Genomic DNA, 54,682 nt, shown 5'->3' with positions numbered 1-54,682 from the left:
ATCGGATCCGCGCCCACCTCACCCGCCGGCCACCGCTGCTGGTGCTCGACAATTGCGAGCATCTACTGCTGCCCTGCGCGACGCTGATCGCCGAGCTGCTACCCGCATGTCCGGGCCTGACCATTCTCACCACCAGCAGGCAACCTTTGGGGGTGCCGGGTGAGCAGGTCTTCCGGGTGCCGCCGCTGTCGATCCCGGCGGTCACCGACCTGAACCCTGCCGCCCTTGGCGAGGTCGAGGCGGTGCGTTTGTTCCTCGACCGGGCCGCCGCCACCCGCGCCGATTTCACGCTCACCGCCGAGAATGCCGCCGATATCGCGGGATTGTGCCGGGCCGTGGACGGGGTGCCTTTGGCCATCGAACTCGCCGCCGCCCGGGTCCGGTCATTGTCACCTCGGCAGATTCTCCAACGCTGGGCGGGGCAGCTGGCCTTGTCCACGCCCGGAGCCCGCACTGTTCCCGGACGTCAGCGCACCCTCCGCGCCGCTGTCGACTGGAGTTACACGCTGTGCACCGATGCCGAGCGTGCGGTGTGGCGGCGGCTGTCGATCTTCGCCGGAACCTTCGATCTGGAGGCGGCCGAGTACGTGTGCGCGGATGTCGGCGCCGAAGCGATCATCGATGTGATCGACAGCCTGGTGGACAAATCGCTGCTCGAACGCCACGGTGACACGATCGTCCGCTACCGGATGCTGCGCCCGCTGCGCGAATACGCCGCCGAGCGGCTGGCCGCCGACAACGATCACGGGCAGGCGGCTCGCCGTCACCGCGACTGGTTCCATCACCTGATCAGGATCGCCGACGACGACTGGTTCGGGCCGGACCAGACGGCCTGGATCCGGCGACTGCGCGACGATCATGCCGACATCGTCGCCGCGATGGACTGGTCGCTGGATACTCCCGGCGAAGCCGATATCGCCCTCTCGATGGCGTGCCGGTTGCCCGAGTACTGGACGTTGCGCGGCGCGAGCAAGCAGGCCCGGATCTGGCTGGATCGTGCCTGCGCGGGCGCCGCGCCCGATCACCCCGATCGCGGCCTCGCCCTCGCGATGTCGGCGCTGCACGCGACCTGGCTGTGCGACCTCGACGACGCCGACCTCCGGCTCGCCGCGGCGGACGCGGAGGCGGCGCGCTCGGCCGACCCGATCGTGGCCGCGCAGGTGATGATGATCCGCGCCCAAGGCTGCAAGATCCGGCTCGACAACGACGCGGCCGCGACCCTGGCCGCCGCCGCGGTCGAGATCTTCGACGCCCACGGCGACGGCCGGGGTGCGATAGGCGCGCGCAATATTCTCGCGTTGTCGATGTTTTCCAAGGATGTCGACACCGCACTCACCGTCATCGGTGACGCGCTCGCCGCGAGCACAGCCGCAGGTGACACCTACTATCGCGACGTCCTGTATTTCAGCCTGGCGTTGATCGAGCTCAGCCGGGGCAGGATCGATGCCGCTCGCACGCTGACCCGCACCGCGCTGGCCTCGACTCGGCGGCGCGACAGCCAGTTCGGCGACGCCTACCACGTCGAGGAACTCGCCTGGATCGCCTGCCTCAGCGGCGAGCACACCCGTTCGGCCACGTTGTTCGGGGCAGCAGCCTCGGCGTGGGAGCGGCTCGGCGCCGACCCCGACATCATGTTGCCGGTCCCGCACCGGATGTTCTGGCAGCAGGCGCGGCAGGCGCTCGGGTCCGCCCGGTTCGAGACCGCCTACCAATACGGCTACGCCATGAGCCCGGACTATGGCCGTCGCTATGCGCTCGACGACCGATCCCGCGCGGTGAATGCCCGCGAGTGCCCGCTCAGCCCACGGGAGATGCAGGTCGCCGAACTGATCGCCCAGGGCGCGACCAACCGTGAGATCGCCGAACGCCTGGTGATCGCGGTGCGCACCGCCGACACCCATGTCCAGCACATTCTCACCAAACTCGGGGCCGCCAACCGAGCGCAGATCGCGGCCTGGTTCACCGCGAACACCGGATACGTAGCCATGAATGCGTAATTTCGACGATGCCCGGCGATGCGGTCGCCGGGCAAGCTGAGCCTTCCACAGCAGTTGGGAGGCCCGAGTGCACGAGTCACCACCGGTCGGGCTGCTTCCGCGTCCGGCCGGGCAAGCGCAGAAACCGGCTACGCGGGCGGCGTGCGACCTCCCAGCGATCGCGGCACAGTGTGCACGAATCGCCCGGGCCGACCCGGAATCCCTCGACCTGGCAGCGGAGCTGACCTGGGTGGAACACGCTGCCGCCGCCGCGGCCGGCGTGGGCATTCCGCTCGAGACGGTCTTGCAGACGGTGCACGAGGCGGTCCGCGACGCGCTCGCCGCTAGCGTCTACGGCACCACGCGCGTCCCGCCACAGCCCGCGCAAGTACTCGACCGCACCTCGACCACGGTTCGGGCGCTCGATCTGCTGACCTCCGCGATGTCCGCCGCGTACGTGGACCAGCTCCGGGCGCTCACGCACTCCGCACCGGAGGAACAGCTGGTGTCCGCGCTCCTCGCGGGCACCGCCACGTCGACACAGGCGCGGCAGTGCGGAATCGAACCGGCCGACGAATACGACGTGCTGGCGCTGGCCATGCCGCCGCACCCCGACACGCGGCGACCTGGTCTCGACAGCCGATCCGTCGCACGCAGCGCAGTACGTCGCGTGCACGCCGCACTCACTGCCCGATACGCCGGTCGTGTTCTCGCGGTCCTGTCCGTGGACGGCGGCACCGTGCTCGTTCCGGCCGATGGGCCGCCGGCCGGAACGGTGATCGCCGAACTCTCCCGAGCCGCGGGTGTAGCGCTCACCGCTGCGTCCGTGGTCGCCGCGGTGACCGAGATCCCCGAAGCCGCCGAGCGCGCCCACGGCACCCTCGATGTGGTGCAGCGGCTCGGATTACCCAGCGGCGTGCACCGTTTCACCGATCTGGTGCTCGAATACCAGCTCACTCGCCCGGGCCCGGGGCGTGAGCATCTGGGCCGGCTGCTCGCACCCCTCGATGATCACCCGGAACTCCTCGACACGCTGCGCTGCCATCTGGCCAACGATTTGAGCCGCACGGTGACCGCGCGCCGCCTGCATGTGCATGCCAATACCGTCGATTACCGGCTGCGGCGGATCGCCCAGCTCACCGGGCTCGACCTCGGCCGGGCCGATGGATTGTGGTACTTGCGTAGCGCGTTCGTGGCGCACAGCTATGCCAAGGGCGGCCCGAGCGCGGCGTGAACACCGGCGCTGCGCGGCTTCCCGCGATCGGCTGCTAGGCGCCTGCGAGTTCGCGTTCGTGAGTGCTCGCAAGATCGCGGTCGTTGGCCGCGGCGAGTTCGCGGTCGTGGGCGGCGGGACGCGCGCTGAACGGGCATTGCCAGTCGGCGGGTTTGGGGCGGCCGGAGTAGCGGCGGGCTTCGGAGAGCTTCTCGTATTCGAGCAGGTTGGGGTTGATGTCGCCCTGGAGCGCGATGTCCTGTTTGCGGATCTTCTCGGCCAGGCGGTCCCACATGCCCGCGGCCTTGATGCGGCCGAACTGCTCGTGGGAGTTGAAGGCCAGCATCGGGAACGGTGGGCGGCGGCCGTAACGACGGTGGGTTTCGTGCAGGCCGATGACGAAGAACGGGTGGCCGGCCACGCTGTAGCCGAACTCGCCGGACTGCGGGTCCGAGGAGTAGCCGGGCGCCCAGGCGTAGCGGTCGGCGTCGGCTTCGTGCAGCAGTTGCAGGTGCTGCCACAGCAGCTCTTCGAAACGCAGCTCGTCCACGCCGCGCGGCTGCTCGAAGGTCGCGATGAAGCTGGTGAATTTGCGTGCGCTCCAGTCGGCGGCGCCGACGAACTCGGCCAGATCCAAGGCCATCAATCGCGCCGATTCCTCGCCACCCATCACGTCGTAGTGGCGGTGAGTGATGCCGCCCTGCCGCCAGGCGGAGCGGCCCGCCAGACAGGCGAACCGGTCCCCGAGCAGAAATGCCTCCAGCTCAGCCCGCGCATCCGTCGTCAATCCCGGTGTTCCTTTCCAACCACGTGTCCCTCAGCCGAGGGGGTAGATCATCGTTTCCACGTGGCGAATGCACCCACCTCGACCGCACTGCGCTGCGCATCCTGTCAGGCCGAGGGCCGGGTGCGCGAATCGAGCGGATCGGTACCCCGCGGGGGTTGCCATCTACGGAGCCGGAAACCGGCAGGCGAGCATGGCCGGAATCACATCGCCCGCGTCGCCGTGGGTGATGAACGGCGGGGCGGCGGCCAGGCTTTGCGCACTCGACGAGGACAGCGCGAGTTCGGACAGCACGGTGACGACGACGATGAGCGGGTGCTCACTCGGACGAGGTGCGGGCCCCGGCGCACAGTGCGTGATCGATCAGGGCGCTCGCCGCGTTCTCTTGGTCCCGGATGTGCTCCGGGGTGTCGCCGAGTGCTTCGGACATGGAAACCACGGCGCTGCGCCGGCCGTCGTCGCTGACGCCGTTGAGGGTCACGTAGCCGCCGTCCCCGCCCTCGTGACCCCAGTAGATTCCTCCGCAACTCAGGGGCCGCTGCACCAGGCCGAGCCCATATCGACCGCCGGGCCACAGCTGTTGTACCTGCGCGCTCACGGGGACGGTCTGCTTCATCTCGGCCAGCTGCTGGGGTGGTAGTAGGCGTCCTGCGAGCACCGCGCGGAAGAAGTCGTTCTCGTCCTGAGTGGTCGCCACCCACGAGAAATTCTGGCTGACGGATATCTGTTCGGTGACATCCACTTCGGCACCGGGGCCGAAGTATTGGTAGGTCCGTGCGTGCGGTGCGGGCACGGTCGGCGAGGCGCCCATCCACCGGGTCCGCTCGAGGCCGAGCGGGACCAGGATGCGCTCCTCGATCTCCTGACGGGCAGGCCGGCCGGTGGCCTGCTCGATAATCATGTCGAGCAGGATGTAGCCGGTGTTGGAATAGGACCAGCCCGCTCCGGGCGGGAAATCCGGTGCATGCTCCATCGCGCGTGCCACCAGTTGCTCGGCGGTGTGGACGTCATAGCGCTGCTGGTAGTACTCCTGCGGCGTGGTGTATCCGGGCAGATCGTCGTGGATTCCGCTGGTGTGCTGAAGCAGGTGACGGATCGTGATGCGGTTGCCGTCGTTGCCGTTACCCTGCACCACGTGCGGCAGCCAGTGCTCGACCGTGTCGTTCAACGACAGCGTGGACTCGGCCGCCAGTTGCAGCACCACGGTGGCGATGAGTGTCTTCGACGTGCTGGCCATCCGGAAGTAGCCCTCGGGATCGACCGGTTGGCCGGCGGTCTGGTCGGCGCTGCCACTGGTGGCGACAGCCTGGCGACCGTCAGCCCCGATAGCTCGCGCTTGGGCACCGCTGACACCGAGGGCGTGGATCGCCTCGACATCCTGGCGCAACTGCTCGTCCGGAGAAATGCCGGCCGACTCCGCACACCCGGTGATCACCCCGACGGCCAGCAGGGTTGCTGCGCCGAGCGCCGCGGCCCGGAGTATTCGCACAGTAGAAGGCATGACCGAAACCTAGTTTCGTCCCCGACGAGGCACATCCGGCGTGACCCTGGAATCCGGATCGGGGTATCCCCCCGGCCCGGACACGGTGGGACCGCACTCGACTCGACGCACACCGCCGGGGTGCCGACTCCGGACGCACTCGCGGACCGGGGCGAGGATTTGGCCGCCGCCCCCCGAGCCCGCGGTCAGCTGCGATCAGGGGCGGTCGAACTCGCCGTCCGTGGCACCGGCCAGGAAGGCGTCCCACTCGGACGGGGTGAACACCAACGCCGGACCGGAGGGGTTCTTCGAGTCGCGGACACCGACCAGGCCGCCATCGAGGTGGGCGACTTCCACGCACGCGTTCGCGTCCGCAGACCGGCTGCTCTTGAACCATCGGGCCCTGGACAGATCGACACTCATGGTTCGAACTCCTTCACTAGCCAGGACCGGCGGCGCGGGCCCGGGATCGGATGGAAGTACCTGGCCACTTCCGCCTCAGGGACGGTCGAACTCGCCGTCAGTGGCTCCGCTCAGAAACGCGTCCCACTCCGACGGAGTGAAGACCAGCGCCGGACCGGTCGGATTCTTGGAGTCACGGACGCCGACCATGCCACCGTCGAGATGGGCGACTTCCACACACGCGTTCGCGGCTTCCGACCGGCTGCTCTTGAACCACCGCGCCCCAGAAAGATCTACGCTCACGCTTCGAACTCCTTTGCTATATCCAGGATTAGCGACCTGGTGTCTTGTTCGTCCAACGCTACACGCTGCAGCGCCGTCCAGGCGTGCCGATAGCGCTCGATCTCGGCTGCGCGCTCGAGGAACAAATGGCCCGCCCATTCCTCGACGTAAACCACGGGTGGCTCGATCATCCGCGACGATGGCAGGGGCGGGAATTCCAGCAGTGTGAATGACCCGACCTGGAGTCCGATATGCCCGTCGGCATGCAGTGGGATCACACGGACAGAGATGTTCGGTCTCGTAGTCGCCTCGGCCAGATGCCGAAGCTGCCGCGCCATAACTGGGGGTCCGCCGACCCGATGACGCAACACTGCTTCCGACAAGATCACGTCCATACTGAATCCTTCCTGATCCAGTTTGGCTTTCCGCCGCATGGCCAACTCAACCTGGCGCTCCACCTCATCGGTCGGCATGGTCGGATTGGCGACCCAGAGCATGTCGCGCCGGTACTCCGCAATTTGCAGAAGCCCGTGGACCAGGGTCAGCTGGAACGTTGTGATACTCCGCGCGGCATCTTCCAGCCCGAGGTAGTGATCGAACTTCGGTTCGACCGGATAACTTCTCCACCAACCGTTCCCGGCCTTCTTCGCCTCCTCGACCTCCGCAGCCAACGTCAGCAGCCGCTCGCGCTCGGCTGCACTCGCTTCGTACTCATCGCACAGCGCGTTGACGTACACCCGCGACAACTTCGTCGGTAACCCGTCTTCCATCCTCCCGATGGTCTGCGGCGAGACCTCGATGACCTTGCCCGCCGCCGTTTGGCTCTTGCCCGCTCGCATCCGCAACCTGCGCAGTTCCCGCCCGGCCGCCCGTTGTGGGAGTGTCGACCCCGCTGCCATCTCGTTAGCCTCGCTATCGGATTGTTCGAATTATGGAACGCCTCGCCATGGAGCACGTGGTCGTGTTCGGACCATCGCAGAAATTGGTTGTCTCGGCGTAAGAAACCCGACGATGGACATTCCAAAGCCCTTGCGCGGCGTGTCTACTGAGCTCAGCTCCTGAGCGCCGGAGGAGGTCCGCCCCAATCGGACCCCGGCCACTCGGGGCACACCAACCGATGACGAGACCGGAGGTGCCCACGATTATGAACGCCCTTCCCCCTTTTCGCCACAACGCCGTGCTCAGCATGAGTGTCGAGCTCGCACACCGGGTGATGCAGGAACACATCGACTGTCCCGTCACCGTCTGCGCCATCAAGTCACAGGCGAAAACCCTACTGGTGCAACACCACCGCATGGCACCGTCCAACCGCATGAAGTTCGGGTACTAGCCGTGGACAGACTGCGCGAGATCGAAATCGCCGTCCTGCGCGAGGTGATCGACGCCGTCGACGCCCGCCTCGACACCATCGCCCACCTGACCGTGCCCCGCTCCAAGGTCTACGCCTCGGTCATCTACGCCGTCTTGTCCAGCGCCCGCAGCACCGGCCATTACGGCGCAGGGATGCTCGCCAACGCACCCCTGCTCGACTCGATCCTGTCCGGCGCCGAAGGCACCGACCACGGCGCCACCATCTTCGCCACCCTGGTGGACCTGAACGCGTTGAACTAGCACCAGGACAGCTGCCGGGCAGACCCGGTCCGCCGGCCGACGGTGCGCGAACGCCCGTCTGTTTCAGGAAAGCCCCTGCACGGCAGTGCGTTCCGCGATCCGAGCCCACACGGCCGGATCGGTGCGCGGGCCGCCCGGAGTGTTCGCGCCGTACCGCTCGATCTCGGCCGCGATGTCGAGCGGCGCGGTCATCGAGGTCGCTGTCCGCAGCGCCTCTTCCACCCGCTCGTCGGGCACCAGCCAGCACACCTCGAACTCGATGCCGTCGGGGTCGCGGCCGTAGACCGCCTTGGTCGACGCGTGATCCCCGGCACCGGTCAGTGCCCGTGCCTCGGCCAGCGCGGTGCGCATGGCAGCGAGTTCATCCAGGGTGTCGACCTCCCATGCCACGTGGTACAGCCCGACCGACCCCGGCGGCGCCGCCGCCGAGTTGCGGGCCTGAAACAGACCCAGGTCATGGTCGTTGGCCGAGCCCGCGTGCCGCAGGAACGCGCCGCCGGGGAATCCGCCGGGCAGCCGCTCGAAGCCGAGAACTCCCTCGTAGAAGGCGAGACTGCGTTCCAGGTCCGACACGTACAACACGACGTGGTTGATTCCTCGCATACCCACACTCCTCTACCTCGCCGCTCCTGCCACGCCGGTGACGCGGCGCAACCCTCTCCCTCCATACTGCTCTTCCTCCGGTATCGGCAGCCGATCGCGTCCCGGAGATCGGGACTCCGCCGGTCGCCTCCGCGCCCGCCGCCGGTGCCGGGCAGGCGGCGGTCCACGGGGCGGACGAGTTCCGCGCCTCGTGCGTTCGCATGACATGGGCTGTTCACCCCATGCCGACCCGCCGCCCGGATGGGCCGTTCGCCCGATGAGGGTTCGACGGTCCCGGCCCTACTGTTCGACCATGAGCACTGTGACAAGAGACCGGCACACCGCCGGCACCACGTATCGTCCATTGATGGAACACGATCTCCCGGAGGCGGATTCGATCTTCCGCCTCGCCTTCGGGACGTTCATCGGGTTGCCGGATCCGATGGCGTTCGCCGAGAGCGCAGACCTGGTGGGTACCCGGTGGGCGGCCGACCCGAGTGCCGCCTTCGCCGCCGACATCGACGGCCGGCTGGCCGGGACCAACTTCGGGACCCGCTGGGGCAGCGTCGGGGTGGTCGGCCCGTTGACGGTCCGGCCCGAATATTGGGACCGCGGCCTGGGGTCGCTGCTGATGGAGCCCGTGATGGAGCGCTTCGCCGCCTGGGATACCACCCTCCAGGGGTTGTTCACCTTCGCCCAGAGCCCCAAGCACGTCGAGCTCTACCGGAAATTCGGCTTCTGGCCGCGCTATCTCACCGCGATCATGCGTAAACCGGTACGGCGCGCGCAGCCGGCATCGGGGTGGATGGCCTACTCCGAATTGTCCGGGGCAGAGGAGCCTACGGTGCTGTCGATGTGCCGCACCCTGACCGATTCGGTGTACGAGGGGTTGGATCTGTCCGGGGAGATGGCGCGCACGCGTACCCACGGCGACACCGTGCTGATCATGGATGGCCGAGCGGTGACCGGGATGGCGGTCTGCCATCTCGGTGCGGGCACCGAGGCCGGCGATGGTGTCTGCCTGGTGAAATTCGGTGCCGTCAGCCCGGGGCGCGGTGCGGGCGAACGATTCGAACAACTCCTCGACGCGTGTGAGGACCTCGCCGCCGAACGCGGAGCCGGGGTCATGGAAGCGGGCACGAGCCTGGCGCGCACGCACGCCTACGGCAGCATGGTCGCGCGCGGATACCGCACCTACCTGCAGGGCATCGCCATGCACCGGCCCGGCGATCGTGGCTACAGCCATCCCGAGGCCTATGTGATCGACGATTGGCGTTAGGCGAGATCGTGCCGGTAGGCGTAGGCCGTCGCGGCTGCACGCGAGGAGACGCCGATCTTGGTGAAGATATTGCCGAGATGACGCGCGACGGTCTTATCGCTGAGCGAAAGCGACTGTGCGATAGCGTGATTGGTCAACCCGCCGGAGACCAGGCGCAGCACCTCGGCCTCACGTGCGGTCAGGCCCGCCGGTAGCGGCGACGTGCGGCGATCGGCGAGCAACCCATCGGTGGCGACGACGTCGGGTACCGCTCCCAGCCGGGCGAAGATCGAGCGGCAGCTGTCCCATTCCACAGCCGCGGCCTCCTCGTCGCCGACCGATCGGCACGCTGTGCCGATCAGTCGGCGGGTGCGCGCGAGTTCATAGGGCATATCGAGTTCCGACCAGATCCGCGCGGCGGTCCGAAGCACGGGAAGCGCCGCGGCCGGATCATCGTCGACCACGTGCAGCGCACCGCGCGCATAGGCGGCGCAGGCCCGCACCGCCGGTCCGATATCGGCCAGCGCATCCAGTTCGGCCACCACCTGCTGTGCCTGCGCATACTCCCCCGCCGACGTCGATAGCTCGGCCATCGCCGGCAACAGTTTCGCGCGGGCGAGGCGATCGGCGGGCCGCTCGGCCAGTGCCCGCGCCAGCCCCGCCATCGCGGCGTCGGTGCGCCCTTGCGCGGCGCGCAACAAGGCCATACCCGGCTGAACTTCGCTGCCGTAGCGGCCGGCATGCGCGAACGCCTCCTCTGCGGCGGTGAAATCGCCGACCACGCGACGGATCTCACCGACCTGGTACCAGGCGCGGCCGGCGTCCATCGCGACGGTTCCGTTCTGCTCCTGGCAAGCCAGCCGCGCCTCCCGTTCGGCCTCGATCCACGATCCGTGCAACCAGAGGATCACCGACCGGTGCATCCGGCACGATCCGGAGATCGGCGTGCCTGCCGGATGCGAACATGCCCAGTGCTCGAACGCCGACGTCCACGCCTGTGCCCGGGCGATATCGGAGAGGGCCTCACACACGTTGATGGAGCTGCAATAGATGCCCGCACTGATCAGCGGACTGCGCACCTCGCCCGACACCACCGCGAGCATCGCTTCATCGAGCAAGGCCAACGCGGGCGCGATGTCGCCCAGAGCGGCGAGGGCGCGGCCCTGCTGGTGCAGGCCGTAGTCGACCAGATCACGATCTCCGTGGCGCTCGCCGATCGCGGTGACCCGTCGTCCGAGTTCCAGCGACACGTCGAGATTGCCCGCGAAGTAATTCGCCTCGGCCTCGGCCAGGCACACATAGCCGTGCGCGGCGCATTCGGGCTCCGCGGCGAGCAGGCGCTGGGCGCGGGCCAGCCACCCCATGGCCGCGGCCATGTCACCGCGCAGACTCAGCACGAGATGGATGCGATAGGCACACAGTGCGGCCTCGCGGTGCGCGCCATCATGCACATACCGCGCGTACAGCCTGCTGCGCAGATCGACGCTCTGCTCGGTGTGCCCGAGCAGGTGGGCGCATTCGGCGAGGATCTCCTGGTCGGCGGCGTCGAGTTCGGTCGTTTCGGCCACCCGGCCCAGCAGCGCGTACGCCTCGTCCCACGCGGCTGCGCGGAACGCGGTCCGGCCCGGCTCGACGTCAGCGACCACATCAACACGGTCCCCCGCGCGGCACGTGCACGCAAGGGTCGACGGCACTACGCTGGCCCGCGACCTGCGAAAGGAGCCGTATGAGCACCGCCACCGCCGACCGGCTGGCCCAGATCGCGTTCCCCCTGACCCCGTGCCCGGACGAGAACCGGGCCTTTCACGAGCATTGGCCGGTGCGCCTCGGCGATACCGATGGCGAGGAGCGGCTGCGGCTCGACGCGGTGGCGCGGTACCTGCAAGACATCGGCTACGACCATCTCCAGGTCGTGGAGGACGGGGATCTGCATCCGGGATGGATCGTGCGCCGCACCGTCATCGACGTGCTCGCGCCCATCGAATTCGGCGACCGGGTGCATCTGCGGCGCTGGCCCTCGGCGCTGTCGAACCGCTGGTGCAATATGCGCATCCAGGTCCGCAGCGAGAACGGCGGACTGATCGAGACCGAGATGTTCCTCATCCACGTCGACATCGAGGCCGGGCGCCCGGCCCGGATGACCGACCGCTTCATGGCGCCGATGCTCGCCGCCACCGACCAGCACCGGCTGCGCTGGCGTCCCGCACTCGAGGAACACACCGGCGTCGACGGCGACGTGCGTCCGTTCCCGCTGCGGGTGACCGATGTGGACCGCTACGGCCACGTCAACAACGCGGTGCACTGGGAGGCGGTCGAGGAAGCCCTCGCCCGCTTCCCCGACGCACCGGCCCCGCCCTACCGGGTGATCCTCGAACACGCCGGACCGGTCATGGCCGGCGACGAGGTGCTGATCCGGTCGTGGCAGAGCCGGGACGGACTGCACGTCCAGCTCGAAGTCGACGGCAGCGCAAGGACTTTGGCGCGTATCGAACGCGTCTAGCGAAGACGAGAGATCGGAGCGGGCCGGTGCTCGCTCCGATCTCCTCGCTCTCAGCTGGTCTGGATCTCGCTGCGATCCCCGCTCCACAGCGTGTGGAACTTGCCCTCGGCATCGATGCGCTCATAAGTGTGCGCGCCGAAGAAGTCACGCTGTCCCTGGGTCAGGGCGGCGGGCAGGCGTTCGGCGCGCAGCGCGTCGTAGTAGGACAGCGACGACGCGAAGGCCGGGACCGGAATGCCGAGCAGAGTCGCGGTGGACACCACCCGGCGCCAGCTGTCGATGCCGGTTTCGATGGCCTCGCGGAAGTACGGAGCCAGGATCAGGCTCGGCAGCTCCGGGTTCTCGTCGTAGGCCTCCTTGATCCGGTTCAGGAACCGGGCGCGGATGATGCAGCCGCCGCGCCAGATGGTGGCCAGATCGCCGGGCTTCAGACCCCAGCCGTATTCGGCGCTGCCCGCGGCGATCTGATCGAAACCCTGCGCGTAGGCCACGACCTTGGAGGCGTAGAGCGCACGGCGGATGTCCTCGGTGAAGGTCTCCACATCGGTGGGCTTGTCGGCCAGCGTGCCCGAGGCCAGGCCCTTGGCGGCGGCGCGCTGGGCGCGGGAACCGGACAGCGCGCGGGCGAACACCGCCTCGGCGATTCCCGTGACGGGAATGCCGAGATCCAGCGCCGATTTCACCGTCCAGCGGCCGGTGCCCTTCTGCTCGGCGGCGTCGACGATGACGTCGACCAGCGCCTTGCCGGTCTTCGCGTCCACCTGGTTCAGCACCTCGGCGGTGATCTCCACCAGGTAGCTCTCCAGGTCACCGGAGTTCCACTGGGTGAACACGTCGGCGATCTGCTTGGCGTCGAAGCCGAGCGCGTCGCGGAACAGGTGGTAGGCCTCGCCGATGAGCTGCATATCGGCGTACTCGATGCCGTTGTGCACCATCTTCACGAAATGCCCTGAACCGTCGGGGCCGATGTGGGTGCAGCACGGGGTGCCGTCGACCTTCGCGGCCACCGATTCCAGCAGCGGGCCCAGCGACTCGTAGGACTCGGCGGGCCCGCCCGGCATGATCGACGGACCGTTGAGCGCGCCTTCCTCACCACCGGAGATGCCCGCACCGACGAAGTTGAGGCCGCGCTCGCGCAGTGACGCCTCGCGTCGGATCGTATCGGTGTAGAGGGCGTTGCCGCCGTCGATGATGATGTCGCCGGGCTCCATGGCCGCGGCCAGTTCCTCGATGACGGCGTCGGTGGCCTCGCCCGCCTTGACCATGATCAGCACCCGCCGCGGCTTCTCCAGCGCCGCGATCAACTCCTCGATCGACTCCGTGCGCACGAAATCGCCGTCATCACCGTGCTCGGCCAGCAGGGCGTCGACCTTGGCGATGCTGCGGTTGTGCAGGGCGACGGTGTAGCCGTGCCGCGCGAAGTTGCGGGCGATATTGCTGCCCATGACCGCGAGGCCGGTGACCCCGATCTGTGCGCGCGCGGTGGGAGATGTCATCGGCGGGTTCTCCTTGTCGATCGAGCTCTATGTCAACCCCCGCAGTCTAGGCAGCGCGCCGACAGCGCCGCGGTCCGCGCTCGGTCCACGCCGCGTTACCGGCCGAGCGCGCCGGTCCCGGCGGCGAACTCGCGTTGCGCGGAGATCGAGGCGCCCATCCAGCGCCGCAGGTAGGCACGCAATTCGTCCTCGCTGCGCGGCGGGTTGCCCGGAGATACCAGGAACGAGTGCATCGTGCGCAGCACGAATTCGACCAGCTCTTCCAAGGCCGGCTCGTCGTATCCGTGACGTTCCCAGTCGACGTCGAAGCGGTGGATCATCGTCATACCGAACGACTTCGCCTGCACCGAGGTCATGCTGTCGGGGTCGATGGTCGAGTACGAGCTCGTCAGCACGATCGCCAGATGCGGGGTGCGGCGCACGTCGGCGAGGGTGAACAGGGCGGCTTCGGTCATCGCCTCGGCCGGATCGTCCAGTCCCGCGACGTGGGCGGCCAGCCGGTCCAGGAACCCGTCGACCGAGGCGATGGCGGCGGCCGTCAGCAGCGATTCGGCGCTGGGGAAGTACCGGTAGACGGTCTGGCGGATGACCCCGAGGGCGTCGGCGACGTCGGCGATGCTGACCGCCGCACCGGTGCGGCCGATCAACTCCACCGCGGTGGCGACGATGCGCCGGTGCGCTTCCTCGTCGTCTTTCGGCGGGCTCCCGCCCCACCCGCGTCTGCGCGCCACCGGGCGGACATTACCACCGCCGTGTCCGGGTTCGGCGATCTTCACAAAGCAATCATACAAACAGATGCTTGGTTGTATGGTTACAGTCAGAGCGCTGCTCCTCGCAGCGACCGCCCCATCCCCTACGCGAGGTATTCCCTGTGACGAATGTGCAGCCCCGAAAGATGGATTTCGGATTCGAGGACGCGGATGTCCCGTTCCTGTGGAACCCGCAGAACCCGGCCTGGTCGAGCATGTCGAACGCGGTCTCGTTCCTGGCCGTCGGCTTCGAGAAGATGATCGTGAAGCTGATCATGCAGCTCAAGCCGGTATTCACCGACCCGGAGGTGGCCGCGGAAGCCACCGCCTTCATGCGCCAGGAAGGCCATCACTCGACCGCGCACCGTCAGCACGTGAAGGCGCTGATCAAGAAATATCCCGGGCTCCAGAACACCCTGGACGCGGTGATCGGCGAGTTCGACCTGCTCACCGAAGCCACCTCACAGAACTACCGGCTCGCCTACACCGCCGACCTGGAGGCCACCTTCACGCCGGTGTTCAAGCTGATGCTCGACAACGAGGACACCCTGTTCCGTCCCGGTGACGACCGGGTGGCCTCGCTGTTCATCTGGCACTTCGTCGAGGAGGTCGAGCACCGCAGCTCCGCGCTGATCCTGTTCAACGCCGTGGTCGGCGACGAGCTCTACCGGATGCGGATGGCGCCGTCGATCTTCGCGCACGTGCTGAAGGTGATCCGGATTGCCTGCATGGGCTTCAACCAGCATGTCCCGCTCGCCGACCGCCAGGTCGACGCGATGGCGATGTTCGCCCGCCACCGGGCCAAGCAGAAGGTGCTGACCTTCTTCGCGCCGTACCTGACCAAGGGCCCGATGCCGCGTGCGTTCGACGGCCTTCCGCGCAAGGAGCAGCTCACCGCCCTCGCCGGCGTGTTCCGCAGCCAGATGCCCAAGCACGACCCGACCCACGAGAACCTGCCCGAGCTGGCCGATCGGTGGTTCGCCCGCTATGACGCCGGATACGACTGCACCCGCTGGTACACCGCCGACCAGAACAACACCTCGGTCGCCTCGGCGGTGAACTCATGAGCGATCTGTGTACCCCGACCTTCGCCGATCTCGCCGAACGCATGGGATTTTCCTGCGCGGAGACCGGCGGGCTGGTCGAGTTCCGCAATCCGGCGGGGCTGGAGAACTGGACGCTGCTCGCGCTCGAGGTCACCATCGTGCTCGGCTCGGTCCTCGCGCTGATCTACGCGATCATGCGGCTGCGCAAGCATGGTGACCCGACCAATCTGGTGCTCTGGTTCGGTGCCACGGCCTACCTGTTCGTGATCGAACCGCCGCTATATTTCCCTGGCGCGTTCGGCATCGACGAACACGTGGACACGATGTTCGCGCACAACCTGTTCACGGTGGAATTCCTGTGGGGCAGGCTGCCGCTCTACATCATCGCGATCTATCCATTCATGGCGACGGTGGCCTTCGAAATCGTGCGCATGCTCGGCATTTTCCGCCGCCACGGCGTGCTGCTCGGTGCGGCGTGCGTCGGGTTCGTACATCACGCCTTCTACGAGATCTTCGACCACATCGGCCCGCAGCTGCGCTGGTGGGAATGGTCGCTGGACAATCCGATCAACCAGCCGTTCTTCGATGCGGTGCCGCTGCCGAGCGTGGTGGTGTTCGCCGCGCTGTGGCCGATGTCGCTGGCGTTGTGCGTGCAGTACTTCGTGGGCCGCCACGTCGATGCGGGGACGACATTCACCGGGCTGCAATTGGTGTGGCGCACGGTGGTGATCGGGTTGCTGGCCTCGGTGGGCACCTTCGTCCTGCCGCTGCCCGCCACGATCATCGGGATCGGCAGCGACGCGGTGCGCGGGTTCGTCTATGCCGCAGAGCTTGTGGTGCTCTCGGTGGTGGCCGTGGTGCTGATCTACCGGCAGTGGGCGGCGTTGCGTGCGGGAACCACCCCGGCCTACGGGTACCGCAACCGGTTCGTACAGGTCTACGCCCTGGTGTATCTGGCCGTGATGGCGGTGCTGTGGGCCTCGGCGCTGCCCGACTTCTTCGGCGCCGTGGACGGGGTGACCGAGAATGGAGACCCGGTCGGCAATCTCTGGTACACGGTCGGCTGCTTCGTGATCGGCTTCGCGGTGGTCGCGGCCACCTTCACGGTGCCGCAGAACGTATCCGGCGACACGAGTACAGACGAGAAGGAGGCTACACCGCCCGAGGCGAAGACCACTGCGGCCGAGCCCGCCTAGGCCGCAACACATTTCGCACCCGTCGCCGCCCACCGCGACCGATCGTCAGGCTTCATGGCCCGGCGTCAGGTCGGCCACTGCCCGTAGGTGCAGGGCCGACGTGGTCGCGGTGGGCGGCGGCGCTGTCGCGGTCAGTGGTTCGAGCAGATGACCCACGTGATCGCCCAGGTCGCTACGGGCGATGACCCGCCCGGCGAACCAGCCGGCGGCCCCGTCGAGGATCGGCAGCCCGTGCGGGCCGCCGGACCAGGCGCACCGCGCGAACTTATCGACGGAATCTCCACTCGTGGTGCCGAACAGACGTGCCAGTTCGACGGCGTCGCCGGTGAGTAGATGAACGGCGAGATACTCCGCCCGGCGAGCGATCCGGTAGGTGTGATTGTTCTTCGACACCGCCACCAGGAACCGGCGCGGAGTGATGCTGACCTGGCCGGCGAATCCGACCAGGCATCCCGCTCTGCGACCATCGGCGATGGTGGTGACCACCCACATCGGGCTGTTCGCGGCCGCGACGAGCGCATCGAACGCCTCGTCGACCTCCTCGTGCGACATCACGCCTCCTGTCCCCCACCAGCGTTCCCCGGCGCAACGATAACGCCCATGCCGCACCGGATGCCGGATGGCGCGAGCGCCACACCGACTTGAAACCCCGCTGACCCGAGTGCTATAAGAAATCTATGCCAGATGGCACAGGTTATCTGACAGCAGGACCTCATTGATCGGAGCTCACGGGCCTGCCGGGCCCGTCACCGCGTGCGTACAGGAGTTCGCGATGACCTCGACCTTCAACAGCGATGCAGACCTCGTCGCTCCCGGCGCCGAACACGCCGCACCCGCCGACCGCGACACGGCCCAGTGGCGGCACGGCACCGTGGCCTGGTTCAACGCGGAGAAGGGATTCGGGTTCGTCTCCCCCGATGACGGCACCGAGGCGGTCTTCGTCGATTTCTCCGCGATCGATACCACCGGCTACAAGACCCTGTCCGCCGGACAACCCGTTGTTTTCACCACCACGCACACCCGCAGCGGTCCCGAAGCCGTGAAGGTTCGCCCCTACACGCGGTCACCGCACCGTCCGCACCGATCCCGGCCGAAAGGAATCCGATGGCACCACAGCACGCGCACCAGTACATCCTCGCTTTCCTCGCCTGCCTCGCCGTCCTCGCTGCCGTCGGTACCGCACCGGTGATCCTGATCGGACTCAGCCTGCTGGCAGCGACCGCGATGCTGGTCGCGCTGGTCGTCGACACCGGGGCGCGCACCGGTCATCAATGAGCGTCGCGGCCCGCGTCCTCCTGGTCCTCGGAAGCCGCGGGCCGGTCCACGCCGGCCTGGGTGGTGGGCAGGGCGGCCGGCGGAAGGTATTCGTCGATCAGCTCGCGTGACCACCAGGCCCCGGTCCGGCGCCGCTGCGCGCGGGAGGTGAACCGGTAGATGTACAGCAGGGCGCGCACGTATTTCGGCGGACGCCCCGGGAACGGATTGGCGCCGAGTAGACGCAGGGTCGCCGCGTCGCCGTGCAGCAGCTTGACCATCAGGCTCAGGAACCAGGTTTCGGCGTAGCGGCTCGACATCGCCGCGAACCACATCATCCAGTCCAGCCGCAGGTGATAGGGCGCCACCTGGCGTGGCCGCCGGGTGGGTGTGCCGGGTTTGCCCTTGAACTCGTAGGGCTTCCACGTCGGGTCGGCGTCGGGGTCGTCATCGGTGCCTTCGATCACGATCTCGAACCGGGTGCGGGTGATGTGGCCGAACAGGCCGTAGGTGTTGCCGAGATAGAAGCGGTTGAAGGCGGCGTTCATCACCTGGTTGCGCGAGACCATATTGCGTACCGGCGCCCAGCTCAACGCCACCATCACCACGGCGACCACGGTCACGAGGACGGTGAACCAGACCGGTCCGTCCGAGGCCGGCGCCGGCTCGAAGGGCAGGATCGCGTTCAGCAACCGGCCGTCGAGGGCGAGAGTGGCCAGCGTGATCGTCAGCAGATTCAGCCAGGCGAAATTCCCGCTGACCATCAACCACAGCTGCGTCACGATGATGATCGCCGCCGACACCGTCGCGATCGGCTGCGGGCACAGCAGCCCGAAGGGCACGATCAGCTGCGCGACATGGTTTCCCAGCACTTCCAGGCGGTGGATCGGCTTGGGCAGATGGTGGAAATACCAGCTGAACCGGTTCGGCAGCGGCTGGGTCTCGTGGTGATAGTAGAGGGCGGTGAGGTTGCGCCAGGCCGGGTCGTTGCGGATCTTGATCAGGCCGGCGCCGACCTCGAGCCGCAGCAGCACCCAGCGCAGCAGGAACACCACCAGGATCGGCGGCGCGGTATCGGCGTTGCCCAGGAAGATCGCCAGGAACCCGACTTCCAGCAGCAGCATCTCCCAGACGAAACCGTAGAACGCGCGCCCGGCGTGCACGAACGACAGATACAGCACCCACAGGCTCGCCCAGATCGCCATGGCCACTGGCAGCGGCACCACATCAAGCACACCGGCCACCACGGCCGCGGACAACACGGCGCCCAGCCCGGCCAGCCATACCGCCATCCGATCGGAGTAGTGCAGCTGGAACAGGCTGGGCGCGCGCCGGAAACCGGCGGCTCGCAGGTACCGGCGGGCCGGCAGCAATCCGTGTTCGCCACACAGTGCCCGGAACTGGGCCAGCGTCGACAGGAAGGCAACCAGGTACACCAGCCCGAGCAGTCGCTCGAAGATCAGCCGGGCCAGTACGTAGCCGGAGTCGTAGAACCCGAACATCGCCCGATCGCCTACGTGTCGATATCACCGTCTGTCAAGGAGAACACCTGATCGGGCGGTGTTCTTCCGGAACGCCCGCTCAGGTGATACCGGTGACCTCCTGCGCGATCCCGGCCAGCCGGGTCTGGGCCGCCGACACCACGCCCTGCCGGTTCTTGTTCGCCTCCTCGTAGGCGACGATCGCGCGCACGTCGGCCGGATCGGTGAGCTCCTTGATCGCGGCCACCGCCTCGCCGACGTTGAGGTCGTCGTAATCCTCGATCGGCAACTCCTCCGGCTCGAGGATTCCGGTGACGGCGCGCAGCGAGTGCACGGCATCGGCGGCCGACTCCGCGCCCTCGCGCCGGACCACCCGCTCAGCGGTCTCGAGTGCCGCATCACGGGACGCGGTGAGCGTCCTGACCGCGACATCGCCGGCGTGTGCGCCCTGGGCGAGCAGGTCGCCGAGCGCGGGCGGGGTGGCGCGGACGGTGTCCACCACCCGGTCGAGGCTGCGGGCCGACCAGGTCACCGGCAGGTTGACCAGCTTCACCGCGGTGCCTGTGGCCGCTTGTAGCGGGGTGCGGCGCAGGGCGGCGGGGCCGCCGAGGGCGTCCTCGGCCAGCACCGTGGTCAGCCAGTCGACGGTCGCCGAATGCGCGGTGATCAGCCGGTCGGCCAGGGCGACGATGTCTGCCTGTTTATCGGCCGTGGCGAGGGCCTTGATGTAGCGGGCGCGATCGAGGAGCTGGTGTTCGAGGGTGAGATCACCGAGCAGGGCTTCGTCGAACGGCTGGGCCTGTTCGACCATCGCCTTGATCGCGGCGGCCGCGCGGCCGAGGAACGGGCCGATCAGCGGTGGTACACCGCCGAGTTCGCGCACGGCGGCTTCGATGGCCTCGGCGCGGGCGCGTGCGTTGTCGGCGTTCTCGGACAGTTCGCGTTGCACCGCCTCGGTGCGGGCCTGCGCGCGCCGGGTTTCGGCGATCTGGATTTCGGTGTTGGTGAGGTCGAGGACAGCGCGTAGCTGCGCCAGAAGCGTTGTGGTGTTGCTCATGCGGGTCTCGTCCCTTCGGAAGATCCGGTATGGGTCGGCGCGACGCTGCACCGTTACCGTGACTACCCCGGACCGCCGAGCAGTAACAGACGCTCCCGCAGCAACTCCGAATGTGGGATCAGCAGATGAGGTTCACGTCCGCGGTGGGCGCGAACGATACGTGCACGTGGTCGTAGTGGTTGGCGGTGGCGCTGCCGCGGTCTTCCATGAACGACCACCCGCTGCCGTCGTTGTAGCGCTGCTGCCAGATCACGTAGGTCACGCCGAATCGCTGTTTGTTCGCCAGCACGAAGTTCGCGATGGCGTCTCCGTGTGCGGGATCGGAGGTCATGAAGTCCAGGGCGAGGCCCGCGCCGTGATCGTCGTTGCCGCGGCCGATGGCGCCGCCGATGTCGGCGACGGCGAAGGTCTTACCGATCAGATTGCCGACTTGCGCCACATGCGGAAGTGCGCCGGCCAGGACGGATGAGCACGGTGTGTGCTGGCTCGCGACCTTGGCCACCAGGGCCGGATCGGCGGCTGCCACCTGCTGGACCGGAGCGGGGGCAGGCCGTGCGGGCGCGGCCGCCGGTGCCTGGTCCCTGGCCGGTTCCGGCCGAGAATCGGCGACCGGTGCGGGCTGCGCGGCCTGCGTGGATCCCATCTCCACCGACACGATGCCGATGACGGTGGCCGCGACGCCGCAGACGGCCAGTGGCGCGAGTTTTCGGGTTGCGGCCGGTTTGCGATGTTGACCGGGCATGAAACTCGACCACCGCCTCTCTCGGGAACAGATCACGGCTAGATTACGAAACCATCGCGGAAATGTCACGTCGGTCGACGCCGGTGCGGTCGCGGGTGTCGCCTCGGCCTGTTTCGGGCGGGTCCGGGCGCGCCCGGGAGTACGCTCACACCCGTCGGCGTGGCGGTGACCCTTGGAGGTCGGCGATGGACGTGATGCTCGGAATCGGAACGCGCAAGGGCCTGTTCCTGGCGCGCAGTGCCGACGGCCGGTCGAGCTGGGAGGTGAGCACTCCTCAGTTCCCGGTCGCCGATGTGAAAGCGCTGGCCATCGACACCAGAGGCGCGCGCCCGCGCTTGCTCGCCGGCGTGCTCAACAGCCATTTCGGGCCGACGATGGTCTCCAGCGACGATCTCGGCGAGACCTGGACCGAGCCGGACGACGCACCGCTGGCGTTCCCGGAGGACACCGGAGCCGCCTTGGAAGGGGTCTGGCAGATCGCTCCGGCCACGGCCGCCGAACCCGAGGTCGTGTACGCGGGCGTCGAACCGGCTGCTCTGTTCCGTTCCACCGACGGCGGACGAACATTCGAGCTGGTCCGCGGCCTGTGGGAGCATCCGCATCGGCCGCAGTGGCAGCCGGGCGGCGGCGGGCTAGCGCTGCACACGATCCTCGCGCATCCTTCTGACCACCAGCGGCTCGCCGTCGCCATCTCCACCGGCGGGGTCTACCAGAGCGGCGACGGCGGAGCGTCGTGGACGCCGACGAACAAGGGCGTGACCGCCGACTTCATGCCGGACGAGGTGCCGGAGTGGGGCCAATGCGTGCACAAGGTGGCCCGCGATGCCGAATCCCCGAGCACCCTGTATCTGCAAAACCATGGCGGTGTGTTCCGCAGCGTCGACGACGGCCTGAGCTGGCAGCGCATCGACGCCGGACTGCCGCCATCGAACTTCGGGTTCCCGATCGTCGCGCATCCGCGCCGTCCCGGCGTGATCTACACCTTCCCGCTGGATGCGGAGATGGAGCGGTTCCGTTTCCCGCCGGAGGCCCGCTGCGCGGTCTACCGCAGCGAAGACGGCGGCGACACCTGGTCCGCGCTGACCGACGGCCTGCCGCAGGTGCCGTTCTGGGCAGCGGTCATGCGTGACGCCATGTGCGCCGACGACGCCGACCCCGCGGGCATCTATGTCGGCACCCGCAACGGCGAGGTCTATTGCAGCCCCGACGAAGGCGACCACTGGCAACTCGTGGCCGACAAGCTGCCCGACGTGCTGTGCGTGCGCGCCGCGGTGATCGGATAGCGGCGTGGCGACCGTGCGGCTGCCGTCGGTGTTGCGACCGTATGTGGGTGGGGAGCGGGAACTCGAGCTCGACGCGGCGTCGTTGCGCACCCTGCTCGACGAGCTGCGCGAACGGTTCCCCGCGCTGGAGCGGCGGCTGCGTGATGAGAGCGGACGGTTGCGGCGGTACGTGAATTTCTATGTCGACGGCGATGAATGCCGCACCCTCGACGGGATCGACACTCCGTTGACGTCCGGCAGCGAGGTGATGATCATTCCCGCGGTGGCGGGCGGATAGCCCACCGATACGCAGGCGTTCGGTCCCGGATCAGGGTGTCCTGTTCAGACCAGTCGAGCCGCCAGACGTTTGGCGTTCATGTAGGCGATGGCCTCGATCGTCACCATCGGATTCACCCCCGACGAGGTCGGGAAGCAGGACGCGTCGGCGACCACGATGTTCGGCACCTCCCACGTCGCGCCGTCCGGATCGGTCGCCGAGGTCCGGCGGGAACCGCCCATCCGGGCCGAGCCCATGATGTGCAACGCCGCCATCGCACACTGGCCAGGGCCGTAGCCCGCCGCATCGCCCGCGGCGACGAACTCCGCATGCGATCCGCGAACTCCCGGCTCGTAGCCGACTCCGGCCTGATGCCCGGAGAAGATGCGTCGCGCGCCTGCCGCTTCGAGAATCTGTGCCGCACCGCTGATTCCGGTGCGCAGGTGCGCGCGATCGTAGTCGGACAGCCGGTAGGAGACCACGGCTTCACCGCTGCGGTCGATGCTGACGCTGCCGTGGTCGCGGTCGCGGGTGATGACGCCGACGACACCGGTGTGGGCGAGGTCGAGCATCCGCGTCCGGTGCGCGGCCGCGCCCCGCCAATTCATGAAGCCGACCGCCAGACCTGGCTGCACCGGCCCGGTTTCGTAGATGACGCCGTAGCCGCGCCCGTCCAGATTCTGGTCATGGCGGCAGATCCGGGTCTGCAACCCGCCCTCCCATGGCCTGATCTCCTCGTCGAAGACCCCGTACACGGCGGCCGCCGGATGCAGGCGCAGATAGCGGCCGATGGCGTCGCCGCGCAGGCCGGAGCGCCGCAGCAGGGCCGGGGTCTGGATCGCGCCGGCGGCAACGACCACCGCTCGGGCCCGCACGTCGACGCGGACCCCGCTGCCGGTTACCGCCGTAACTCCTTGGGCGCGACCGTTTTTCACCGCGATCGCGCGCACATTCGCGTCGACGACCAAGCGGGCGCCGCGGCTCGCGGCATCGTGGAGCCAGGTTTTGGTCACCGACTGTTTGGCGCCGAGGCGGCATCCGTAGCCGCAGCTGCCGCAGTCGGTGCCGGCGTCGCAGGCATCGGAGACGTTGCGCGGCAAGGTGTCGACATCCCAGCCGAGCGCGGTGGCACCGCGTTCGAGCACGGCGTCGCGCGCCGACAGCGGCGAGTGGTCGCGGTTCACACCGAGCCGCTGCTGCACCACGGCCAGCGCGTCGTCGAATTCCGTTGTGGTGAACTGCGGTACGCCCAACTCGGCCCATTCCGCGCGGACATCGTCCGGGGTGGGCAGCGAGGTGCTCCAGTTGACGACGGTGCCGCCGCCGAGGCAGCTGCCCGCCGCGAGGGTCAGCTGGCCCTCGGCGGTGGCCTGCGGGCCGGGGGCGTAGAGCCGCAGCAGACCGTCCCGCTCGCCGGTACCGAAATCGCGGTCGTCGTAGTACTCCCCGCGTTCGAGCACCACCACATCGAGTCCCGCCTCGGCCAGCACCGCGGCCGCCGTGCCGCCGCCGGCGCCGGAGCCGACGACGACCACATCGCAGGTGAGGGTCGTCGGCTCGGCCGGTCGCAGTGGCTCGAGCGGCGGTGCCGCGGCGGCGACCCGAGGGCCGGGCGGATCCGGGTAGCCCATCTGCTTCCACAGCGGATTCGCCCCGGTGGGGCCGGGAGTGACGTTGTAGGCGAGCAAGGCCGCCGATTTCAAGGCATGGAACAGTGTGCGCTTGACCGCGAACCGGGAGTCGCCGAGGCGCAGCATCGCCTGCTCGCGTTCGGCAGGCGAGAGCGCCGAGAATCGCCGCGGGCCGCTGCCCGACAGCAGGCCGAACACCCGCGAATCCCATAGGTTCAGCAACGTCATCAGCTGTTTGGTCTCGGCTTCGCGCGGATTGCGTTCGAGCATCCGCACAACGGTATCGATCGCACCCAGTTCGCTCGCCGAGGGCATGCCCTGGCCGTCGCCCGGCGCGAACGTATCGCAGATCAGGCCGAGCGCCGCGCGCTGCCGTGCTGTGGGTTCCATGCACACCCCTTCGTACTGGTGGGTGTGTTCTACCACGGACGGACGGACCTTGTTAACTTAACGGAAATTCTCGGCGCCCTCGCCACCTCGCGCGGTTATGCGACCGTGCGGCAAGTAGCGGCTCGCGGCACGTCAGTACGCGAGTAGCGGACCATCACTGCAATGCCCGGACCGTCGGAACAATCTCGGCGGAATGACCTCCGCTACCGGCGACACCGAGATAAGTTAATGATAATTCTTTACATGAGCAGGCGATGCCCACCGAACGTACGACTGGAGACTGCCGATGGCATTGAGAGCCACCACCCCCGCGGCACTGCGCCCTGTCACCGATGCGGCCACAGCGCTCGCGGTCCTCACCCGGCGGGGCATGATCGACCCGCGCCGTCCGGCCGATATGGTCCGGACCCTGCGCGACGCGGCGGTCTTCGGCCCATTCGTCACCGTGCTGCGCCACGGCCTGCGCCGCGATCCGGCGCGGATCGCCATCGTCGACGAGCGCGGGCCGCTCACCTTCGACGAGCTCGACAAACAATCGAACGCGCTGACCCATGCGCTCAGCGCCGAGGGGCTCGCGCCGGGCCAGGTGATCGGCGCACTGTGCCGCGATCACCGCGGCATGGTGCTGACCTTGCTCGCCGCGGGCAAACTCGGCGCCCGCATCGTGTTGCTGAACACCGGGTTCGCCGCACCGCAGCTGGCCGAAGTGGCCCGGCGCGAAAACATCCGCGCCATCGTGCACGACCAAGAGTTCGACGCTGTGCTCGCCCAGATCCCGCCTGAAGTGCCCCGCTATCTGTCGTGGGTCGACTCGACCCCTGCTCCCGGCACGGCGCGAACGCTCGACACGCTCGTCGCCACCGGCTCCACCACGCCGCCGCGCAAGCCGAAGCGTCCCGGCGGCATGGTCATCCTCACCAGCGGCACCACCGGAACCCCGAAAGGCGCGCCCCGCGACAAGGTGCCGCCACTGCAATCAGCCCAATTCCTGGACCGGGTGCCGCTGCCCCGCGACCACACGATGGTGATGGCCGCGCCGATCTTCCACGGCACCGGCCTGTCGCAGTTCACGCTGGGCTGGGCACTGGGCAATACGGTCGTCTTCCAGCAGCGCAAGTTCGACGCCGAACGCACCCTCGCGGCCGTCGCCACCCACCGGGCCGCGACGCTCGTGGTCGTGCCCACCATGCTGCAACGGATTCTCGACCTCGGCCCCGACGTGCTCGGCCGCTACGACACGTCCGCGCTGCGGGTGATCTTCGCCGCCGGATCCGCCGTATCGCCGGACCTGAGCCGGCGCACCGCCGAGGCTTTCGGAGATGTGCTCTACAACCTCTACGCCTCCACCGAAGTCGCCGTCGCCGCGGTCGCGACACCACACGATATGCGGGTGGCGCCGGGCACCGTCGGCCGTCCGCCGGTGGGCTGCCGCGTCGCGATCTACGACGAGAATCGCAACAAGGTGACCACCCCTGGCGTCGTCGGCACGATCTTCGTCTCCAGCGGACTGAGCTTCAGCGGCTACACCGACGGCCGGAACAAGGAGATCGTCGACGGCCTGCTCTCCTCCGGCGATGTCGGGCATTTCGACACCGAGGGCCGGCTGTTCATCGACGGACGCGACGACGAGATGATCATCTCCGGCGGCGAGAACGTCTATCCCTCGGAAGTGGAGAACCTGCTCACCGAACGGGCCGACATCCTCGAAGCCGCCGTCATCGGGGTCGCCGACCGTGACTTCGGCCAGCGGCTGCACGCCTATGTCGTCCCGGCCAGTGGCGCCACCGTCGAGCCGCAGGAGATCCGGGATTACGTCAAGGCCCATCTGGCCCGGCACAAGGTGCCGCGCGAGGTCAGCGTCATCGACGAACTGCCACGCAATGCGACCGGCAAGCTGCTGCGCCGTCAGTTGATCGCCCAGGCCGCCGAGAGCTGAGCCTGCCCTGCGCCCGTGCCGCATGGGGGCGTCGGGAGCAGGGCGCGCTGTCACGGCGCCGGCCGCTCTGCGCCCGACGCCGTGCTGGGCGTATTGCTCGGATGCCGATTACTACACGGGCCGATGCCGCATATCGGGCTTACGCCACCCCCTGCGGTGCTCGGCCTCGGCAGCGTCGACGGGAACCACCGGTTCGTCGACGCGGCGCCCGGCCGTCCCCGCCGCCACCTCCCGCTGGGCGAAGGCGATGTCGCGTGCGCTGCGCACCGACAACCGCCCCAGCGAGGTCGCGGCGAAGAACAGGATCAGCGCGCCCAGACCGTAGAAGAAGGTCAATTGCAGCAGCGCGCGCTTCAGGTCGGATGTCGCGACCGGCTCGCCGATATCGCCGAGCCGCAGCAGATCGGCCAGCACCGGCCCGATCACGAACCACACGCCCGCCGCCACCGACAGCCAGCCGCCGAAACTGGCCACCACGCGGTTCCTGCTCATCAACATGAGCAGGCCGCCGACGATCGCCGCTACGCCGGGCAGCACCTGCAACCAGCCGCGCGCCGCCGTCCACACCCAGGGATCGTCGGGTGTGTAGGTGAAGTCGAAGTACGGGCCGATGAACGGGATGAGCGCGCCCCAGATTCCCAGCAGCAGCACCACCAGCCCACCTACGGCCCCGCGGCTGCGCGGAATCCGCAACCGGCTGCCCTGTGCGGTCGAAACATTGCCGTCGACGTCGGTCATGACGCCTCCAATCATCGATAGCTGATGTGGGTATCGCATACCCCGTTCGGATCGGGCTACGCAGCACCGCGCGATCGAACGACAATGCGGGCACCGCAGCGCTGGGAGCGGTCACAAGATCTGTCGACGACGCGGTGAGCAGCCGATACGCCGCCTTACATTGAGAACAGACCCGCAATGACGGGGGTCGGCCCCGGGCCACACGGCCCCTACGAGACACCTGCCACGTCGGGTCCGGGGCCATCGAAGGTGGTGAACTGACCGTGACAGCCCTGTCTCCCCTGGCTTACGGGTATCTGCGCGACGAACTGCTCGTCGACGTCGAACTCCGCCGCTGCGATCAACGCCTGATCGCCATCGCCCAGCGGATGGGATTCGATATGGCCGCCATCTTCCACGAACGGACCGATCTCGCCTCGATCGTGCCCGGAGCGTTTCTGGATCTGGTGCACGAATGCCGACGTGCCCGGGCCCGCATGGTGTTCACCCTGCCCGGGCATATCGCGGGTCTGACCGTCCCGGCATCGGCGCTGCTGAGCGTGCTCGCCGACCGCGGGGAAGCGGCGGTGTTCGAGGTGCCCGAATCGGCGTGGCGCGATCCGTGGGGTGCGGCCTGGCTGTGAGTTGCCGCCGAATCGATGCTCCCGCGCGGTGTCGCGTTCGGTCCTGTTCGCGTCGGCTGTAGCGCTCGCGCTCACCGGTCCTGGCGCCTACCGTCGCCATGGTGTCTGTCAGCGGTGCAGGCGCGTCATCGGAAGGACCACGGATGGACAACGCGCTCTACGACTACAGCCCGATCGTCGATCGGGAACCGATCCAGTGGCCCGGTGGGGCCCGCGTCGCGTTCTACGTCGGCCTGAACATCGAGCACTTCCCCGTGGGCGCACCGGCCACCAGCCTCAATGAGGCCACCGCCGGACTGGTGCCGGACCCACTGAACCACGGGTGGCGCGATTACGGGCCGCGGGTGGGTTTCTGGCGGGTCGCCGAAATCCTCGACCGGCACGGCATCCGGGCCAGTGCGCTGGTCAATTCGGCGGTGTGCGAGAAGTATCCGCAGCTCATCGGGGCCGGGCAGCAACGCGACTGGGCGTGGCTGGCGCACGGCCGAGACAACGCCACGGTGCAGTCGGCGGTCGAGGACGAGCGCGCCTACCTGACCGACGTGGTCACCACCATCGAGAAGGCGACCGGGCAGCGCCCGCGCGGCTGGCTCGGCCCCGCCCTCAGCGAAACCTTCGACACCCCCGAGATCCTCGCCGAACTCGGCCTCACCTACCTGCTCGACTGGACCGCCGACGATCAACCGTTCCGCCTGAACGTGCCCGGCCTGCTGAGCGTCCCCTACTCGGTGGAACTCAACGACCTCGGCCTGTTCACGATGAAAAGCTTCACCGGCCCCGACTTCGTGCAGATCGTGACCGACCAGTTCGACCAGCTCTACGCCGATTCCGCGCACAGCGGCCGCGTCATGGCCCTGGCCCTGCACCCGTTCGTCACCGGCCAGCCCTACCGCGCCAAATACCTCGACCAGGCCCTGGAATACATCGCAAGCCACCACGGCGTCTGGCTCACTACCAGCGATGAGATCGCCGAACACTACGCGGCAACAACTCGGGGCTGAGCTCAGGCTTCTGCGAACATCCCGGCGCGGTGGCGTGCGCTCAGCCACGAATGGTCAGCAGCGGGCGCCGGCCGGGTTGTCGGACAGGCGGAATTCGAAGCGGATGGCGCCGGGTGCGGAGGCGGGCAGGACGATGGCGGCGCCGCGGTGGGTGGGCCAGTTGCGTGGGAGCAGGACGTATTGATCGCCGATGTGGGTGAGCATGACCAGGCCGTCGTAGCGGAATCGGTAGCCGGAGTTCTCGACCGGGTCGCAGGCGACTTTGCGGACGTCGGCGCTGGACAGGTGCAGGTCCTTCTCGCTGTAGACGACAACACCTGGGCTGTAGGGGATTTCGGCGGTTGACAGTTGGGCGCGGGAACTGCCGACGGCCGCCGAATAGTCGGTCGCGATCCAGAACAGGCTGATGCCGACGACGACGAACAGGATCGTCCACTCGATCACCGCCGCCGCTTCCGAGCGCGGCGGCGCCTCCGGATCACGGTCACGCAACTGCTGCCTGCGTTGCAGCACGACGTACCAGAGCAACCCGACTCCCGCGATCACCGAGAGCGGCGCAGCGCCGAGCATGTTGTTGAGCGGGAACACGAAAAACAACCGGCTCAACCCGAAAGCCAGCACCAGCACCGCGACCGCGGTCAACGCCCGCAAGAACCACCGACTGGGCGGCGCGCCGCGCACCGATTCCGGTAGGGCGAGATATCCCCATGTCAGGCCCATGCAGATCACCCCGGCGACGATCAGCGGGACGAACAACGCATCCACGCTGCGCATCAGGTAGTCGGTGATGCTCGGATGCAGAGTCGCCGATTCGACCCCGAAGTGGCGGAAGAACCAGTAGACGTGGTTCCAGCCGAAGTAGAACAGCAGTGCGGTCAGCAACGTCGTCGGTGCGACGAACTGGCCGAAAGTCGCCGCTACCTTGCCGAATCCGTGGAACGGAGACGAGGAAGGCGTGCCGCTGTCCGGGCCTGCGTCGCCGGGCGCTGGTTCAGGGAGCTGCTGCGCCATCACCGGTCTCGGGGGTCTCGGTCACACCCTCGCCAGAGCCGCCGGTCCCGCTCCCGCCGGAACCACCTGCCCCGCCCTCACCGGAACCTCCGGTCTCGCCGCCACCTTCGCCGGAACCACCGGTCCCGCCCTCACCGGAACCACCGGTCTCGCCCTCACCGGAACCACCGTCCTCGCCCTCGCCCGAACCACCGTCCTCGCCCCCACCGGACCCACCGGTCTCGCCCCCACCCGAACCACCAGACCCGCCCTCACCAGAACCTTCTGTCCCACACGATCTCGACCCCGTCATCAGCACAATGGTGCTGCCGGGGGTGACAAGCATGAAACTTCTCGCCCCGTCACCCTCAGACGGAGGTACAGGGTCGCCGCCGGACAGCTCGCCGGTGTACTGGCATTGCGTATACCGGTCGTTCTGCGTCACGGCCGTCGTCACTTTGACGCATTCGTCGCACTGCTCATTTATTCTGGCCCGCACCCACGCAACCACCTCGTCGATCGGGGCCTCCTGCATAAACCCTGGCTGCTGGATCTTTATCGGCGCCACGGGCACGCCACCACCGCCACCACGATTAGGCTGCCCTGGAACAGGCGGCGGCCCACCGGTCCCCGGTCCCCGGTGTGGTGGCTGACCGCCAGGCGGATTCCCGGGATCACCATTGGGCGTCGTCGCGATCGCCGGATCGTTCGGCGTCGTCGCGACCGACGACGCACCAGCGGGAGGCGGTGGCGTGCGAGTGGTAGGAGGGGTCGTACCGCATCCCGCGCAGATCAACACCGACGCGGCGGCAATCGCGAACGTCGGTGCGATCCACAGCCGTGGTCTCCCCCGGTCACCCCGTGCCGCAGCAGAACCACCGAGAGTCGTTCGAGTCGCCTGCGGAGCCATCGCCCACCCTCCACTCCCGGCAATCGCCCTTGCCGGATAGCTAATTGAAGCAGGACCTTCGCCTCGACGCACAGGATTTCGCTGCGCCGCCGCAGCAGTTTCCGCCCGGCCACGGCCGCCGCTCGCGAGGCGGTGTTTTCCCTGGCCTCGACCGGGTAGCCGGTCACCGTTATGCCCACAACGACCGTCGAGGAGAACGATGTTCATCCACAACAAAGACCTCCAGTTCGAAGTACGGGTCAACGAGCCGGACCCGCGTTTCGCGACGCTGTTGCAGGAGCAGTTCGGCGGAGCCAACGGCGAGCTCAAGGCCGCGATGCAGTACTTCAGCCAGGCCTTCGTGCTCCGCCGCAAACATCCGAAGATGTATGACCTGTTCATGGACATCGCGACCGAGGAATTCAGCCACCTCGAGATCGTCGGGTCGATGATCACCATGCTGCTGGACGGGCTCAACGACGATCTGAAACAGGCCAACGAGCGCTGCGACTGGATGCCGGTGGTGTCCAGCAATGGCGAGCGTGAGCAGGCCATTCACCATGTCGCGGCGGATCCGCTGTTCTTCGCGCTTCGCGGCGGCGGCCCCGACGTCGGCAACTCCGCCGGCGTTCCGTGGTCGGGTTCCTACGTCAATTCCAACGGTGAACCCTCGGTGGATCTGCGCAGCAACCTCGCCGCCGAATCGCGGGCGAAGATCGTCTACGAATACCTCAAGCAGTTCACCGACGATCCGGGTGTTCAGGACACGCTGACCTTCCTGATGACCCGTGAGGTCGCTCATTTCCAGCAGTTCACCGCGGCGCTCAACGAGCTGCCGGTCAACTTTCCTCCCGGCGCGCAACCCGGTGATGATCGCTTCCAGAATCTGGCGTTCAACATGTCCGACGGCGATTCCAGTCGTGGGCCGTGGAACGAGGGCCAGGGTCCGTGGCCGCAGGGCGTGGAATGGGAATACGTCGAGGACCCGGTTCGCGACTGGCTGGGCACCTCCCAGCGCGACAACCAGGGCCCCACCGCCAACCCCGAGGGCAGTCCGGCCATCGCGGGCACCAAGCCGTTCACCCATGAGCAGCACATGCCCACCTGAGGAGCATCGAGAATGGACGCGTTGGCATTTCTCCGCACCGATCACGAGAGCGTGCTCGGCATGATCGAAACGCTGGAACGAGGTCGCGGCACCAGCGCCGCCGACCTCGAGGCCCGCAAGGACCTCGCCACCAGCCTGGTGATGGCGGCTTCCCAGCACGAGGCCGTCGAAGAGCAATACTTCTGGCCCGAGGTGCGCCGAGCCCTGCCCGACGGCGACGAACTCGCCGATCACGCACTGCGCCAAGAGGACTCGGCCAAGCACCTGCTACAGAAGATCGACAGCACCGAGGCCGGGTCCGCCGAATTCGAGCGAGCGCTCAACCTCTTCATCGTCGGGGTCCGCGAACACATCGAGTTCGAGCAGAACCAGGTCTGGCCCCGAATGCGCCAGTCCGCGCCGGCACAGACCCTCGACGAACTCGGTGACCGGATGGCGCTGGCCAAGAAGACCGCACCGACGAGGCCGCATCCGGCGACGCCCTCCACCGGCGGTGCGCAGAAGTCGGCCGGACTGGCGGCTGCGGTCCTGGACAAGGCGCGTGACCTGCTCTCCGGGCGTCGCTCGCACCAGCCACCGGACCCGCCGCCGACCTGACAACGGGATCCCTTCCCCGCCCCGGCCGGGCTCCGCGCCGGGGCGCGGGGAGTTTCGTGTCCTGCTGGTGCTGGCATGTCCTGGCTGGTAGGACGATAATCGGGCCGTGTGCCGCACGCGGAGGGATCTGGGTTCACGCACCACCGCCGAACCGCTGGAGGCAGTGGCGGGTGAGCCACAGCGCATGGGGATCATCCGGCTGTGGTTCGCCGACGAACGCTGGGAGTGGTCGGACGAGGCCGCCCGGTTGTACGGCTATGAACCCGGCGAGGTGGTCCCCAGCACCGAGCTGCTGTTGTCGCACAAACATCCCGACGATCGCGAAGGTGTCGCGCGTTGCATCGCGAAGGCCATCGCGACCGGTGAACCGTTCTCCAGCCGGCATCGCATCGTGGATGCCGCCGGGCAGCAGCATCATGTGATCGTGGTGGGCGAGCCGCTGGTCGCCGGCGACACCGTCGTCGGCACCACCGGATACTGCGTGGACGTCACCGGATCCTTCGACGTGCATCGCAAGGAAATCCTCGACGAGACCGTTCCCGACATCGTCGAGGCCCGGTGTGTGATCGAGCAGGCCAAGGGCGCGGTGATGCTCATCTACGGTCTGGGTGCCGAGGAAGCCTTCCGGGTACTGCGGTGGCGGTCCCAGGAAACCAACATCAAGCTCCGCGATTTCGCCGCGATGCTCGTCGCGGCTCTCCCCACGGTCGGCGAGGCGCCGGCCCAGCAGCGCACCCGGTTCGACCACCTGCTGCTCACCGTGCACCGGCGACTGTCCAACGACGGCCTGACACGGCTCGATCCCAGCGGCTCCGACGGACAACCCGACGAAGATTCCGCGTGATAGTTGCGAGCCGATCTCGGCGCTCGCGCACCACGCCGGAAGCCTGTGCCGCCGGAGTGGCGTGGCACCGAAGGGCGATGCGTGGTTCGCAGGTCAGCCGATGGTGGAAGTCAGCCGGATCCGCGGCCGTTGGCCGCGCTGTAGCCGTCCTCGCGCCCGCTTGTCCGCGGATCCGCGACGGCGGTCCGCACCTGCTGGTGGCGGGTACCGAGCTGGGGCGGTGAACCGCGGCGGCCCAGCTCGAGCCGGGTCAGCGCGCTCACCACGGTGGAGTGGATCGGTAGCCGGGCCACCCGCGCGTCGGCGCCGGCGAGACGGAAGACCGTCGAACTGGTATTGACCAGGCATACCGGCACGCCCTCGCGCCCGAAGCGCTCGGCATCTTCGGCCAGGGTGGCCAGGGTCCGCCAGGACAGGAAATTCAGCCGGGTGGTGTCGACGATCAACCCGCCGCCCTTGGCGCGCGCATCCTCGGCGGCCTCGGCGATTTCCTGCCGCCATACCGGCAGAGTGAAGGCATCGGCCTCCCCGCGCACCGACAGCACGACCGATCGGCCGCGGCTGCGGCGGCAGCACACCAGCCGATCCTTCGGGTCGGGGTGCCCGCACAGCGACGAGAGTTCACGACGCGGCGACGGGGTGGTCTCGAACTCGGAATGTGGTGCCATCATGCTCCCGAATCAGGTCCGTGCGCTTGTGCGCCCTGATCAGGCCACCCTGCATTCTGAAGGCAAACCCAGTAAGTACCGGTCAGTCTACGGCATCAAGGTGTCGTCATCGGATGAATCGTCGTCGCGGGCTTCCTTCAGCAGGTCAGGAAGCCATGATCTGCGGGGACAGCACCTTCAGCATCGCGTTCGTCCAGCGCAGCTGTCGCAACGTCTGCGGATGGCAGATCTGTGTCAGTTCCAGCAGATCCGGTTTCCGCAGCGCCTGCGCCGCCTGGGCGAGCAGCTCCCAGTCCAGGGACACGCCCGCGCTCGCCCGATGCAGGTGGCGCAGATCCATCAGCAACAGCACGGCGGGTTCCGGCCGCCGAGCCAGCAGGTCGCTCACCCGTCGCTGTAGTGGCGCCGTGATCGACCGCAGGCTGTCCACGGGGCGCGCGATGGCCGGGTGGTGTGGACCGACTCGCTCCAGCCGAGCCAGATGGTCGTGCGACCAGCCCGCCAGATCACCTGCGATATAGCGGAGTTCGTGCTCGGCATGGTGACGGGCCGACAGTGCGGTGAAGTCGTGCTCCAGTCGGCGCTCGCCGCGCTGGAGTTCGGCGAGAAGTAGTTCCAGCTTCATCGCGGACTCCTCGTGGTCGTCGTGGAGTCAGCCATCGCGTCCGCTCCCCCACGGGTGGGCGGCACCGAGCGATCCAGCGGCGCCGAGGCCGTGGTGGTCGGCGCGGCGGCCGGGCCGAGGCCGGCGGCGAGGACGCGGACCGCGGCCGCCGACGTCTTGAACAGCGGCTGTTTGGACACCGGATCCCAATCGGTGACCGTGATTTCGTTGGCGGCGCGGTCGCGACCCTGGTTCTCGGCGTCCCAGTAGCCGTAATGGAAGGGTACGAACAGCACGCCCGGCCGAATTCGCGATACGCGGGCGCGCGCCCGGATCGCGCCGCGCGCCGAGGCGACCTCGAGCAGATCGCCCTCGGTAACACCCAGGTCGGCGGCGTCCGCGGCGGAGATCTCGACCCATGGTTCCGGAGCGGCGGCGCGCAATTGACGCACCCGTCCGGTCTTGGTCCTGGTGTGGAAATGGTAGAGCGTGCGGCCGGTGATCAGCGCGAACGGAAAACGCCCGCTCGGTCGCTCATGGGCGGGCAAGTATTCGGCCGCCTTGATCATCGCCTTCCCGTCCGGGTTCATCGCACGGTATTCGACCGGCTCCATCGGCGCCCCGGTGACCAGGTCCTTGCCGAATTCCTCGCAATAGTCGGGGTCGCTCCAGAACCGGCCATCGGCATAAAGCCGCTCGGTCCCCGCCGGCGCGGACTCGTTACACGGCCATTGAATTCCGGACCCACCGCGCAGCAGGTCGTAGCTGATCCCGGTGTAGTCGCACGGCCGGCCGGCCGAACAGCGCTTCCACGCCTCGAACGCCGATTCCGGATCGTGCCACGACGGTATGGGTTGCCCGTCTTTGTCGCGGAAGTCCATGCGGCGGGCGTAGTCGAGGAAGATGTCGAGATCAGAGCGTGCCTGCCCAGGGGGCGGCACCGCTTGCTCGGACAGGTGCACCGTGCGATCGGCATTGGTGAAAGTGCCGGTCTTCTCACCCCACGCCGCTGCCGGGAGCACCACATCGGCCAGTTCGGCGGTCTCGGTACGGAAAATGTCCTGCACTACCAGAAACAGCCGGTCCTGCGACAGGATCTCGCGGACGCGGGCCAGCTCCGGTAGCGACACGGCCGGGTTGGTGGCGCTGACCCACAACATGGCCAGCGAGCCCTGCTCGGCGTAGCGCATCATCTGCATCGCGTGCGTCGGCGGACCGTAGTGCGGGATCTGCTCCGGTTCCAGATTCCATACCCGGGCCAGGTCGGCGACATGGCTGTCATTGGCCCAATTGCGGAACCCCGGCAGATCGCCGTCGGCCCCGCATTCGCGCGTGTTCTCGGCGGTGGGCTGGCCGTTCATCTGCAATACGCCGCAGCCCGGCTTGCCGAGCATGCCACGCACCAGGTGCACGTTGTCGACCTGCACAGCCGCGGCGGTGGCCTGGTGGGATTGGTAGAAGCCCTGCAACACCGTCGACAGCAACCGCCGGGCGGTGCCGAGCAGGTGTGCCGCGTGCCGGATGTCGGCAGCGTCGACCTCGCAGATAGCAGCGGCCTTCTCGGGAGGGTAGTCCGCTACCCGAGCGCGCAACTCCGCGAAACCGACCGTGTGCGCGGTGACATAGTCGTGGTCTACCCAATCGTTGGCGATGATCTCGTGCAGCAGCGCGTTCATCAACGCCACGTTGGTCCCTGGTAGCGGGCGTAGGTGCACCGTCGAGCGCTCGGCCACCGGGGTGGTGCGCGGGTCGACGCACACGATCGCCGGTGGCTCCGGCCCGGCGAGCCGGTCCAGCATCCGTGACCACAGCACCGTTTGCGTCTCGGCGACGTTGTGCCCGAACAAGGCGATCACGTCGGCGTGATCGACGTCGGCGTAGGAACCGGGTTGACCATCGCAGCCGAACGACTCCTTCAACGCCGCGGCCGCGGTGGCCGTGCACAGTCGCGTATTGCCGTCGAGATGATTGGTACCGATCGCGCCGTGAGCGATCAGCGCCAGGGTGTAGTACTCCTCGAGAAACAGCTGGCCGGAGGTGTAGAAGCCGATCGCCGAGGGACCCCGGTCGGCGAGTAACTCCTTGCTGCGCCCCACGATGCGGCCCATCGCGGTATCCCAATCGCTGTCGACCAGCCGGCCGCCGACGCGCACCAGCGGGCGCTGCAGCCGGTCGGCCGCGGCATTGGCCTGCCAGCCGAACAGGTCCTTCGGTCCGAGCCTGCCACGGTTGACGCGATCGATTCCGCGCCCGCGCACCCCCACCATCGCACCGTCGAGCACCGCGATGTCGAAGGCGTCGCCGTCGGAATGCAGCACCGAGGCCGTCTGCACCCACCGCACCGAGTCCGGGTCCACGCCGTCGGCGAGGTAGGTGTCCACGCGTTGCGGCCACTGTTGCCCCGGCGCGTACGGAGTGCGAGCGCCCCACGGGTCGGCGATACGATCACGGTTGTCCATGAGTGCCGCATACCCCGAACGGCCGGACTCAACTAGGGCGCGGCGTGGCTCTGCTGTCGCCGACCGTGGCGGCCACCGTCCAGAACACGCTGGGCAGCTCGCACGCGCGCACCATGTCCTCCGCATGGGCGAGCACCATGCCGTCCGCCCCTTCCACGCGGTAGCCATACCAGCACAGTCGATGAACTCTGGTGCCGACCGTCGAATCGAGCAGATCCCGGCACAGGCGCGCGGCCAGTTCGGTCAGCGCAGCGCAGACCTGCGCCGGTGTTCCGGTGTTCTCGATCCGCCACCAGCTCTGCTCGAGCCGTCCGGGCTCGGAGATCTCGATCCGGTAGCGCAATTCGTCCCGCACGGACATCGCGTCCGCCTCCTTCTCACAGCCGCGATGGACACTTCCGGCGTACCCACGACCGCAGTTTCTATGCCGGAAACCGCTCTGCCGCTTCGGTTGACCGCGCAGTGCCGCGCTGCTCGGCGGGTACAGCCGCGCCCCGCCACGGCGGCCCGGGACACCCAGTGGTCGCGCGGATCTGCGTGCACCGCGCGGTTCGGGGTAGCCGGTGGGCAAGAGGATGTCGAGCCGATGACGTGAGCAGCGGTTGCCCCGGCCCGACGACGAACATGTGGCGGCCGCGCCTGGAGGACGAACGTGGTGAATGTCTTCGTCCCTGGTCTGACGCAGGTACAACGCGCGGACCTGGAGACCGTCGAAGTGCCCGGCGGGTTACGGGTACACGGGCTACTCGACTACGACGCTCTGGTGTCGGCCGATGAGTTCGATTTCGACGACCTGCTCCGGCGCGCCCGCGACGAACTCGACGCCTTCGACGGTTCGGTCGACGCGATCATCGCGCACTGGGACTTCCCGACGAGCGTGCTCGTGCCGATCCTGGCCGCGGAGCGCGATCTGCCCTCCCCGAGCCTCGAGAGCGTGATCGGCTGCGAACACAAGCTGTGGAGCCGGACGCTGCAACGCCGATCCGTGCCCGAATGCGTGCCCGCGTTCGCCGCGTTCGACCCGTTCGACCCGAACGCACTCGACTCCATCGACCTCCCGTTCCCGTTCTGGGTGAAGCCGATCAAAGCGCATTCCTCACAGCTGGGCTTCGAGATCGCCGACGCCGAGCAGTTCGCCGCGGCGGTCGCCGAGATCCAGGACGCGATCGGGCGGATCGCCGACCCCTTCGACCAGGCGCTCGCGCGCGTGGACGTCCCCGAGGAAGTCCGGGTGGCCGGTGGACGCACCTGCTTGGCGGAGCAGATCGTCGGCGGGATCCAGGCCGCGCCCGAAGGGTCGATGTTTCAGGGTGAGTACGCCGTGCACGGAGTGTTCGATATGCGCAAGGACGCGGCCGGCCACAGTTTCGTGCACCTGGACTATCCCGCCCGCACCGTGCCTTCCGAGGTGCAGCAGCAGATGATCGATGTGACCGAGCGGTACCTGCGTCATATCGGTTTCGACAACGGCTGCTTCAACTCCGAATTCATGTGGGAGGCCGACACCGGACAGTTGTGGCTGATCGAAATCAACACCAGGATCTCGCAGTCACACAGCGATCTGTTCGTCAAAGTCGATGGGACCTCGAACCATTCGGTCGCCATCGACGTGGCGCTCGGTCGCAGGCCACACCTGCCGCACCGGCAGGGCGAATTCGCCGTCGCCGCCCAATGCCTGGTCCCCCGCTACGACGACGGCGTGGTCACCCGGGTGCCCACCGCGAGCGAGATCGCGGCGCTGTGCGAGCGATTCCCGGCGACGGTGGTGCACATCGACGTGAACGTCGGCGACCGCTTGTCGGAGCTGCCGAATCAGGACGCTTACCGATACCGGCTGGCCACCCTCTACATCGGCGCGAACGACCACGCCGAACTCGAACAGCGGTATCAGAACTGTCTGGAAGCCCTGCGATTCGAATTCCAGGAGGTCGACTGAGTGCATACGGTCGAGTCGTTTCCCTACCGAGTCCGCGAGATCGAGAACATCTTCATTCCGATGCGTGACGGAGCCCGGCTCGCGGCCCGCGTGTGGCGGCCGGACACCGAGACACCGCTGCCGGCGGTGCTCGAGTACATTCCGTACCGCAAACGCGACCTCACCCGAGCCAGAGATGCCCTCAACCACCCCTACCTGGCCGGGCACGGGTACGTCAGCGTGCGGGTCGACCTGCGCGGGAGCGGCGACTCCGATGGGGTGCTGACCGACGAGTACCTGCCCACCGAGCATCAGGACGCCTGCGACGTCATCGAATGGCTGGCCGCACAGCCGTGGTGCGACGGCAACGTCGGCATGATGGGCATCTCCTGGGGCGGCTTCAACAGTCTTCAGGTGGCCGCACAACGCCCGCCCGCGCTCAAAGCCGTGGTGAGCGCGTCGGCGACCGAGGACCTCTACGTCGACAACATGCACTACATGGGTGGCTGCCTGCTCTCGGACAATCTCTCCGAGGCGACCGTGATGTTCGCCTTCAACAGCCTGCCACCGGATCCGGACATCGTCGGTGAACGCTGGCGCGCGATGTGGCACGAACGGCTGGCGGGCAGTGGGCTGTGGATCGAGCAGTGGCTGCGCCATCAACACCGCGACGACTACTGGAAACGGGCGTCGGTGAACGAGGACTACGGCGCGGTGCGCTGTCCGGTGATGGTGGTCGGCGGCTGGGCCGACGGCTACACCAACGCCATCTTCCGGCTGCTCGAACACCTCGAGGTGCCGCGGCTCGGCATCATCGGACCGTGGGGGCACAAGTACCCGCATCTCGGCATACCCGGTCCGGCGATCGGGTTCCTCCAGGAAATGGTGCGCTGGTGGGACCACTGGCTCAAAGGCGTCGACACCGGGATCATGGACGAACCGATGCTGCGCGCGTGGATGCAGGACAGCGTCTCACCGCAACCGTCCTACGACGACCGGCCGGGACGCTGGGTCGGTGAGCCACGGTGGCCTTCGGATGGCATCGACCGGCGGTCCTACGTTCTCGGACGCTACACGCTGGCCGAAGCGCCCGCGCAGGTCGAGGCGCGGCTGCTGCATGTGCAGTCGCCGTTGAGCGTCGGCATGTTCGCGGGCAAATGGGCCTCCTATGCCGCGACGCCGGACCTGCCGTCGGATCAGCGCGAGGAAGACGGCGGATCGCTGGTCTTCGAGACCGAAGCGCTCGACGACACTGTCGAGATCCTCGGAATGCCGGACCTCGAGCTGGAGGTGTCGGCGGACCGGCCGAACGCGATGGTCGCCGCGCGCCTGTCGGATGTGGCGCCCAACGGCGAAGCGACCAGGGTGACCTATGGTCTGCTCAACCTCACCCACCGCGACGGCAGCGCCGCGCCGCGCCCGCTGGAGCCGGGACAAACCTACCGGGTCCGGGTGCCGCTCAACGGCGTCGCCCACTCCTTCCCACCCGGACACCGGATCCGGTTGTCGATCTCGTCGTCGTACTGGCCGCTGGCATGGCCGTCGCCGGAGCCCGCCATGATCACCGTGACGGCCGGACGCAGCTCGCTGTCCCTGCCGCAGCGGCCGCCGCGGGCCGAAGACGCCGAACTGCGGGCCTTCCCCGTCCCGGAGGCCGCACCACCCGCGGCCACCACGCGGACACAGCCGGGCAAGCATCACTGGAAGGTCGAACGCGACCTGGCCACCGGCGTATCCACCCTGGAAGTGGAAAACGACCAGGGCGTCATCCGCTTGGACGACACCGGAACGCAGGTCCGGCGTGCCACCACCGAATGGTTCAGCTTCCGCGGCAACGACGTGACCTCCGTGCGCGGTGAGACCCGCACCGTGCGCCGCTTCGAACGCGGCAGCTGGCGCACCGAGGTCGTCACGCGAACCGTGCTGCGCTGCACATCAAGGGAATTCGTCCTCGACGCCCGGCTCGACGCGTACGAGATAGACCTGTCCACGGTCGACCCGCGTGTGGTCGATCAGCGGGTGTACTCGCAGAACTGGCATCGGCGCATTCCGCGCGACCTGGTGTGAACACGCCGGTCGGCCGTGCCTTCGAGCGAATCGGCGGACGCGGAGGTTTGCTGCGGATACGCTGGGGCGGTGGTCGCGGTTCCGGCGCCGATGCTGGCCGTCGCAGGACGGCCGCCCGATGATGCCGACTGGGCGATCGAGATGAAGTGGGACGGAGTGCGCGCGATCGTCGTCTGCCAGGGTGGGGAATGCCGGCTCTACAGCCGCAACCAGCGCGATGTCACCGGCTCCTACCCCGAGCTGGCCACCGTGCTCGGCGAGCTGACGGCCGGGCGCGAGCTGATACTCGACGGCGAGATCATCGCCCAGACCGCAACCGGTGCACCGTCGTTCGCGTTGCTGCAACGCCGGATGCACGTTGTTCGCCCCACCAAACAGCTGATCGCCGCGGTGCCGGTGCAGTTGCATCTGTTCGACATCCTCGCCGACGGCGTCGATTCGCTGACCGGTCTTCCCTACCTGCGACGGCGTGAGCGATTGCAGGAACTCGAGTACACCGAGGCGCCGGTGCGCACCCCACCGCACTGGCTCGACGTCGCCGCCGACAAGCTCATGGCCGTGGCCCGGGAGAACCATCTCGAAGGCATCGTGTCCAAACGCGTCGACGCCACCTACCAGCCCGGCCGCCGCTCCCCCGCCTGGATCAAGACGCCGCTGCGCAAAACCACCGAGGCGATCGTCGCGGGGTGGACCACCGGCAACGGCGCGATGGCCGCCACCTTCGGCTCGCTCATCCTCGGCGCCAACGATCCAGACGGCCGACTCGTCTACATCGGCAACGTCGGCACCGGTTTCACCGCCGCCGTCCGCCGCTCACTGCGCACCCGCCTCGACACCCTCGCCCGCCCCGGCCCACCCTTCCCCGAACCCCCGCCCCGCGCCGCCGTCGGCGCAGCGCACTGGGTCGACCCGGTCCTGGTCGGCAACATCGAATACCGCGAATACACCGGCGAGGGCCTGCGCCACCCCAGCTGGCGCGGCCTGCGCAACGACAAGCCCCCGGAGGACGTCACCATCCCGGCCTAGCGAGCTTCATAACCGATCGTGAGGCGAATCGCCGTTCCCTGTGTGCCGGATCGACGGATGAGCTGCGCATCCACCGTCGGTGTGGTGGAGCAGGAAAGTGCTGCCCTCACGCTGGAGCCGTGGCCTTCCACGCATCGGTGACACACCCTTCCTCCCAGTGCCACCGACCTCGCTCCGCACCGTGTTCCAACAACCTGCGGATCTTCAGCAGGTCCGCCTCCGGCGGTACATCCAACGCCACCATCCCGTAGTGCTCGATGCCTTCGCCGGTTGCGCCGAGGCCATGGAAGGCCTTCAATACGCTGTCCCGAGCCGCAGCCGAGCCATCGTCTTCCAGCACGATCAGACGGATGGTGCAATTCTGCGATGGCTGGACCGTTTCGCCTGCCCAGAGGACACCCTCGTCATCCGGCTCCACCGTAACGATGTCCCCGCTGGCAAGTCCGCGGACGAACCAGGGTGTGTTGTCCACCCGCACGGTGCCGTCGCCGAGGTCTACCGCCCACAGGCTCTCGACGCTCGCCGGTGGCCAGCCGTGCTCATTGATCTGCATACGGAAGTGGACCTTTACGTGGTCCTCGCGGATAGCGGTCACCGGTCCATCATCCAGCAGATGCCGCCGACCGCGCCCACGCAGCCGAAGATCTCCGCTGGGACGTCCGAGAAGCCGTGGTGCTTTTCGACTCGGCATGGGCGGGCACCGAGATCGAGCCCGGCGACTGCCTGCGCCTCGAGCTGGAACCGGGCGGGTACCGGGTCCTGGCAGCGTCATGCCGATTCCCGGACAACTGGTTGATCCTGGTTCAGCTCCAGCCCGTCGTCGCAACCGGGCCGACGAGCTGAGGCATGGGCCATCGGCACGTGTGCGGTCATTTGGGCGCGGCGGTTCGCAGGATGCTTCTGGCGAGTTCGGCAGGCGTTCCCGAAGTCGTGTCGATGACGATGTCGTAGGTGTAGCCGTGATCGTGGACTGTCCGGAAGTGGCCGCGCGCCAGGCCGATCGGGTGGCCGCGGGCCTTTTCTCGCTGCTCGGCGATGGCCAGCGGGCAGGTGACACCGACGAGCCGGACGTCGAGTCCGGCCAGGGCAGCCATCCACACCGGCAGCAGGTCCGGGGTCAGCAGCATCTCGTCGATCACCAGGTGGTCACCGCCCTGGGCGAAGGTGGCGGCGGCCGCGCACGCCGAATGCAACATGCGGCGTCCCACGTGGCCGTACCGGATGACGACGACCGGGTGGCCGTCGGCGTCGTGGCCGGTGCGGTCATACCAGAACCGTCACGGCTGAGCGGTCCGTCGCGGCCACCGCCCCAGTTCGGCGGCACCAGGCCGAACAAGGTGTCGATGCCCCAGTAGACGAAGGGCACGCCGCTTTCGTCCTGGATCGCGCGCGCCACTGTGGTTTTGCCCGCGCTCGAGGTGCCGTTGAGCAAGATCACGCGAGGTGGGCGGTCCGCGCTCGGCATGGGACCAGAGTAACCGGCCGGCGAGTGCGGATTCCGGGCGTGGCAGCGCATCGGAAACGGCGGCGGCTGTCAGCCGTTAACGTTGTCGCCGCGGCGGATGGCCCGGAGCAGAGGAGAGCTGACCACCATGAACGAATCGGCGGCGGCGCGGGTGCGAAGGGGCTGGGCACGCGCACGCGAGACGCGTTATCGGATCGCGGCAGGGATGGGGCTCGCGGGCTCGCTGGTGTGGGCGGGGCAAGCGTTCGGCGCGTGGATGCAATCGCAGGAAGGCAAGTGGCAGGGCAACGAGTACCTGTCGGTCGGCGGCTGGGAACTCACGGCCGACAACCTGCTGACCCTGCTGTCCGTGGCGGCTTTGGTCGTCGCGGGCCTGCTCGGCTGGGGTGCGGTAGGTCTGCTGCGGGGCAGGGCTTCAGGGCGCACCGCGCTGGTGGCCGGGGCGTGGCTGGTCGCCCTCGGTCAACTGATCGCCGCGGTTCTCGCGTGGCTGCCGATCGATGCGTTCTACTACTCCGCTCCCGCCAACCTCGTCTTCGCCACGCCGCTGGTGGTTTTCCCGCTACTGACGATCCTGTGCTCGAGCGATGGCAAGCGCTACGCCGACGAGATCGAGGCCTCGGGTTGACGGCGTACCCTTCCCGCCTCGACAGCGTTGTGTCGGCAACAACCGACGCAGGCTAGCTCTGGTCGATCAGGCGAAGATAGACATCCAATTGTGCTGCGCCGCTGAGTAAGGCGCGGCTACGGGCGTCGAGGCGGTGTTGCCAGGCGTCGAGGAAGGCGCGCAGGGCATCCGGGCCGCCGGCGTCACGGACCGAGTCGAGGAATTGGGCGACCTTGTGCAGCGGGTAGCCGCCGCGGCGGAGTTGGCGGGCAATCTCGGCGTCGCGGACGGAGTCGGGGCCGTATTCGCGGTAGCCGGTGGTGCGGTTGCGATGTGGATGCAGGATGCCCTCGGATTCCCAGGTGCGCAGCGTCGCGGGGTGCACATCGATGCGGCGCGCGAGTTCGCCGATGGTCAGGGGTGGGCCGGGCACCGAAGGCGATGTGGTGGACAGAGCGCCGAGGCCCGACGCGACCTCGAGGCGGGTTTCTCGCTCGGCGAGCAGGGCGACGTGCGCGGTGTCGATGAGGCGATAGGTGGATTCGGTGTCGCCGCGGTTGGTGGCGCGCATGATCTGGGTGGCCTGGTCATGGCCGTGGCCGACGCGTAAGGCGAGAAAGGTGCGCAGCGCCTGGGCGTGCAGCGGAGTGTAGCGGCGGTAGCCCGCAGCGGTGCGTTCGCTGGGCGGGAGGATGCCCGCGTCCTCATAGTTGCGGATCGCCTGGGCGGACAAGTGGTGTTCGCGGGCGAGGTCGACCGGTCGCAGCGCATACCTCCGATTGAGGCTTTCAGTAAGAAGGGCCAGCTCGTCGTGACAGAAGTTTCACCCGATTCTTCAACGATAGCGTCGAGGCCAGGTCCTTCTGAAAGGGGTATCCATGTCCACTGCCATCTCACTGCGCGCGATCGGGCGCGAATGCGACGATTCGGCGAACCTGGGCCGGGCCGTCGGCGAGCTGCTGGCCGCACGGTCCGAGCCGACGGCCCTGCTCGGCCTCGGCGAACCGACCCACGGAATCGCAGCCTTTCCGGTGCTGCGCAACGAGCTGCTCGCGCAGCTGGTGGACCGGGGTTTCCGGTCGATCGTGCTGGAGATCGACATGTTCGCCGCCGACCTGGTGAACGACTACGTCAACGGGGCGAGCGGCGAGATCGACACCGTGCTCGCGACCGGATTCAGCCACCGATTCGGCGGCGTGCCCGGCAACCGGGAGCTCGTGGAATGGCTGCGCGCATACAACGCGGGCCGCCCGCCGCAGGATCGGATCCGCTTCTACGGCTTCGACTTTCCGGGCGATCAGGTCGATATCGCGAGTCCGAGGCCTGCGCTGCGCGCTGTCGTCGAGTATCTGCCCGCGCCGCTGCGGCCGGAGTCGGCTCGCGAGCTGGAAGCGCTGCTCGGCGACGACGCCGACTGGACGAATCAGGCCGCCCTGTACGACCCGGGGGCCGCCGTCGGCAACTGCGGACGCGCTCGCGCCCTGCGCATCCTCGCCGACGATCTCGCCGGTGCGCTGCGACGTGCCGCGCCCGCCCTGCGCCGGGCGGATCCGGACCGCTACGACCGGGCCGTCGCCTACGCCCGTACCGCCGTGGGCCAGCTGCGGTTCCACGCCGCCATGGCCGAATCCGGCGCTGAACGCCTCGCGCACATGCTGGCGGTGCGCGCGGAGATGATGGCCGACAACCTGCTCGATATCCGCGCCCGCGAACAACACCGCGGGCCGGCCCTGGTCTTCGCCCACAACGTGCACCTGCAGTACGCGACGCCGACGATGGCGGTCGGCGAGAACGACGTGAGGTGGGGTAACACCGGCGCGCTCATCGCCCTCGCGCTCGGCGAGCGCTACGCCTTCATCGCCGCCGACGCCAACCCGCACAGCGATCCCGGCACCCTCCAGGGTGTGCTGGCCGCCGCCACCACCGGCCGCGCCCTGTTCCCGGCCGGGCAACTGCGCGACGCGCTGCCCGCGGACATCCGTGCGGGCGCACCGATGATGCCCGGCCACATCCCGCTCACCCCGGCGGACCTGGACGGCGCCGACGCGGTCATCTGGATCGGCGACACCGACGGGCAGCGCCATCAGTACTGGTAGCCGCTCGCACCGGGGACGGGCCGGCAACGGCTCGACGGAGTGATATCCGCACCGCTCAGTTGTCCGGCTGGGCGGTTCGGCGCCGCTCGGCACGGTGGGTGAGCACCTCCACGATGCGCTGCCAGGCCGGGGTTTCCTCGGTGATCCGGGAAAACACCAGCGCTACATGTCCGGAGCGGCCGCTGTCTCGCTCATGGCGGATCTTCCATGCGTCGAGTTCGTCGATGAGCGGGTCCAGGCGCGGATCGTCGGCGGCCCAGTTCATCGCGCGATCGCAGGCGAGGTACAGGCGGGTGGTGTCGGGATCGTCGAAGGCAGCAGTCTTCTCGCGGATCCGGTGCGCCACGGCGCCGGGCTCGAGCGCCTGCATCAGGATCCACGAGTCGCGTTCGGCTCGGATGCGCCGGTCGCTGATGCCGAGACGGCGCATCCGGTCCAGCAGGTCGACCACCTCGACCGGCAGGACGAGCCGTTCGCCACTGTCGAGTTCGGCGATCCTGCGGCGATACTCGCTGAGCTCGTCGATTCTGCGCTGGAGGTCGGCGTCGATGTCGGTGATGGCGGCGGCGAACTCGGCGGGCCGGGCGTGCAGCAGAGCGTCGATGCGGGCCAGCGGCACTCCGGCGTCGGCGAGGGTTCTGATCCGGATGAGATCCACCGCCGCTTGTGCGCGGTAGCGGCGGTAACCGGAGGCGTCGCGTTCGGGTTCGGGCAGCAGGCCGACGTGGTGGTAGTGGCGGACGGTGCGCACGGTGACGCCGGCGGTCGCGGCGAGCTGTCCGATCGTGAGCACCGTCCTCCTCGGGTCGTGGTTGGCGATCGCGCCGAGTCTAAGGCCGGGCAGCCCGGTCGAAGACATCGCGGATCGCCTGCACGACAGCATCGGGCCGGTCGAAGCACAGCCGGTGGTGCACGGTATCGGCCAGGATGCGCTGCTCGCCATGCGCGACCGCGGCCACTCGCGCTGCATCCATGCGCGTCCTGCCATCGTGCATCTGCTGCACCATCTCTGCTGAGATCTGGTCCTGCTCGGGATCGACGCCGACGACGCTGAGGGCGATAACGGGCACATCAGACAGGTCCGGTCCGGCCCGCAGTTCGGCGGCGAGTTCGGCCAGACCGGTGCGTTCGGCGACGCCGCTGCGCAACCAGTCGGTGCTCAATTTGGCCGCGACCAGCGGTTCACGCACATGTTCCGGGTAGTGCGCGAGCAGTTCGGTGTGGATGCCGCGCAGGGCCGGGCGCATCCGTTCGAGTTGCTCGAGGCTTGGCCCCGTCTGCTCGGCGGCGGCCAGGCTCGCGGCGGCGGGCATGTAGTCGTCCCAGTCGGGATGCAGCGCGTCCAGCCAGACCAGCCCCGCCACGTCCTGCGGATAGCGCTGGGCGAATCGGTGCGCGTAGAGCCCGCCGAGCGAATGCGCCGCGAGAATATAGGGGCCCTCGATGTGCTGTGCGCGCAGCAGTTCGCGCAACTCCGCGGCCACTGCGGCGCCCGTGCGTGGTAACGGCAGCGGGTCGCTGTAGCCGGTGCAGCCGCGGTCGTACACGACGGCGGTGGTGAACTGGGCAACCTCCTGCTGGACACCGAAATAGTCCAGCCCTACCGCACTCGCGCCCGGCAGGAATACCACGGCCGGTCCGCCCCTACCCGAGCGATGCACGAAGAGGCACCGGCCGTCGATGTCCTGGAATCCGCCGACCGGCGGTGCGAGCCGCGCCGGTGACGTGCTGTTGTTCGTCATGGGTCAAGGCTGCAACCCTGACGCAGGGTCAAGGTCAAACCCGGACTCAGGGTCTGCGCCACTTCTCGTCGGGGACGAGCTGGCTGGACTGCGGTCCCATCAGCAGCATGCCGCCGTCGACGACGTAGGAGGCGCCGGTGACGTAGCCGGCGGCGGGAGTGGCCAGGAACGCCACCACGGAGGCGACCTCGTCGGCGTGGCCCGGTCGGCCCAACGGCAGCCCTGGCCGCGGTTGCTCACGCGGATCGACGTCTTCCTGACCGGTCATGGGCGTCGAGATCTCCCCCGGCGCCACCGAATTGACCGTGATGTTGTGCTCGGCCAGTTCCAGGGCCAGCACCTTGGTGAGTGCCCCGAGCCCGGCTTTGGCGGCGCAGTACGGCGCCGCACCGACTTTCGGCGCGTGCTCGTGCACGCTGGTGATGTTGATGATGCGTCCGCCGCGACCGGCCTCGATCATGTGCGCGGCCGCGCGCTGCGAGCACAGGAACGCGCCGTCCAGGTCGACCGAAAGCACATGGCGCCAGGTGTCGAAATCCATGTCCATGACCAGCGTGGCCGAGCCTGTTCCGGCACAGTTCACCAGCACGTCCAGCCCGCCCAGTTCCTCGGCGAACTCGTCGATGACGGCCGTGCTGGTGGGCAGGTCGTCGAGGTCGAGTTGCCGGACCGCCGCGATCGCGCCACGTTCACGGACGAGCTCGGCGGTCCGGGCGGCGCCCTGCTCGTCCCGGTGATAGGTGATACCCACATCCACGCCACCGCCGCCCAGCGCAACCGCGATGGCGCGGCCGATGCCGGAATCGGAGCCGGTGACCACGGCGCGCAACGGTGCGCCGATGCGTTCCTTCGGTAAGGGAGCGATAGTTGCCATGATGGTCGGCTACCCGGCGAGACCGCGCCGACACAGGATGGTCAGCGGGTGCCGTGGGACAGCGATCGGTCGACGGGATCGTGGCCGCCGATCCCGGAGCTGAACTCGCGGTGGCGCCAGGCGCCGCCGGCGTCCGCGGCCAGCGGTGGCGTCTTTCCGCCGGCGCCGGCTCGGAATCCGTCCAGGAATTGGGTGAGCGCCTCCGAGGAGCTGATCCTCGGGGTCCAGCCGAGCTCGACGCGGGCGCGGGTGGTGTCCATGACGGGCAGATGCATCATTGCGTCGAACAGCCCAGGGGTGGCCGGGGCCAGATGCAGATGCCATGCCGCCGCCAGTGCGGTGCGCACCAGCCGCGGCGGGACCTCGACTGCGCGGGTGCGCAGGATCCGGGCGAGCTCGGCGCGGGCGATCACCGGTTCGGCGGCGAGATTGAACGGACCGCGGGCGTCGGAGGCGACGGCCAGCGCGTACGCCAGCCCGATGTCGACGCTGTGTGCGGCCTGGAACCGCATCCCACGCGGATAAGGCAGCACCGGCAGCAGACCGGGCCGCAGCAGCGGGTTCGGCATCAGCGGTCCGAGGAACAACCGGCGCTGCTCGCTGGCCGAGGCGTACTGGAAGGTGAAGGCGGGACGCATCCGCACTACCCGGCAGTCGGCATGCTGCCGTTCGAAGGTGTCGAGCAGCCGTTCCACATACGCCTTTTCGATCATGTACGCCGCCCCCGGCCAGCCCTCGGTGGGCCAGGACTCCGAGACCGGCCGATCATCCACGCACGGCGAGTACGCACCGACCGAGGAGGCGTAGACCAGAGCGGGCACCCGCGCTTCGGCCACGGCCGCCAGCACGCGGGAGGTGCCGCCGACATTGGCTCGCCAGGTGTCGAGGGGCCGGTGCGTCGGCTGGAACAGCCAGGCCAGATGCACCACGGCATCGGCTCCGCGGAACAGCATCGCCAGATCGTCGTTGCGTACGTCGGCGGCCACCCACTCCACGCCGACGCGTTCGTCGGCGGGGCGCCTGCGGGCGGCGCCGACGACGGCGGTCACCTCCGGTGTGCCGACCAGCGCATCGACCACGGCGGTACCCACGTTCCCCGTCGCCCCCATCACGACCACGCGCATCGGTCCTCCCCGAGTGTCGATTGCCCTACCGGCATACCCGCGCGCTCGCCGGCCACACCGTTGCCGAGCGATTCATCTGTCCCGGTCGCGCGCTACCCGGTCGCGTCGTTCCCGCTCCCGATACCCGTAGGTGGCGCGGCGGACCGTGGTGTCGTCTTCCAGTCCGGAACCGACCGCACCGGCGACGGTACCGAGCGCGCTTGCCATGGCCGCGATGGTCAGGTAGTCACCGACACCGACCGAGCGGCCGAGCACGCTCGCCAGATAGGTCGGCGGAATGATCAGCCCGACGGCAGCGCAGGTGAGCAGGAACAGCGCCGCGAAGAAGACGATCGTGCCGACCGCCACCGTGGCTATGGTGCCCGCGTTGCGCAGGGTGAGGTCGTGCCCCTTGGCCATGCCGGTGGGGTCGTCGCGTTCCCACAACCCGTGCCCGGCGATGGTCCAGATCATCAGCGCCGCGACCGCCGTGACGACGACCCCGGCCAGGCGCACCGGCTCGAGTGCGGTGGCCAATTGCCAGATGGTGGAATACAACACGCCGAAGGCCGTGCCGGCCAGGGCGCCCGCCAGCGCCGAGGACAGCCCGAGGAACAGCTGCCACGGACGGTTCGCCCGCACCATTCCGGCCAGCAGCCGGGGCATGCCGGTGACCCGCCCCAGCAGGACCCGCGCGATGTCGTCGTTCGCGTCGAGCGTGGCGCGGTGGAACGGGCGCGGCAGCCGCAGTTCTCGGTCCGGCGCCCGCCCCTCCCGAGGACGCAGAGCATCCACTATTCGCACCGCCAGTTCCTGGAGGCGATGCCGCAGTCGCCAGCCGCCGAGCGCGGGCAGGGAAATCAACGCGACATGATGGCGCTCGTCCAGGCTCGCGAGGACGACGCCGTCGGCGGCGCGCATCGGCAGGTCGGTCAGGCACAGTGCCAGGTCCCAGTCGGTGTCGCGGACGTGCTGGGCGGCTTTGTCGATGAGGTGTTCGTCGTCGGGATACATCGCCTCGAACGGGTCGTAGACGACTTCGACCTGCCAGTCGACGTCGCGGACGCGGCGGGCGAGCAGGTCGGGCAGAGCGGTGCTCAGCTCGTGGGCCAGTCGGGCAGGCAGGTCCGGGTCGGCGACCATGCCGACGATCACCGGATCATCCTCGCTGCCCTCAGTGTTCACGGTCGGTCACCGCGCTCATCGCGTCGGCGGTAACGGCTCCGCGCGGCGACCACGGGCGCCTCAGTTGGTCCTCGACGGCCTCGATGACGTCGGCGGCGCTGATCGCCAGCAGCCCGGGGTCCGGGGTTGCGGCGTGCGGATCGCCGATGTGCCCGGCCCACAGCGCGCGGTGTTCGGGTCGCGGCGGTGGACCCCACCAGCGCGGTGGGTTCGGCCCGAAGATCACCACCGACGGTGTCGTGAAGGCGGTGGCCAGATGCGCGAGACCGGTGTCGGCGCACACGAGCAAGCGCGCCCCGGCGACCAGCGCGGCCGTCTCGCCCAATGTGAGCGCGCCTGCCACCACCGCGTCGGTGTCCAGGCCGGCGGCGCCCGCGACCTGCCTCGCCAGTGCGCGTTCGGGCCCGTCGCCGGTGATCAGCACACGGTATCCGCGTCGGTGCAGGTGCGCCGCTACCCGCGCGAATCGCGGCGCGGGCCAGCGACGGGCGGCCGAACTTCCGCCCGGGTGCACGAGGATCCGGGCGGGATCGGGTGCCGTCGCGGCGGGAGGATCGAGGCCGAGCTGCGTCGGATCGGTGCGGATGCCCGCCCATTCGAGCAGTCCGCACCAGCGGGTGATCTCATGGGTGTCGCTGGGCCAGGCCGGGCCCGGAAACTGCGGGAAATTACTGTGTCCGAAGGTGATCAGGCGACCGGGAGCGGTGGCCGCGAGGTCGGCGATGCTGGCCGGGCCGCGACCGTGCAGGTTCACCGCTGTCGCCGGCGGCGGGCCGGGCCAGCGCAACGCGCCGAGTCCCGGCACCGGGTGCAGATCGTCCACGGCGCCGCTGAGGTCCACGATCGGGCGCAGCCATTCCGGGGCGGCCAGCACCAGCCGGTCCTCGGGGTTGGCGCGGCGCAGGGCGCGCAGGGCGGGGACCGCGGTCAGCAGGTCGCCGAGACCGAGTGCGCGCAGGACCAGGGTGGGGCTCACCAGCTCGGGTCGCTCGCGGCGAGTTCGGGTGCGGGGGTCTGGGCGGCGGTCTCGGCGAAGGCGGCGGCCGCGCCGTCGGCGACGAAGGCCGACGCCGCCGCGACGGCCTCGCGGACGGCGTCCTCGGCGCCGGCGCCCGCGCTCATGGCGATCGCCGCGGCCACCGCGAACCGGTCGCCGGCACCGCAGGTGTCGTGCACCGCGGTGGGTCTGGGCGCTGGAACCTGGATATGGACGACCTCGGGCCGACCGGCGCAGGACAACACCGCTCCGTCCGCGCCGAGGGTGACTGTGACCGCCCGCGCCGACCAGCGCCGCGCGAGCTCGCGGGCCCGATCACCGAAGCCGGGGGCATCGGGGACGAGCTGCTCGGCCTCGGGCCGGTTGGGCGTCACCAGGTCCGCGCCGCGGACGGGGCTCGGCCCGGCCGGATGGGGGTCCCACAGCAGTGGAGTCCGCCGCGGTCGCTGCTCGAGCAGCGACCGGATCTGCGGATGCGCGGCGACCCCGCGCCCGTAGTCGGCGACGAGCACCGCTCGGGCCTCGGCCAGCGCCGACCGCGCGTCCTCGCTCACCGGGCCCGCCACGGTCCGGCCGTGGCCGAAGTCCAGCCGGGTGATCGGGGTGAGCACCGAAGCGCTCGCGCCGCCCGCGCAGGGACCGGCGGCCCGCACCCGCTCCTTGCACACGGTGCTGCCGTAGAACGGCAGTTCGACCACCCGCACGCGGTGCGACAACAGCGCGTGCAACCGATGGCCCGGCTCGTCGTCGGCGAATCCGGCCACCAGCACGACGTCTTCGGCGTAGTGAGCGGCGAGCGTCGCCGCCAGGCCGGCACCACCGGGACGGTAGGACCGGCTGGTGACGTCGACGACGGGCACCGGCCCGTCGGGGCTGTGGCGCTCGGCGCGGCCTTCGATGTCGATGTCGAGCAGCACGTCGCCGAGGACCACCAGCGGACCGCCGCTCGTCAACGGCCCACTCCCATCGCCGATTCCAGTGCGGCGCACAGCGAGTGCACCAGCACCAGATGCATCTCCTGCACGACCGATACCGAGTCCGCGTCGACGGGGATGGCGTCATCGCAGAGTGCGGCCAGCGGATTGGGTGAAGGCCCCGTCATCGCCCAGGTGGCCATCCCGATCTCTTTGCCCGCCTTGGCCGCTGCCACCACATTGGCGCTGGAACCGCTCGTGGACAGGGTGATCAGCACATCGCCGGGTCGCCCGTGGGCGAACAGCTGCCTGGCGAACATCTCATCGGGACCGTAGTCGTTGCAGATCGCGGTCAGGCTCGAGGTTTCCGCGTGCAGCGAGATCGCCGACAGCGGCTTGCGTTCGGCGCGGAAGCGACCGGTCAGTTCCGCGGTCAGATGCTGGGCCTCGGCGGCGCTGCCGCCGTTGCCGCAGGCGAACAAGCGTCCGTCGTGGCTGTAGATCTCGGCCAGCCGCACGCCCCAGGCCAGGACGTGTTCGGCGGCCGAGCGCATGTTCTGGTGCAACGCGCGCCCGAGCGCGTCGAAGTGCTCTTCCAGCTCGGCGGCCCGCACGCGACTGCGCGGATCGAGGTTCACCGGCCTGCCGTCGGCCCTGCTCTCGGCGCTACTCACGACTACTCCTTCCCGTCCTCGGCCCCGCGAGAGCGAGGGTGACCGCCCGGCTGAGGTCGGGCGCCACCGCCGCCAGTCGCCGGGCCCGTTCGGTTTCGGCCGGGCGGGTGCGGGGCGTCGGCACCAGTACGGCTGCGGCGCCCGCGGCCAGCGCGGCCTCCACATCGGATCCGATATCGCCGATCACGACACATCGCGACGGGTCCACTCCCAGCGCGGCCGCCGCGCCGAGCACCAGTCCCGGTTCCGGTTTGCGGCAGGCGCAGCCGTCGGCGGGACCGTGCACGCAGATCTGCCAGGTGTCGAACGGGCCGAGCAGGTCCTCCACCCGCGCGTTCACAGCGGCCAGCTGCGCGGGGCTGATCCGGCCGGAGGCCACTCCGGACTGATTCGACACGATCCCGGTCCTGATACCGGCGCGACGCAACCGCCGCAGCTGTTCGCGCGCGCCCGGCAGCGGACGCACCAGATCCGGGTCCGCGATGTATCCGGTATCGCTGATGAGGGTGTCGTCCCGATCGAACAGCACCGCGGCCGGGTGCTCGTCCGGTTCGGCGGGCCGGGAGGGTGTCGAGGCGCTGTACATCGTCCCTCCTTCTCCGCTGCCGAGTGCCGACCGTCGACACCGTTGTGTGGGGCATGCCCGGGTTCCTGCTCTTGAAACAGTCCGGACGGGTACGCCGCCCGGTCAACGGACGACGCCGCGCTACGCCGGGGTCGGCCCTGGCAGAGCAACCGATGACCGGACCGCGGCCGTGGCCAATTCGTCGACCGCCGCGATGACGGCCGCATCGGTGATGTTGTCGAGGCAGGGGTGTCCCGGGATCGGGCAGTCCCGCGCGCGTGAGCCCGCGCAGGGTGCCGATTGATCGCCGAGCACGAGGCAGGGCA

Annotated in this window: 57 protein-coding genes and 2 pseudogenes; 23 read left to right on the top strand and 36 right to left on the bottom strand. The window is 68.6% G+C overall.

Going from position 1 to position 54,682, the window contains the following annotated elements:
- Both RJ05_RS28180 and RJ05_RS28170 read left to right on the top strand, forming a co-directional pair.
- A partial coding sequence (locus tag RJ05_RS28180; RefSeq protein ID WP_036542953.1) for an ATP-binding protein occupies positions 1-1,997 on the top strand: 1,997 nt, incomplete at its 5' end.
- Positions 1,998-2,226: 229 nt separating this feature from the next.
- On the top strand, positions 2,227-3,210 hold the full coding sequence (locus RJ05_RS28170; protein ID WP_051017040.1) for a PucR family transcriptional regulator: 984 nt from the start codon (positions 2,227-2,229) through the stop codon (positions 3,208-3,210).
- Between the two features lie 34 nt (positions 3,211-3,244).
- Here the strand turns inward: RJ05_RS28170 and gntA are convergent, their stop codons facing one another.
- The 6 genes from gntA to RJ05_RS28145 all read right to left on the bottom strand — a co-directional run bounded on the left by gntA (position 3,245) and on the right by RJ05_RS28145 (position 7,036).
- Positions 3,245-3,976: a guanitoxin biosynthesis heme-dependent pre-guanitoxin N-hydroxylase GntA gene (gene gntA / locus RJ05_RS28165; protein ID WP_036542946.1), complete on the bottom strand. Its 732-nt coding sequence runs from the start codon at positions 3,974-3,976 to the stop codon at positions 3,245-3,247.
- A gap of 162 nt (positions 3,977-4,138) precedes the next feature.
- Positions 4,139-4,267 carry a hypothetical protein gene (locus tag RJ05_RS32645; protein WP_255220972.1) on the bottom strand — a complete coding sequence of 43 codons (129 nt, stop codon included), beginning with the start codon at positions 4,265-4,267 and terminating at the stop codon, positions 4,139-4,141.
- Between the two features lie 25 nt (positions 4,268-4,292).
- Positions 4,293-5,474, bottom strand: a complete 1,182-nt coding sequence (locus tag RJ05_RS28160; RefSeq protein WP_036542944.1) for a serine hydrolase domain-containing protein — start codon at positions 5,472-5,474, stop codon at positions 4,293-4,295.
- Between the two features lie 195 nt (positions 5,475-5,669).
- Positions 5,670-5,876: a DUF397 domain-containing protein gene (locus RJ05_RS28155; RefSeq protein ID WP_036542941.1), complete on the bottom strand. Its 207-nt coding sequence runs from the start codon at positions 5,874-5,876 to the stop codon at positions 5,670-5,672.
- A 75-nt stretch (positions 5,877-5,951) separates the two neighbouring features.
- Positions 5,952-6,158 carry a DUF397 domain-containing protein gene (locus RJ05_RS28150; RefSeq protein WP_036542937.1) on the bottom strand — a complete coding sequence of 69 codons (207 nt, stop codon included), beginning with the start codon at positions 6,156-6,158 and terminating at the stop codon, positions 5,952-5,954.
- On the bottom strand, positions 6,155-7,036 hold the full coding sequence (locus RJ05_RS28145) for a helix-turn-helix domain-containing protein (protein WP_036542935.1): 882 nt from the start codon (positions 7,034-7,036) through the stop codon (positions 6,155-6,157). Before RJ05_RS28145 ends, RJ05_RS28150 begins: the two co-directional genes overlap by 4 nt.
- A gap of 245 nt (positions 7,037-7,281) precedes the next feature.
- Here RJ05_RS28145 and RJ05_RS28140 point away from each other — a divergent pair, with 245 nt between their 5' ends.
- Both RJ05_RS28140 and RJ05_RS28135 read left to right on the top strand, forming a co-directional pair.
- Positions 7,282-7,467, top strand: coding sequence for a hypothetical protein (locus RJ05_RS28140; RefSeq protein WP_036542932.1), 186 nt, complete (start codon positions 7,282-7,284; stop codon positions 7,465-7,467).
- 2 nt (positions 7,468-7,469) lie between these two features.
- Positions 7,470-7,748: a hypothetical protein gene (locus tag RJ05_RS28135; RefSeq protein ID WP_036542929.1), complete on the top strand. Its 279-nt coding sequence runs from the start codon at positions 7,470-7,472 to the stop codon at positions 7,746-7,748.
- Between the two features lie 63 nt (positions 7,749-7,811).
- On the opposite strand, the gene RJ05_RS28130 is transcribed toward RJ05_RS28135, so the two are convergent.
- Positions 7,812-8,351, bottom strand: coding sequence for a VOC family protein (locus RJ05_RS28130; RefSeq protein WP_174343981.1), 540 nt, complete (start codon positions 8,349-8,351; stop codon positions 7,812-7,814).
- A 346-nt stretch (positions 8,352-8,697) separates the two neighbouring features.
- Here RJ05_RS28130 and RJ05_RS28125 point away from each other — a divergent pair, with 346 nt between their 5' ends.
- Complete coding sequence (locus RJ05_RS28125; RefSeq protein WP_036542923.1) at positions 8,698-9,609, top strand: GNAT family N-acetyltransferase; 912 nt, start codon at positions 8,698-8,700, stop codon at positions 9,607-9,609.
- Here the strand turns inward: RJ05_RS28125 and RJ05_RS28120 are convergent.
- A complete protein-coding gene (locus RJ05_RS28120) occupies positions 9,606-11,234 on the bottom strand; it encodes a helix-turn-helix domain-containing protein (RefSeq protein WP_036542920.1) in 1,629 nt (542 codons plus the stop codon). The genes RJ05_RS28125 and RJ05_RS28120 overlap by 4 nt on opposite strands.
- 80 nt (positions 11,235-11,314) lie before the next feature.
- Here RJ05_RS28120 and RJ05_RS28115 point away from each other — a divergent pair, with 80 nt between their 5' ends.
- Positions 11,315-12,088 carry an acyl-[acyl-carrier-protein] thioesterase gene (locus RJ05_RS28115; protein ID WP_036542915.1) on the top strand — a complete coding sequence of 258 codons (774 nt, stop codon included), beginning with the start codon at positions 11,315-11,317 and terminating at the stop codon, positions 12,086-12,088.
- Positions 12,089-12,138: 50 nt separating this feature from the next.
- Here the strand turns inward: RJ05_RS28115 and gnd are convergent, their stop codons facing one another.
- Together gnd and RJ05_RS28105 are read right to left on the bottom strand one after the other, a co-directional pair.
- Entirely contained in the window at positions 12,139-13,584 is a 1,446-nt protein-coding gene (gnd, locus tag RJ05_RS28110) for an NADP-dependent phosphogluconate dehydrogenase (protein ID WP_036542912.1), read from the bottom strand.
- 95 nt (positions 13,585-13,679) lie between these two features.
- Positions 13,680-14,315: a TetR/AcrR family transcriptional regulator gene (locus RJ05_RS28105; RefSeq protein WP_036542995.1), complete on the bottom strand. Its 636-nt coding sequence runs from the start codon at positions 14,313-14,315 to the stop codon at positions 13,680-13,682.
- Between the two features lie 140 nt (positions 14,316-14,455).
- Between RJ05_RS28105 and RJ05_RS28100 the strand changes: the two genes are divergently transcribed.
- Positions 14,456-15,400, top strand: a complete 945-nt coding sequence (locus RJ05_RS28100; RefSeq protein WP_036542909.1) for a metal-dependent hydrolase — start codon at positions 14,456-14,458, stop codon at positions 15,398-15,400.
- Positions 15,397-16,575 (top strand): hypothetical protein, encoded by a 1,179-nt coding sequence (locus tag RJ05_RS28095; RefSeq protein ID WP_036542906.1) that lies wholly within the window; start codon positions 15,397-15,399, stop codon positions 16,573-16,575. The genes RJ05_RS28100 and RJ05_RS28095 overlap by 4 nt, the downstream gene beginning before the upstream one ends.
- Before the next feature lie 45 nt (positions 16,576-16,620).
- Here the strand turns inward: RJ05_RS28095 and RJ05_RS28090 are convergent, their stop codons facing one another.
- Positions 16,621-17,127: a flavin reductase family protein gene (locus RJ05_RS28090; protein ID WP_036542992.1), complete on the bottom strand. Its 507-nt coding sequence runs from the start codon at positions 17,125-17,127 to the stop codon at positions 16,621-16,623.
- A 220-nt stretch (positions 17,128-17,347) separates the two neighbouring features.
- Here RJ05_RS28090 and RJ05_RS32790 point away from each other — a divergent pair, with 220 nt between their 5' ends.
- On the top strand, positions 17,348-17,764 hold the full coding sequence (locus tag RJ05_RS32790; protein WP_081597600.1) for a cold-shock protein: 417 nt from the start codon (positions 17,348-17,350) through the stop codon (positions 17,762-17,764).
- A gap of 79 nt (positions 17,765-17,843) precedes the next feature.
- Here the strand turns inward: RJ05_RS32790 and RJ05_RS28080 are convergent, their stop codons facing one another.
- The 3 genes from RJ05_RS28080 to RJ05_RS28070 form a co-directional block, all read right to left on the bottom strand.
- Complete coding sequence (locus RJ05_RS28080; RefSeq protein ID WP_081597599.1) at positions 17,844-19,331, bottom strand: lipase maturation factor family protein; 1,488 nt, start codon at positions 19,329-19,331, stop codon at positions 17,844-17,846.
- 79 nt (positions 19,332-19,410) lie between these two features.
- Positions 19,411-20,367 (bottom strand): hypothetical protein, encoded by a 957-nt coding sequence (locus RJ05_RS28075; RefSeq protein WP_036542903.1) that lies wholly within the window; start codon positions 20,365-20,367, stop codon positions 19,411-19,413.
- Positions 20,368-20,485: 118 nt separating this feature from the next.
- Positions 20,486-21,109 (bottom strand): VldE C-terminal domain-containing protein, encoded by a 624-nt coding sequence (locus RJ05_RS28070; protein ID WP_051017038.1) that lies wholly within the window; start codon positions 21,107-21,109, stop codon positions 20,486-20,488.
- 185 nt (positions 21,110-21,294) lie between these two features.
- On the opposite strand from RJ05_RS28070, the gene RJ05_RS28065 reads away from it, so the two are divergent.
- Both RJ05_RS28065 and RJ05_RS28060 read left to right on the top strand, forming a co-directional pair.
- Positions 21,295-22,392: a WD40/YVTN/BNR-like repeat-containing protein gene (locus tag RJ05_RS28065; protein ID WP_036542900.1), complete on the top strand. Its 1,098-nt coding sequence runs from the start codon at positions 21,295-21,297 to the stop codon at positions 22,390-22,392.
- A 4-nt stretch (positions 22,393-22,396) separates the two neighbouring features.
- Positions 22,397-22,669 carry a MoaD/ThiS family protein gene (locus RJ05_RS28060; protein ID WP_036542897.1) on the top strand — a complete coding sequence of 91 codons (273 nt, stop codon included), beginning with the start codon at positions 22,397-22,399 and terminating at the stop codon, positions 22,667-22,669.
- Between the two features lie 44 nt (positions 22,670-22,713).
- Here the strand turns inward: RJ05_RS28060 and RJ05_RS28055 are convergent, their stop codons facing one another.
- Positions 22,714-24,669 carry a GMC family oxidoreductase N-terminal domain-containing protein gene (locus tag RJ05_RS28055; RefSeq protein ID WP_036542894.1) on the bottom strand — a complete coding sequence of 652 codons (1,956 nt, stop codon included), beginning with the start codon at positions 24,667-24,669 and terminating at the stop codon, positions 22,714-22,716.
- Positions 24,670-24,955: 286 nt separating this feature from the next.
- On the opposite strand from RJ05_RS28055, the gene RJ05_RS28050 reads away from it, so the two are divergent.
- On the top strand, positions 24,956-26,605 hold the full coding sequence (locus RJ05_RS28050; RefSeq protein ID WP_036542891.1) for an acyl-CoA synthetase: 1,650 nt from the start codon (positions 24,956-24,958) through the stop codon (positions 26,603-26,605).
- A gap of 111 nt (positions 26,606-26,716) precedes the next feature.
- On the opposite strand, the gene RJ05_RS28045 is transcribed toward RJ05_RS28050, so the two are convergent.
- Positions 26,717-27,343: a hypothetical protein gene (locus RJ05_RS28045; RefSeq protein ID WP_036542888.1), complete on the bottom strand. Its 627-nt coding sequence runs from the start codon at positions 27,341-27,343 to the stop codon at positions 26,717-26,719.
- A gap of 263 nt (positions 27,344-27,606) precedes the next feature.
- On the opposite strand from RJ05_RS28045, the gene RJ05_RS28040 reads away from it, so the two are divergent.
- Positions 27,607-27,966, top strand: a complete 360-nt coding sequence (locus RJ05_RS28040; RefSeq protein ID WP_036542884.1) for a hypothetical protein — start codon at positions 27,607-27,609, stop codon at positions 27,964-27,966.
- Positions 27,967-28,109: 143 nt separating this feature from the next.
- Positions 28,110-28,967 (top strand): polysaccharide deacetylase family protein, encoded by an 858-nt coding sequence (locus RJ05_RS28035; protein ID WP_036542881.1) that lies wholly within the window; start codon positions 28,110-28,112, stop codon positions 28,965-28,967.
- A gap of 54 nt (positions 28,968-29,021) precedes the next feature.
- Here RJ05_RS28035 and RJ05_RS28030 read toward each other — a convergent pair whose 3' ends face one another.
- On the bottom strand, positions 29,022-29,978 hold the full coding sequence (locus tag RJ05_RS28030) for a hypothetical protein (RefSeq protein WP_051017035.1): 957 nt from the start codon (positions 29,976-29,978) through the stop codon (positions 29,022-29,024).
- Between the two features lie 653 nt (positions 29,979-30,631).
- On the bottom strand, positions 30,632-30,793 hold the full coding sequence (locus tag RJ05_RS31195; protein WP_156090873.1) for a hypothetical protein: 162 nt from the start codon (positions 30,791-30,793) through the stop codon (positions 30,632-30,634).
- A gap of 273 nt (positions 30,794-31,066) precedes the next feature.
- Between RJ05_RS31195 and RJ05_RS28025 the strand changes: the two genes are divergently transcribed.
- From RJ05_RS28025 to RJ05_RS28015, 3 genes are all read left to right on the top strand, one after another.
- Positions 31,067-31,954 carry a manganese catalase family protein gene (locus RJ05_RS28025; protein ID WP_036542877.1) on the top strand — a complete coding sequence of 296 codons (888 nt, stop codon included), beginning with the start codon at positions 31,067-31,069 and terminating at the stop codon, positions 31,952-31,954.
- A 12-nt stretch (positions 31,955-31,966) separates the two neighbouring features.
- On the top strand, positions 31,967-32,551 hold the full coding sequence (locus tag RJ05_RS28020) for a hemerythrin domain-containing protein (protein ID WP_036542873.1): 585 nt from the start codon (positions 31,967-31,969) through the stop codon (positions 32,549-32,551).
- Positions 32,552-32,657: 106 nt separating this feature from the next.
- A complete protein-coding gene (locus tag RJ05_RS28015) occupies positions 32,658-33,395 on the top strand; it encodes a PAS and ANTAR domain-containing protein (RefSeq protein ID WP_234012248.1) in 738 nt (245 codons plus the stop codon).
- Between the two features lie 110 nt (positions 33,396-33,505).
- Here the strand turns inward: RJ05_RS28015 and RJ05_RS28010 are convergent, their stop codons facing one another.
- The 4 genes from RJ05_RS28010 to RJ05_RS27995 form a co-directional block, all read right to left on the bottom strand.
- A complete protein-coding gene (locus tag RJ05_RS28010) occupies positions 33,506-34,063 on the bottom strand; it encodes an STAS domain-containing protein (protein ID WP_138445700.1) in 558 nt (185 codons plus the stop codon).
- Positions 34,064-34,208: 145 nt separating this feature from the next.
- Entirely contained in the window at positions 34,209-34,688 is a 480-nt protein-coding gene (locus RJ05_RS28005; RefSeq protein ID WP_036542866.1) for a hypothetical protein, read from the bottom strand.
- The gene (locus RJ05_RS28000) at positions 34,685-37,126 is read right to left on the bottom strand and encodes a molybdopterin oxidoreductase family protein (protein ID WP_036542863.1); all 2,442 of its coding nucleotides are present in this window, start codon (positions 37,124-37,126) and stop codon (positions 34,685-34,687) included. The genes RJ05_RS28005 and RJ05_RS28000 overlap by 4 nt, the downstream gene beginning before the upstream one ends.
- Positions 37,127-37,154: 28 nt before the next feature.
- Positions 37,155-37,487 carry a hypothetical protein gene (locus RJ05_RS27995; protein ID WP_036542861.1) on the bottom strand — a complete coding sequence of 111 codons (333 nt, stop codon included), beginning with the start codon at positions 37,485-37,487 and terminating at the stop codon, positions 37,155-37,157.
- Positions 37,488-37,778: 291 nt separating this feature from the next.
- Here RJ05_RS27995 and RJ05_RS27990 point away from each other — a divergent pair, with 291 nt between their 5' ends.
- The 3 genes from RJ05_RS27990 (at position 37,779) to ligD (ending at position 42,134) form a co-directional block, all read left to right on the top strand.
- Positions 37,779-39,062: an ATP-grasp domain-containing protein gene (locus RJ05_RS27990; protein WP_036542859.1), complete on the top strand. Its 1,284-nt coding sequence runs from the start codon at positions 37,779-37,781 to the stop codon at positions 39,060-39,062.
- Positions 39,063-41,108: a CocE/NonD family hydrolase gene (locus RJ05_RS27985; protein ID WP_036542856.1), complete on the top strand. Its 2,046-nt coding sequence runs from the start codon at positions 39,063-39,065 to the stop codon at positions 41,106-41,108. It abuts the gene before it with no gap.
- A gap of 90 nt (positions 41,109-41,198) precedes the next feature.
- On the top strand, positions 41,199-42,134 hold the full coding sequence (gene ligD, locus RJ05_RS27980; RefSeq protein ID WP_036542973.1) for a non-homologous end-joining DNA ligase: 936 nt from the start codon (positions 41,199-41,201) through the stop codon (positions 42,132-42,134).
- Between the two features lie 106 nt (positions 42,135-42,240).
- Here ligD and RJ05_RS27975 read toward each other — a convergent pair whose 3' ends face one another.
- Positions 42,241-42,729, bottom strand: a complete 489-nt coding sequence (locus tag RJ05_RS27975; protein ID WP_036542853.1) for a DUF4265 domain-containing protein — start codon at positions 42,727-42,729, stop codon at positions 42,241-42,243.
- A 35-nt stretch (positions 42,730-42,764) separates the two neighbouring features.
- On the opposite strand from RJ05_RS27975, the pseudogene RJ05_RS31190 reads away from it, so the two are divergent.
- Positions 42,765-42,977, top strand: a pseudogene (locus RJ05_RS31190) (Imm21 family immunity protein); the annotation flags it as partial.
- A 26-nt stretch (positions 42,978-43,003) separates the two neighbouring features.
- Here RJ05_RS31190 and RJ05_RS32635 read toward each other — a convergent pair.
- Entirely contained in the window at positions 43,004-43,330 is a 327-nt protein-coding gene (locus tag RJ05_RS32635) for a phosphotransferase-like protein (protein ID WP_255220973.1), read from the bottom strand.
- Positions 43,270-43,599 (bottom strand): phosphotransferase-like protein, encoded by a 330-nt coding sequence (locus RJ05_RS32630; protein ID WP_255220971.1) that lies wholly within the window; start codon positions 43,597-43,599, stop codon positions 43,270-43,272. The genes RJ05_RS32635 and RJ05_RS32630 overlap by 61 nt, the downstream gene beginning before the upstream one ends.
- Before the next feature lie 127 nt (positions 43,600-43,726).
- Between RJ05_RS32630 and RJ05_RS27960 the strand changes: the two genes are divergently transcribed.
- Complete coding sequence (locus tag RJ05_RS27960) at positions 43,727-44,227, top strand: hypothetical protein (protein WP_228828795.1); 501 nt, start codon at positions 43,727-43,729, stop codon at positions 44,225-44,227.
- Positions 44,228-44,279: 52 nt separating this feature from the next.
- Here the strand turns inward: RJ05_RS27960 and RJ05_RS27955 are convergent, their stop codons facing one another.
- The gene (locus tag RJ05_RS27955) at positions 44,280-44,972 is read right to left on the bottom strand and encodes a MerR family transcriptional regulator (RefSeq protein WP_036542849.1); all 693 of its coding nucleotides are present in this window, start codon (positions 44,970-44,972) and stop codon (positions 44,280-44,282) included.
- 112 nt (positions 44,973-45,084) lie between these two features.
- Between RJ05_RS27955 and RJ05_RS27950 the strand changes: the two genes are divergently transcribed.
- The gene (locus RJ05_RS27950) at positions 45,085-46,302 is read left to right on the top strand and encodes an erythromycin esterase family protein (protein ID WP_036542845.1); all 1,218 of its coding nucleotides are present in this window, start codon (positions 45,085-45,087) and stop codon (positions 46,300-46,302) included.
- 55 nt (positions 46,303-46,357) lie between these two features.
- Here RJ05_RS27950 and RJ05_RS27945 read toward each other — a convergent pair whose 3' ends face one another.
- From RJ05_RS27945 to RJ05_RS32040, 10 genes and pseudogenes are all read right to left on the bottom strand, one after another.
- The gene (locus RJ05_RS27945; RefSeq protein WP_036542842.1) at positions 46,358-47,095 is read right to left on the bottom strand and encodes a MerR family transcriptional regulator; all 738 of its coding nucleotides are present in this window, start codon (positions 47,093-47,095) and stop codon (positions 46,358-46,360) included.
- A 37-nt stretch (positions 47,096-47,132) separates the two neighbouring features.
- Positions 47,133-48,044, bottom strand: a complete 912-nt coding sequence (locus RJ05_RS27940; protein ID WP_036542840.1) for an alpha/beta fold hydrolase — start codon at positions 48,042-48,044, stop codon at positions 47,133-47,135.
- A gap of 46 nt (positions 48,045-48,090) precedes the next feature.
- On the bottom strand, positions 48,091-48,918 hold the full coding sequence (locus RJ05_RS27935; RefSeq protein WP_051017034.1) for an SDR family oxidoreductase: 828 nt from the start codon (positions 48,916-48,918) through the stop codon (positions 48,091-48,093).
- A gap of 41 nt (positions 48,919-48,959) precedes the next feature.
- Positions 48,960-50,042 carry an NAD-dependent epimerase/dehydratase family protein gene (locus RJ05_RS27930; RefSeq protein WP_036542837.1) on the bottom strand — a complete coding sequence of 361 codons (1,083 nt, stop codon included), beginning with the start codon at positions 50,040-50,042 and terminating at the stop codon, positions 48,960-48,962.
- 72 nt (positions 50,043-50,114) lie between these two features.
- Positions 50,115-51,206 carry a hypothetical protein gene (locus RJ05_RS27925; RefSeq protein ID WP_051017030.1) on the bottom strand — a complete coding sequence of 364 codons (1,092 nt, stop codon included), beginning with the start codon at positions 51,204-51,206 and terminating at the stop codon, positions 50,115-50,117.
- Positions 51,196-52,182: a glycosyltransferase family 9 protein gene (locus tag RJ05_RS27920; protein ID WP_036542834.1), complete on the bottom strand. Its 987-nt coding sequence runs from the start codon at positions 52,180-52,182 to the stop codon at positions 51,196-51,198. Before RJ05_RS27920 ends, RJ05_RS27925 begins: the two co-directional genes overlap by 11 nt.
- A complete protein-coding gene (locus tag RJ05_RS27915) occupies positions 52,179-53,156 on the bottom strand; it encodes a PfkB family carbohydrate kinase (RefSeq protein WP_051017028.1) in 978 nt (325 codons plus the stop codon). Before RJ05_RS27915 ends, RJ05_RS27920 begins: the two co-directional genes overlap by 4 nt.
- A complete protein-coding gene (locus RJ05_RS27910; RefSeq protein ID WP_036542956.1) occupies positions 53,153-53,716 on the bottom strand; it encodes a D-sedoheptulose-7-phosphate isomerase in 564 nt (187 codons plus the stop codon). The genes RJ05_RS27915 and RJ05_RS27910 overlap by 4 nt, the downstream gene beginning before the upstream one ends.
- 67 nt (positions 53,717-53,783) lie before the next feature.
- Positions 53,784-54,377 carry an HAD family hydrolase gene (locus RJ05_RS27905; RefSeq protein ID WP_036542831.1) on the bottom strand — a complete coding sequence of 198 codons (594 nt, stop codon included), beginning with the start codon at positions 54,375-54,377 and terminating at the stop codon, positions 53,784-53,786.
- Between the two features lie 120 nt (positions 54,378-54,497).
- A pseudogene (locus RJ05_RS32040) lies at positions 54,498-54,682 on the bottom strand (glycosyltransferase family 9 protein); the annotation flags it as partial.

The sequence above is a fragment of the Nocardia cyriacigeorgica NBRC 100375 genome (assembly GCF_000308555.1).
GTDB lineage: Bacteria > Actinomycetota > Actinomycetes > Mycobacteriales > Mycobacteriaceae > Nocardia > Nocardia cyriacigeorgica.
The sequence above is the reverse complement of the archived record's forward strand: the minus strand, read 5'-3'. Positions and strand labels throughout refer to the sequence as shown.

Bases quoted from the DNA above. Each gene is read 5' to 3' on its own strand.
- RJ05_RS28160 (WP_036542944.1), bottom strand. From the start codon at position 5,474: ATGCCTTCTACTGTGCGAATACTCCGGGCCGCGGCGCTCGGCGCAGCA.
- RJ05_RS28155 (WP_036542941.1), bottom strand. From the start codon at position 5,876: ATGAGTGTCGATCTGTCCAGGGCCCGATGGTTCAAGAGCAGCCGGTCT.
- RJ05_RS28145 (WP_036542935.1), bottom strand. From the start codon at position 7,036: ATGGCAGCGGGGTCGACACTCCCACAACGGGCGGCCGGGCGGGAACTG.
- RJ05_RS28140 (WP_036542932.1), top strand. From the start codon at position 7,282: ATGAACGCCCTTCCCCCTTTTCGCCACAACGCCGTGCTCAGCATGAGT.
- RJ05_RS28130 (WP_174343981.1), bottom strand. From the start codon at position 8,351: ATGCGAGGAATCAACCACGTCGTGTTGTACGTGTCGGACCTGGAACGC.
- RJ05_RS28125 (WP_036542923.1), top strand. From the start codon at position 8,698: ATGGAACACGATCTCCCGGAGGCGGATTCGATCTTCCGCCTCGCCTTC.
- RJ05_RS28115 (WP_036542915.1), top strand. From the start codon at position 11,315: ATGAGCACCGCCACCGCCGACCGGCTGGCCCAGATCGCGTTCCCCCTG.
- gnd (WP_036542912.1), bottom strand. From the start codon at position 13,584: ATGACATCTCCCACCGCGCGCGCACAGATCGGGGTCACCGGCCTCGCG.
- RJ05_RS28095 (WP_036542906.1), top strand. From the start codon at position 15,397: ATGAGCGATCTGTGTACCCCGACCTTCGCCGATCTCGCCGAACGCATG.
- RJ05_RS28090 (WP_036542992.1), bottom strand. From the start codon at position 17,127: ATGTCGCACGAGGAGGTCGACGAGGCGTTCGATGCGCTCGTCGCGGCC.
- RJ05_RS32790 (WP_081597600.1), top strand. From the start codon at position 17,348: ATGACCTCGACCTTCAACAGCGATGCAGACCTCGTCGCTCCCGGCGCC.
- RJ05_RS28080 (WP_081597599.1), bottom strand. From the start codon at position 19,331: ATGTTCGGGTTCTACGACTCCGGCTACGTACTGGCCCGGCTGATCTTC.
- RJ05_RS28075 (WP_036542903.1), bottom strand. From the start codon at position 20,367: ATGAGCAACACCACAACGCTTCTGGCGCAGCTACGCGCTGTCCTCGAC.
- RJ05_RS28070 (WP_051017038.1), bottom strand. From the start codon at position 21,109: ATGCCCGGTCAACATCGCAAACCGGCCGCAACCCGAAAACTCGCGCCA.
- RJ05_RS28065 (WP_036542900.1), top strand. From the start codon at position 21,295: ATGGACGTGATGCTCGGAATCGGAACGCGCAAGGGCCTGTTCCTGGCG.
- RJ05_RS28055 (WP_036542894.1), bottom strand. From the start codon at position 24,669: ATGGAACCCACAGCACGGCAGCGCGCGGCGCTCGGCCTGATCTGCGAT.
- RJ05_RS28050 (WP_036542891.1), top strand. From the start codon at position 24,956: ATGGCATTGAGAGCCACCACCCCCGCGGCACTGCGCCCTGTCACCGAT.
- RJ05_RS28045 (WP_036542888.1), bottom strand. From the start codon at position 27,343: ATGACCGACGTCGACGGCAATGTTTCGACCGCACAGGGCAGCCGGTTG.
- RJ05_RS28035 (WP_036542881.1), top strand. From the start codon at position 28,110: ATGGACAACGCGCTCTACGACTACAGCCCGATCGTCGATCGGGAACCG.
- RJ05_RS28030 (WP_051017035.1), bottom strand. From the start codon at position 29,978: ATGGCGCAGCAGCTCCCTGAACCAGCGCCCGGCGACGCAGGCCCGGAC.
- RJ05_RS28025 (WP_036542877.1), top strand. From the start codon at position 31,067: ATGTTCATCCACAACAAAGACCTCCAGTTCGAAGTACGGGTCAACGAG.
- RJ05_RS28020 (WP_036542873.1), top strand. From the start codon at position 31,967: ATGGACGCGTTGGCATTTCTCCGCACCGATCACGAGAGCGTGCTCGGC.
- RJ05_RS28010 (WP_138445700.1), bottom strand. From the start codon at position 34,063: ATGGCACCACATTCCGAGTTCGAGACCACCCCGTCGCCGCGTCGTGAA.
- RJ05_RS28005 (WP_036542866.1), bottom strand. From the start codon at position 34,688: ATGAAGCTGGAACTACTTCTCGCCGAACTCCAGCGCGGCGAGCGCCGA.
- RJ05_RS28000 (WP_036542863.1), bottom strand. From the start codon at position 37,126: ATGGACAACCGTGATCGTATCGCCGACCCGTGGGGCGCTCGCACTCCG.
- RJ05_RS27995 (WP_036542861.1), bottom strand. From the start codon at position 37,487: ATGTCCGTGCGGGACGAATTGCGCTACCGGATCGAGATCTCCGAGCCC.
- ligD (WP_036542973.1), top strand. From the start codon at position 41,199: ATGCTGGCCGTCGCAGGACGGCCGCCCGATGATGCCGACTGGGCGATC.
- RJ05_RS32635 (WP_255220973.1), bottom strand. From the start codon at position 43,330: ATGTTGCATTCGGCGTGCGCGGCCGCCGCCACCTTCGCCCAGGGCGGT.
- RJ05_RS32630 (WP_255220971.1), bottom strand. From the start codon at position 43,599: ATGCCGAGCGCGGACCGCCCACCTCGCGTGATCTTGCTCAACGGCACC.
- RJ05_RS27960 (WP_228828795.1), top strand. From the start codon at position 43,727: ATGAACGAATCGGCGGCGGCGCGGGTGCGAAGGGGCTGGGCACGCGCA.
- RJ05_RS27950 (WP_036542845.1), top strand. From the start codon at position 45,085: ATGTCCACTGCCATCTCACTGCGCGCGATCGGGCGCGAATGCGACGAT.
- RJ05_RS27940 (WP_036542840.1), bottom strand. From the start codon at position 48,044: ATGACGAACAACAGCACGTCACCGGCGCGGCTCGCACCGCCGGTCGGC.
- RJ05_RS27935 (WP_051017034.1), bottom strand. From the start codon at position 48,918: ATGGCAACTATCGCTCCCTTACCGAAGGAACGCATCGGCGCACCGTTG.
- RJ05_RS27930 (WP_036542837.1), bottom strand. From the start codon at position 50,042: ATGCGCGTGGTCGTGATGGGGGCGACGGGGAACGTGGGTACCGCCGTG.
- RJ05_RS27905 (WP_036542831.1), bottom strand. From the start codon at position 54,377: ATGTACAGCGCCTCGACACCCTCCCGGCCCGCCGAACCGGACGAGCAC.